Genomic DNA, 56,364 nt, shown 5'->3' with positions numbered 1-56,364 from the left:
TGGCGAGCAGCAGGGCCGCCACGCCCAGCTCGGAGCGCTCGCGCAGCCAGGAGGTCATCGTGCTCATGCCACCAGCCCCAGGTTGCGCAGCACGCCGGCCACGCGGTCGTTCTCGGCGCGCAGGAACGCCCCGAAGTCGTCGCCGGGCAGGTAGGCGTCCTGCCAGCCGTTGCGCTGCAGCGCCTCGCCCCACTCGGGGGACTCGCGCAGCTCCGTGAACGCGGCCACGAGGTCGGCCCGGCCCTCGTCGGAGAGCCCCGGCGGCGCGACGATGCCGCGCCAGTTGGTGAACTCGACGTCCACGCCCGCCTCGGTCAGCGTCGGCGCGTCCAGTCCGGGCACGCGCTGCGGTGCGGTCACGGCCAGCACCCGCAGCTCACCGGCCTCGATCTGGTCGGCGTACTCGGAGAGCCCGGAGACCCCGAACGCCACCTTCCCGCCGAGCACCGCGGCGAGCAGCTCGCCGCCGCCGTCGTAGGAGACGTAGTTGACGGTGCGCGGGTCGATGCCGATCCCCTCGGCCATCAGCATCGGGGCGAGGTGGTCGGGCCCGCCCGGGCTGGAGCCGCCGCCGACGGGCACGGCGCCCGGGTCGGCCGTCCACGTGACCCGCAGGTCGTCGAACGTGCGCAGCGGCGAGTCCTTGCCCACCACGACGATCTCGGTCTCCTGGGTGAGCCGCGCGATGGGGGTGGCGTCGGTCAGGGTGGCGGGCGAGTCGTTCGTGTAGACCGCGCCGACCACGCCGAGACCCATGGACATGACGAGCCGGTCGTTGCCGCTCTCGTTGACGGTGCGGCCGAGCCCGACCGTGCCGCCCGCACCGGGGAGGTTGAAGACCTCCACGGCGCCGGTGATGCCGGCGTCCTCCATCGCCTTGGCCGCCGTGCGCGCCGTGATGTCGTAGCCACCGCCGGGCGCGTTGGGCACCAGGAACCGCAGGCCACGCAGCTGCGTGCCGTCGCCACCACCGGTGAGCCCGCCGACCGCGGGCGGTACGAGCAGCACCGCGGCCAGCGCCACGAGCACGGCCACCACGCTTCGGGTCCGCATCTGCCTCCCTCTCCGTCGAGGTATGTGTGGCGCACATCCTGAGCTGCGGGGACACCGCTGTCTGCCTTGATCGCACATCGGTCGTTGTGGTCGTTGTGGTCGTGGGACGCTCCCCACATGGCTCGCACCCTGGCGCGGCAGTTCCTGGGCTGGCAGCTCGGGATCGTGGGACTGCTGCTCGCCGCGGTCACCGCGCTGGCGGTGGTGCAGTCGGACGCGGCGTTCCGGGAGACGCAGGGCAGGCGGATGCTGACGGTGGCCGAGGACGTCGCGGCCACCGCGGGCGTGCGGGAGAGCCTGGCCACCCGTGACTTCGGCCCGCTGCCCGCGCTGGGCACGAGCGCGCGCAACCTGTCCGGCGCCGACGAGATCGTGATCGTGGACGCGGGCATGGTGGTGCGCAGCGCCGCCGACCCGGCCGAGGTCGGGGAGCCGTTCCCGGCCGGGGAGAGCACGGCGCCCGCCGGGCGGGCGTGGGTGGGCAACCCGGACGGGCGCACGGTGGTGGCGCACGTGCCGGTGCTCGCCGACGACGGGCGCGTGGTCGGGCTGGTCGCCGCGCGCGTGGAGGCGCCGCCGCTGCTCACCGGGCTCCTCGCCGCCCCGGCGCCCGCGGCGTTGCTGGTGGGGGTGGCGGTCGTGCTCGGCGTCGCCGGGTCGCTGCTGCTGGCGCGGCGGGTACGCAGGCAGACCCTCGGCCTGGAGCCCACGGAGATCGTGGAGCTGGTGCAGCGGCGCGAGGCGATGTTACTCGGTGTGAAGGAGGGCGTGCTCGGCCTGGACCGCGCCGATCGCGTGACGCTGCAGAACGCCGCCGCCACCGAGCTGCTCGGCGTCGCCGCCGTCGGCGCCCGGGTGGACGATCTCGACCTCGACGACCGGCTGCGCGACGTGCTCACCGGGGCGGTCGAGGGCGCCGACCAGGTGGTGCTGCACGGCACCCGGGTGCTGGTGCTCAACCGGATGCCGGTGGAGGTGGACGGCACCACGGTCGGCGCCGTGGTCACGTTGCGCGACCGCACGGAGCTGGCCGCCCTGGAGAATCGGCTGGACGCGTCGCGCCACGTCACCGACACGCTGCGGGCGCAGACGCACGAGTTCACCAACCGGCTGCACACGATCGCCGGCCTGACGGAGCTGGGCGAGCACGAGGAGGTGCGGCGCTTCGTGGCGGGGATCGTGGCGGGGTCGGACCAGTGGCGGCGCGAGGTCACCGCGAGCGTGGGCGACGCGGCGGTGGCCGCGCTGCTCGTGGCCAAGGCGAGCCTCGCCACGGAACGCGGGGCCCAGCTGCGGCTGGCTCCGGGCAGCCGGCTCGACGCGGTGGACCCGGTGCGTGATCCGGAGCTCTCGGCCGACCTGGTGACGGTCCTGGGCAACCTCGTCGACAACGCCCTGGACGCGGCGGGGCCCGGGTGGGTGGAGGTCGGCGTCGCGACGGAGGATGACGCGGTGCGGGTGACGGTGCGCGACTCCGGGCCGGGCGTGGCGTCCGAGCTCGTCGAGGAGGTGTTCCGGCACGGGTTCAGCACGAAGGCCGCCGAGCGCGACAGCGGCGGGCGCGGCCTCGGGCTCGCGCTGGCCCGGCAGGTCTGCCTGCGCCGCGGCGGCACGATCAGCCTGCGCAACGACGGCGGCGCGGTGTTCACGGCGTCGCTCCCGGTGGCGTCGTGACCATGCGGGTGCTGGTCGTCGACGACGACTTCATGGTGGCCCGCGTGCACAGCGGGTACGTCGCGCGGATCCCGGGGTGTGAGGTGGTCGGCGTGGCCCACACCGGCGCCGACGCGGCGCGGCTGGCGCGGGAGCTGCGGCCCGACCTCGTGCTGCTGGACGTCTACCTGCCCGACCGGTCCGGGCTGGAGGTGCTGCGCGACCTGCGCACCGGCTCCCCCGACGACCCGTTCGTGCTCGTGATCACCGCGGCGGACGACCCGGGCACGGTGACCGCGGCGCTGCACGGCGGCGCCACGCACTACCTCGTGAAGCCGTTCGACGCGGCCGTGCTGCGCGAGCACGTGGAGCGGGTGGCGCGGGTGCGCGGGCGCCTCGCCGGGCTCGAACGCGCCGCGCAGGACGACATCGACAGCGTGTTCGGTGCCCGCCACGGCGGCAGCACACGACTGCCGAAGGGGCTCACCGCGCCCACGGCGCAGCTGGTGGAGCGGGTGCTGCGCGCGCACGACGGGGACCTGTCGGCCGCCGAGTGCGCCGAGCTCACGGAGCTGTCGCGGGTGAGCGCGCGCCGGTACCTGGAGCACTTCGTCGCCACCGGCGCGGCCACCGTCCGGCTGCGCTACGGGGGCACCGGTCGTCCCGAGCGCCGGTATCGCTGGAGCGGCTGATCCACTGGTGACGTAGGGTCCCCCGGAGCCAGACATCAGACAAGACGCGGCGGGGGGCGGCGTGATTCGACGGCGGGATTTCCTGCGCGCTGCGGGTGCCGGGGCCATCGCCGGGCTGGCGGCCTGCGGGCGCTCCGGCGACGGGCCGGACGGCGACCTGCGGCTCGTGCTGGCCAACCACGTGTGGGGCGACGCGATCCGCAGGCGCATCGGCGAGTTCGAGGACCTCGCGCACCGGCGCGTGGCCATCTCGACGATGACGGCCGACCAGGTGTCGTCCACCTACAACGTCAAGCTCAACGCGAGCGCGCCGGACATCGACGTGATGATGTACCGGCCGCTGCAGGAGCAGTTGCTGTTCGCGCGCAACGGCTGGCTGGCCGACCTCACCGACCTGGTCACCCGCGACGCGCAGTACGACTGGGGCGACGTGCTGGAGGGCGCGCGCGAGCGGGTGACCAACCAGGGCCGGGTGTTCGGGGTGCCGATCGTCACCGAGCGGTCGGCGCTGTACTACCGGCGCGACCTCGTGCCCGACGGCCCGCCCGCCACGCTCGACGAGCTGTTCGCCACGGCGGCGCGGCTGCACGACCCGGCGAACGACATGATCGGGTTCGCGGGGCGCGGCCAGCGCAACTTCGCGGTGAGCCAGTTCTCCAGCTACCTGTACTCGTTCGGCGGCGACTTCATCGTCGACGGCCGGTCGGGCATCGCCTCGCCGGAGGCGCTCGCGGCCTACGAGTACTACGGGCGGCTGCTGCGCGAGGCCGGTCCGCTCGGCGCCACCAACATGAGCCTCGAGCAGATCACGCCGATCTTCGCCCAGGGCAAGGTCGCGTTCGTGATCGACGCCGACTCGGTCTACACCAACTTCATCAACCCGAAGACCTCGCTCGTGGGCGACCGCACCGGGTTCGCGCCGTTCCCCGCCGGGCCCGCGGGCTCCCGGCCGTACAACATCGCGTCCTGGGGGCTCGCGGTCAACGCGTTCTCCCCGCGCCGCGACGCCGCGTGGGAGTTCCTGCGCTGGGCGTCGGGCCCGGAGACCGTGCGCGCCATGCAGCGCGACGGGATCCCCGGCGCGCGGACGTCCGCGTGGCAGGACCCCGAGGCCGGGGCGGGCTTCCCGGCGGACCTCGCCGCGTCGATGGAGGCCGGCACCGCCACCGGGGTGCCGCGCGACCGGCCGGACGTGGTGCAGGTCGGGCGCGCCCGCGACATCGTCGGCCGCCCGATGGTGGCCTCGATCCTCGGAGAGGACTTCGTGGCGGAGGCGCGCGACACGTCCGACGAATTCGACGACTTCCTGACCCGCGACGCACGCCAGCGCAGGATCTGAGGCGGAGAATCTGATGGCCCGCACCCTTGAGCAGGAGTACCGGCGACTCAAGTGGACGATGATCGCCCCCGCTGTGGTGTTCATCGGCCTGATGGTCGTGTTCCCGCTGGCCTACACGCTGTGGCTCAGCCTCACCGACGCGTTCGGGGCGGTGAACGCCGACACGAGGTTCCTCGGCCTGACGAACTACACCGACGCGCTGAGCGACACCCGCCGGTTCTGGCCTGCCGTCGGGCGGACGTTCCTGTTCACGGTGGCCGCGGTGGTGCTCGAGCTCGCGCTCGGGCTGGCGCTCGCGATGCTCCTGCGCCGCCCGTTCCGCGGGATGCGCTGGATGCGCACGATCCTGATGGTGCCGCTGCTCGCCACCCCGGTGGCCGTCGGCGTGGTGTGGATGCTCATCCTCGACCCGACCGTCGGCATCGCCAACGCACTGCTCGGCCTCGTCGGCATCCCGCCCCAGCCGTTCCTCGGCTCGGTGGCGCAGTCGCTGCCCACGCTGATCCTGATCGACGTGTGGCAGTGGACGCCGATGATGACGCTGCTGCTGCTCGCCGGGCTCACCACGCTGCCCGAGGAGCCCGAGGAAGCGGCGCTCGTGGACGGGGCCGGGCCGTGGCAGCGGTTCCGGCTGGTGACGCTGCCGATGCTGGGCACCACGATCGTCACGGCCCTGGTGCTGCGCAGCGTGGACGCGCTGAAGACCTTCGACCTCATCTACGCGACGAAGGGCGCGGGCGGCGGCTCCAGCTACGAGGCCGAGACGCTGAACGTCTACGCCTACGGGATCACGTTCGACTACTCGGAGTACGGGCTCGCCGCGGCGGTGCTCGTGCTGTTCACCGTGCTGATCATCGGGATCGTCGTCGTCCTCAGGCTCCGATCGGAGAAGGCCGGATCATGACCGCCACCCTCTCGCGACCCACGCCGCCAGCGGCTCCCCCGCGCAGCCCCGACCCGCGCAAGCGCCGCCTCGAACGGCTGCGGCTCGCCGCGATCGTGCTGGTGAGCCTCGTGTTCGCGCTGCCGCTGGTCTGGATGGTGCTCGCGGCGTTCAAGAACAACGTGCAGATCAGCAACACCGCGGACGCGGTGGTCTTCACCCCCACGCTCGACAACTTCCGCACCGTGTTCGACCAGGGCGTGTTCCTGCCCGCCATGGTCAACTCGGCGATCGTGGCAGTGGTCTCCACGGTGCTGTCCGCGCTGATCGCGGTGCCCGCGGCGTGGGCGATCGGGCGCTTCGGGATGCACCGGGCGAGTGGCTGGGTGCTGATCGCCCGCATCATCCCGGCGATCTCGCTGCTGGTGCCCTGGTACTACGTGTTCGCCCGCCTGGAGCTGGTGGGCGGCTACTCGGTGCTGGTGCTGTCGCACATGTTCGTCTCGGTGCCGCTGATCACCTGGATCATGATCGGCTTCTTCGAGGGCCTGCCGGTGGAGCTGGAGGAGGCGGGCCGCGTGGACGGGCTCTCGGCGTTCGGGGCCTTCCTGCGGATCTCGCTGCCGCTCGCCACCGCGGGCACCGCCACCGCGTGCGTGCTCGCCACCGTCTTCAGCTGGAACAACTTCGTGTTCGCGCTGATCCTCTCCGACGAGAACACGAAGACGCTGCCGGTGGCGCTGTTCAACTTCATCTCCTACGCGAGCATCGACTGGGGCGGCCTCATGGCCGCGTCCACGCTCATGAGCGTGCCCGTCGTGCTCGCCGCCGTGTTCGGGCAGCGCTACCTCATCGCCGGGCTCACCGCCGGCGCCACCAAGGGATAAGGAAGGACCCCCAATGCGGATCGCCGGCGCGGACGTCATCGTCACCTGCCCGGGACGCAACTTCGTCACCCTCGAGATCACCACCGACGACGGCCTCGTCGGCTACGGCGACGCCACGCTGAACGGCCGCGAGCTGTCGGTGGCCAGCTACCTGCGCGACCACGTCGTCCCGCTGCTGATCGGCCGCGACGCGCACAAGATCGAGGACACCTGGCAGTACCTCTACCGCGGTGCCTACTGGCGGCGGGGGCCGGTGACGATGGCCGCGATCGCCGCCGTGGACGTGGCGCTGTGGGACATCAAGGCCAAGGCCGCGGGCATGCCGCTCTACCAGCTCTTGGGCGGGGCGAGCCGCACCGGGATCATGGCCTACGGGCACGCCAGCGGCCGCGACCTGCCGGAGGTGCTGGACTCGATCCGGGCGCGCCGCGAGGAGGGCTTCCGCTCGATCCGCGTGCAGGCGGGCGTGCCGGGCCTGGACACGATCTACGGCATCGGCAACCCCCTCGAACGCACCGGCCTGCCCAACGAGGAGGTCTGGGACACCCGCGCCTACCTGCGCCACGTGCCCACGGTGTTCGAGGCCGTCCGGAACGAGTTCGGCCCCGAGCTGCCGCTGCTGCACGACGTGCACCACCGCCTCACCCCGATCCAGGCGGCGAAGCTCGGCAAGGCGCTCGAGCCCTACGACCTGTTCTGGATGGAGGACTGCACGCCCGCCGAGAACCAGGAGGGCCTGCGCCTGGTGCGCGAGCACACCACCACCCCGCTCGCGATCGGCGAGGTGTTCAACACCGCCTTCGACTACCAGACCCTCATCTGCGAGCAGCTCATCGACTACGTCCGCTCCGCCGTGACCCACACCGGAGGGGTCACCGCCATGCGCAAGCTCTTCGACTTCGCCGCGCTCTACCAGGTGAAGTCAGGCATCCACGGCCCCACCGACATCTCCCCGGTCGGCATGGCCGCGGGCCTGCACCTCGACCTCGCGATCCACAACTTCGGCATCCAGGAGTTCGCGCCCCACACCGCCGAGACCTACGAGGTGTTCCGGCGCTCGTACACGTTCGACGACGGCTACCTGCACCCCGGCGAGACCCCGGGCATCGGCGTCACCGTCGACAAGGAGGCCGCGGCGAAGTTCGAGTACACCCCCGCCTACCTGCCGGTGAACCGCCTGCGCGACGGCACGGTGCACGACTGGTAGGCGGCCGTCATTTGAGCCCGGTGCTCGCGATCCCCTGCACGAAGGTCCGCTGGAAGACGAGGAACACGACCAGCAGCGGCAGCAGCGACAGGAACGCGATGGCCATGATCGGCCCCCACGGGTTGTCGAAGATCCCGCTGCTCTGCATGCTCGACAGGGCCACCGGGAGCGTGAGGTTCTCGGTGCCTTGCAGGGTGACCAGTGGCCACAGGAAGTCGTTCCACTTCCCCATGAACGCCAGGATCACCAGCACGCCGACCAGCGGCCCGCTCATCGGCAGCACGATCCGGCGGAAGATCGTCAGCTCGCCCGCGCCGTCGATCCGGGCCGCCTCGAGCAGCGCGTCCGGGATCTTCAGCATGAACTGGCGGGCGATGAACACCGCGATCGCGTCGCCGGCGCGGGGCAGGATCACGGCCCAGATCGTGTCGACGAGCCGCAGGTCCACCACCACGAGGAACGACGGCACGAGCGTCACCTGCGCCGGCACCACGATCGTCACGAGGAACGCGCCGAACAGGACGCCGCGGCCGCGGAAGGAGAACTTCGCGAACGCGTAGCCCGCCATCAGCGCGACGATCACGGTGATCGCGGTGCCGATCCCGGCGATCACCACCGAGTTGAGGATCCAGCGGCCGACCGGCTGGGACTCGAACGCCTCCGCGAAGTTGGCGAGAGTGGGCTCGCTCGGCCACAGGTAGAACTCGCCGCTCTGCGACTGCCCTCCCGGCGTGACGGCCGTGACGAGGATCCAGTAGACGGGGAAGGCCATCACCAGGGCGCCGCACACGAGCAGCGCCCACACCACCCACCGCCCCGGCGTCATCCGGTTCCGCCGGGCCGCGGGCACCGCGGCGGGCGTCTCGAGCGCCGGCCGCGTGTCCTGCGCGATGCTCGTCATGCCACCTCCTCCGCCCGCCGGTTCGCCCGCCACTGCAGGGCGGTGAAGCCGAGCAGGATCAGCGCGAACACGACGCCGATCGCGCTCGCGTAGCCCATCTCCCCGTTCGTGAAGGCGGTCCGGAAGATGTACTGGATCAGCACCGTCGTGGCGAAGCCGGGACCGCCGCCGGTGAGCACGTAGACGATGTCGAAGACCTGCAGCGAGAACACCACGTTCACCACGAGCAGCAGAAACGTCGTGGGGCGCAGCAGCGGCCAGATGAGCCGCCGGAACCGGGTCCACCGGCCGGCGCCGTCCACCGTCATGGCCTCCACGAGCTCGGGCGGCACGGCCTGCAGCGCCCCCAGGTAGATCACCATGCAGAACCCGATCCGCGTCCACACCACGGCGAGCACGAACGTCAGCATCGCGACGTCCGGCGAGGTCAGCCACGGCACGCGGGGCAGCCCGAGCGCGGCGAGGAGGTTGTCCACCACCCCGTAGTCGCCGTTGAAGATCCACGCCATGATCACGGCGACCACCACGCCCGCGGCCACCATCGGCAGGAAGAACAGCGCCCGGATCAGCGCCCGGCCCGGCATCGCGCGGTTGAGCAGCACGGCGAGCAGCAGGCCGATCGCCATGCTCGTCGGCACCGTGCCCACCGTGAACACGGCGGTGTTGCCGATGCTCGTCCAGAACAGCGGGTCGCCCACCATCTGCGCGTAGTTGCCGCCACCGACCCAGGTGCCCTGGCCGAACACGGCGACCTGCTGGAACGACAGCACGACGGCCGCCACGATCGGGACGAGCGAGAACACGATCAGCAGCAGCAGGCCGGGCGAGACGAAGAGCCAGGGCGCAACCCGTGATCTAGTGGCGGACATTCCGGATCCCCTCCGCGATGGAGGCGGCCGCCTCCCGTGGCGTGATCGAGCCGATCAGGCACAGGTCGAGGTAGTCCCCGAGCACCTGGTTGACCACGTTGAACGTCGGCGAGGTCTCGACGGCGATCATGTCGGCGGGCACGGTCTCCTGCTGCACGAGGAACCGCGCCACGGTGTCGGGCCGGTAGGAGTAGCCCACCTCGTCGACGTCGATCGACTCGCGCACGGGCACCCAGCCCCCGCCCCGGCAGAACGCGACGGTGTTCTCCGGGTCGTTCAGGAAGGCCAGGAAGTCGGCGGCGACCTCGGGGTGGCGGCAGCTGCGCGTGACGGCGAGGACGTTGCCGCCGCAGTCGGACGCCCGCCCGACGTCCTGGATCATGTACCGGGTGTCCCACGCCTCCTCGGGGAGGCTCTCCTGCAGCGTCGGCAGGGCGGTGGGGTTGTTGAGCATGAGCCCGGCCTGGTCGGTGGCGAACAGCGTGGTGGCGGTGTCGCCCTGGCTGCCCTTCACGGTGTTGGAGAGCGAGACGAGCCCCTCGGCGTACCAGCGGCGCGTCCACTCGAGCGCCTCCACGCCCGCGTCGTCCTCGATCGCGGGCGTGACGAGGTCGTCCTCCACCAGCCGGCCGCCGTGCATGTACAGGAACGGCAGCCAGCGATAGGCGTTGTTCACGCCACCGAACCCGACGGAGAAGCCGTACGCGCCGGTGGCGCGCTTGACCTCACGCGCGACGTCGAGGAACTCCGGCCAGGTCCACGCCCGGTCCACCGCGTCCGGTGGCGGGCTGACGCCGATCCGGTCCAGGATGTCGCGCCGGTAGAAGGTGATGAAGTTGTCGGTGTGCTGCGGCAGGCCGTAGACCCCACCGTCCTTGGCGACGATCGACCAGAAGTTCTCCCGGTAGTCGTCGCCGTACCCGAGCGGCAGCCACTGGGCGATGTCGACCATCCCGCCGGTGTCGACGTAGCGGCCGAACTGCTGCGGGATGATCCGGATGAGGTCCGGCGCCCGGTCGGCCGCCAGGCGAGTGGTCAGCCACTGGTTGAAGTCGCCGCCCGGCGTCACCTCCACGGCGATCTCGACGTCCGGGTGCAGCTGCTGGTACCGGTCGGCGATCGCCCGGTAGCTGACCAGGTCGGGCGCGATGTTCCAGGTCGACAGGCGCAGCCGGATCTTGCCCGGAGCCGGATCGGCGCTGCAGCCGGCCAGCGCCGTGGCAGCCGCCGCCCCAAGGAACGCACGCCGCGAGAGCGCACGGGTCATGCGGTACCTCCCCGATGAGGTCGTGCCCGATGAGGTGGGGCTGGATCAGTCCTGCAGCTCCGGCGGCAGGTACGCCTTGTGCGCGAGGAACAGCTCGTCGACCATCGCCGTGATCTGGTCGAGGGTGAGCAGCGCGCTGGTGAGCGGGTCGGCCATCACGGCGTGGTAGACGTGCTCGCGCCGGCCGGTGAGCGCCGCGGTGACCGCCAGCTCCTGCACGTTGATCCCGGTGCGGTTGACCGCGGCGCACTGCGGGGGCAGCGCACCGAAGACGGTGGGCTGCACGCCGCCCGAGTCCACCAGGCAGGCCACCTCGACGCAGCAGCCCTCCGGCAGGTTGGTGACGAGGCCCGTGTTGGGCACGTTCCCGTAGATCACGCTCTGCTGCCCGGTCTCGATGCTGTGCACGATCGCGGCGCCGTACTCCACCGACGGCGCCAGCTCGCCCTTGAGGTTCTCCAGGAGCTTGGCGGTCTGGCCGTCCTCGTCGTGGTCCTGGCAGATCTCGTAGTAGTCCCAGCGCTCCGGGATGAACTCCCGCACCATCTCCGGCGACTTGCGGAAGTAGGGCAGGTACTCCGACGCGTGGTGGCTCGACTCTGTGTGGAAGTAGCCGAACGCGTCCATGATCGCCGTGCGGACCCGCTCGTTGCCGCCCTCGTAGACCGACTCCCCGCGGTCGGCGCCGCTGTGGTCGCCGTGGTCGGCCGCGAGCCCGCTCCCGGCCCGCCCGCGCAGGTGGCGCTGCGCCATCACCTTGCGCATCCGCGGGTAGAGGTCCTCACTCCCCCGGCGGAACTCGGTGAACCACGACTGGTGGTTGATCCCGCCCGCCCGGAACCGCACCTCCTCGTACGGGACGTCCAGCGCGCGGGCCAGCATCCGGGAGGTGCCCTGCACGCTGTGGCAGAGCCCGACGGTGCGGGCGCCGAGCGCGTTCAGGTACCAGGTGGCCATCGCCATCGGGTTGGCGTAGTTGATCACCTGCGCGTGCGGGGCGAGCTCGGCGAGGTCGGCGGCGATCTCGCGGTAGGCCACCACGGAGCGCAGGAACCGGAACACCCCGCCGGGGCCGAGCGTGTCGCCGACCGTCTGGTCCACGCCGTAGCGGCGGGGGATCTCCACGTCGTCGCGGAAGGCCTCGACGCCGCCCACCTGGAACGTGATGATCACGTGGTCGGCGCCCGCGAGGGCGGCCCGCCGGTCGGTGGTGCTCTCCACCGTGGTCGGGAACCCGTGGTGCGCCACGAGCGCGCGCGTGGCGGCGGCCGTGCGCTCCAGCCGGCCGGCGTCGATGTCCATCAGGGTGAGCGTGCTGTCGCGCAACGCCGGGTAGCTGAGCAGGTCACCGATCAGCCGGAACGGGAAGACGTACCCACCGGCGCCGATGATGGTGATCTTGGCCATGGGCTCCACGCTAGGAGCTGAGACACCTAGGATCGGTCCGCGAACGTCGGGCGGAGTTCCAGGATCCTCAGATGTCGGTCACGCACGAAACCTCCGGGCTGTGGTGCCGGCAGGGTCGCGGCTACGCGATGGCCAGCGCCCACCGCCACGACGACCTCGAGGTCAACATCGTCGACGACGAGCCGCTCACCTACCTCTTCGGCGGCACGCTGGTGACGATCCAGCCCGGGCACGCCGCGCTGTTCTGGGCGTCCGTGCCACACCGGCTGATCGACACCCCGACGAACTGGAACGCCCGCGTGCGCTGGCTGCACGTCCCGCTCGCCCAGGTGCTGGGGTGGGAGCTGCCCGGACCGGTCATGGCCGAGCTGCTGCGCGGCACCCCGCTCGTCACCCGCCAGACCGAGCACCCGGATCCCGCCGCCTTCACGCGGTGGGTGGCCGACCTCGCAGGCACCTCGTCCGACCTGCACGCGATCGCCCTGCTGGAGGTGCAGGCCGGGGTGCGCAGGCTGCTGCGCACCGCGCTGCCCGCCGACCACGACACCGGCACGCTCCCGGACGCCGTCCGGCACGTCGTCGCGATGGCGCGCTACATCACCGAGAACTTCCGGGAGCCGATCCGCACCACCGACGTCGCCGCGGCCGTGCACCTCAACCCGAACTACGCGATGACGCTGTTCCGCCAGGTGCTCGGCACCACCGTGCACACCTACCTCACCGACCGGCGCATCGCCGAGGCCCAGCGCCAGCTGCTCACGAGCGCCGCGACCGCCCGCCGCATCGCGGAGGACGCGGGCTTCGGCTCGCACAGCGGCTTCCACGCCGCGTTCGCGCAGGCCTGCGGGATGCCGCCGGGCCGATACCGGCGGCTGCACCGCGGCCGCTGACGCTCAGCGGGTGGCCGCCAGTGCGTCGGCGTCCTCCCGCACCGGGCGCACGCGGCCGGCGCCGGGGCGGGCGTGGGTGGCGTAGAGCGTGAGCCCGACGAAGGTCAGGCCGCCGACGAGGTTGCCGACCACGGTGGGGAACTCGTTCCACACGAAGTAGTCGACGATCGAGAACTCGCCGCCCATCATCAGCCCGGACGGGAACAGGAACATGTTCACGATCGAGTGCTCGAAGCCCATGTAGAAGAACACCAGGATGGGCATCCACATCCCGATCACCTTGCCGGACACCGACGTCGAGATCATCGCCGCCACGACACCGGTGGAGACCATCCAGTTGCACAGCACCCCGCGCAGGAACAGGGTCAGCATCCCCGCCGCGCCGTGGTCGGCGTAACCGACCGTCCGCGCCGCACCGATCTCGCCGAGCCGCTGGCCGACCTCGTTCGGGTCCACGGTGAAGGCGAAGGTGAGGATCACGGCCATCATGAGCGCCACGGTGAGCGCGCCCGCGAAGTTGCCGACGAAGACGAGGGCCCAGTTGCGCAGGACGCCCTTGATCGTGACGCCGGGCCGCCGGTCGATCCAGGCCAGCGGGGCCAGCGTGAAGACGCCGGTCAGCAGGTCGAACCCGAGCAGGTAGAGCAGGCAGAACCCCACCGGGAACAGCAGCGCGCCCACCAGCGGCGACCCTGTCTGCACGGTGACGGTGACGGCGAACGCGGCGGCGAGCGCGAGGATGGCCCCGGCCATGTAGGCGCGAATCACGGTGTCGCGCGTGGACATGAAGACCTTCGCCTCGCCGGCGTCGATCATTTTCCCGACGAACTCCGACGGGTTCAGGTAGGACATGCGGTGGCTCCTCAACGGTCTGCGGGCAGGCCGCGTCGAGTCTCGAAACCGGGTGTTGCCGCCGGGTTACGCCGCCGATGTGATCGGGTCACGCCCCGCTCACACCTGCCGCTCCCCTCGCGACAGGCGCGCGTTTCCCCACCGTAACGCGGCCGCAACAGGTGCCCGCGAGCCTGGGGCGACCCACCACCCCGGAAGGAGCCGACGATCAACCCCATCATGGACAAGGCCGAGGCCGCCCGGCTCGTCGTCGCCGCCCGCACCCGGCGCGGCCTCACGTGGGCCGGCATCGCCGAAGCCCTCGGCACCCCGCTCGTGTGGACCACCGCGGCCCTGCTCGGCCAGCACCCGATGTCCAGCGAGCAGGCCGGGGCCGCGTGCGCGCTGCTCGGGCTCGACGAGACCGTGGCCGAGAGCCTCCAGCAGCAGCCATCCCGCGGCACCGATCCGGCGCTGATGGCCGACCCCACGATCTACCGCTTCACCGAGGCGCTGTCGGTCTACGGACCGGCGATCAAGGAGCTCATCCACGAGGAGTTCGGCGACGGGATCATGAGCGCCATCAACTTCCGCGTGGACGTCGAGCGCAGGCCCGACCCCGACGGCGACCGCGTCGTCGTCACGTTCGACGGGAAGTTCCTCGACTACCGCTGGTAGGCGCACCCGGCTCAGCCCGTGAGGTCCCCCTCCCGGGCGTTGACCGCGGCGTAGTGGGCGACCTTGTCCTCGTCCACGACCACGCCGAGGCCGGGACCGGTCGGCACCTGCAGCTTCCCGGCGTCCAGGACGAGCGGTTCGATCACGTCGTCGGCGTGCAGGTAGTACATGCTGTCGATCGCGCGCGAGAGCACGGGCGTGCTGGCCACCACCGCCAGGTGGGCGGCCGTGGCGATGCCCAGCTCCCCGCCGGAGTGCAGGTTCATGCCGAGCCCGAACGTCTCGCAGTGGGCGGCGAGGGCCTTGGTGGCGGCGATCCCGCCCCACTTGTAGACGTCGCCGTGCACGACGTCGACGGCGCCGAGGCGCATCGCCGGGGCGAAGTCCTCGAAGCGCACAAGGCACATGTTCGTGCACAGCGGGATGCGGACCTTCGCGCGCACCTGGCTCATGCCCTCGATGCCGACGCACGGGTCCTCGAGGTACTCCAGGTCCAGCTCCTCGAGCTGGATGCCCGCGCGCACCGAGTCCGGCACCGACCACGCGGCGTTCGGATCCACGCGCAGCTTGACGTCGGGCAGCGCCGCGCGCAGTGCGCGCAGGACGCGCACGTCGCCCTCGACGTCCACGGTGCCTTTGAGCTTCACGGCCGTGAAGCCGCCCTCGGCGACCACGCGAGCGGCGTGCTCGGCCAGTCGCGCCGGCAGGTCGGCCGCGGACGCGCCGGACGCGTCCGCGCGCGTGATCAGGGCGGTGATCGGGACCTCGGTGCGGACGGGCCCGCCGAGCAGGTCGGTGAGCGGCTGGCCGGTCGCCTTGCCGATGACGTCCCAGCAGGCCACGTCCAGCGCGGCGATCGCGGCGTAGCCCAGGTAGCCGTGGAAGAAAGGCACCATGTGCTGGCGGCGGTGGAACGCCTCGAGCGCGAACGGGCTGGTGCCGACGAGATCGGCGGCGAGCCGGCGCACGAGCTCGGCCACCGGGCGGCCCCACATCGTCTCGCCCCAGCCGGTGACGCCCTCGTCGGTGCGGACCCGCACGATCGTGCGCGTCTCCCCGGTCTTGGTCTCGAACGAGCTGGTGAACGGGTTGGTCAGCGGCAGGTTCACGACCTGCACGTCGACATCAGTGATCTTCACGGGTTCCCCCTCCGTGGCTGCGGTCGGTGGCGGCGGCGAAGGCGCGGATCGCGCCGGCGAGCGCCTCCACCCGGGCGTCGAACAGCTCGCGGCCCGTCTCCGCATCGGCGGCGCGTGCGTCGTCGGTGGTGCCGCCCACCCGCTCCCACTCGCCGTGCCGCTCCACCAGCAGGCCGGGTGCGGGCGGGCGGTGGAACAGCGGCGGTTCGGCGGGCGCCCGCCACGGCGGGACCGGTGCCACCAGGTCGGGGTGGGCGGCGAGCATCAGCGACGTCTCGAACCGGCCGGCGTGGCCGGGCGAGCCGCCATCGCCCAGCGCCCAGTAGGAGCAGGCGCCCAACGCGACGTCGCGCTCCAGCGCGCACCGCTTCACCGCGAGCCGCACGATCTCGTCGTTGCCGCCGTGCCCGTTCACGAGCAGCACGCGCCGGAACCCGCTGCGCACGAGCGAGTCGAGGACGTCGGCGAGCACGGCCTGCAACGTGGCGGCCGACAGCGACACGGCCGCGGCGAACAGGTGGTGCGGGCTGTGCCCGAACGGCAGCGCCGGCAGCCGCACGAGCTCCGGGTCGCCGCCCGCGGGCGCGAGGCGGGCGAGCGCGGCGTCCACGACGGCCTCCGCGAGCAGGGTGTCCGTGCCCATCGGCAGGTGCGCGGCGTGCTGCTCCTGGGAACCGACGGGCAGCAGTGCGATCGCCCCGCGCTCACCCGCGGCGCGCACCTCCCGCCACGGCTGCCGGTCGAGTCGTAACACGGCTGTTCCCACCTTCCTGTGTTCGAGGTGCATAAGGTCTGCGGCATGAGCAGCCCCCACCGCGCCGCGCTGCGCCTGGTGCCCGATCCGGCCCCCGGCGCCACTCCGCGCACGCTGGGGGCGGTCGAGGTGCTGCCCGGTCTCGTGCGGGCCGCGCTGATGGACATGTCGGGTGCTGTGCTGCGGCGCGGGGAGGCCGAGTTCGCTCCCGGCGACGCAGCCGGCGACTCGGCCGCTGTCGACGCCGCGCTGCGGGCGGCGGCCGCGCCCTGCTTCGTCGACGGCGCGCCTCTCGGCATCGGTGTGGCGGCAGCCGGCCTCGTCGACGCGGACGCCGGCCTCATCATCGAGGTCAACGACGCACCCGCGCTGCGCGGCTACCCCGTGCGGGAGCGGCTCGCGCGCTTCGGGGCGCCCGTGCACGTGGAGCACCGCGCCCGGCTGCAGGTGCTGGGTGACCGGTGGTTCGGGCCCGGGCGCGGGCGCAGCGACTTCGCGTCGGTGTCCACCGGCGAGGTCCTCGGCGTCGGGATCCTGCTGGGCGGCGAGGTGCTCGCTCCTCCCGGCGGGCGCAGCGGCGCGCACATGACCGTTGCCGGGCCCGACCGCGTCTGCACGTGCGGCGCGCGCGGCTGCTGGAAGACGGTGGCCACCACCCGGTGGTTGCGCGAGCGCGTGGCGGGCACCGGGCTCCCGGCCACGCTCGCCGGGCTCGCCGCGAGCACCGATCCGGACGCCGCCGCCGTGGTCGACGAGTACGCCGGGAATCTGGCGCTGGGGCTGCTGAACATCCAGCAGCTGTTCGCGCCGGGCCTGTTCGTGCTGCACGGCGAGGCGCGCGACGGCGGCGAGGGTTTCCGGGAGCGGGTGGTGCAGCGCCTGCGCGCCGCCTCGTCGTGGTCGCCCGCCGCCGAGCCGCCCGCGGTCGTGGTGAGCTCCACCGTGGTGGATGACATCGCGCTGCTCGGCGGCGCGGGGCTGGTGCTGTCCGCGCGCTAGCACCCCGGGGGCGCTCAGGCCACCCTCCGGCGCCGGGACCGGTGCGGGTCGGGGTCGGGCACGGCGGCCAGCAGGGCCTGCGTGTAGGCCTCCCGCGGGCTGCGCAGCACCTCGTCGGTGCCGCCCTCCTCCACCACCGCCCGCGGTGCAGCACGGCGACGCGGTCGGCGACCTGCTGCACCACCGCGAGGTTGTGCGACACGAGCACGTAGGTCAGCCCCAGGCGGCGCTGCAGGTCGGCGAGCAGGTCCAGGATCTGCGCCTGCACCGAGACGTCGAGGGCGCTCGTGGGCTCGTCGAGCACCACGAGGCTCGGGCGCAGCGCCAGCGCGCGGGCGATCGAGATGCGCTGGCGCTGCCCGCCGGAGAACTCGTGCGGGTAGCGGTCCTGCACGTCGCCGGGCAGGCCCACGGAACCGAGCAGCTCCGCCACGCGCTCGCGCAGCGCAGGCCGCGCCCGCCGGGCGCCGCTGCCCGGCTCGTGGGTCACGATCGGCTCCGCGACGATGTCGGTGACCCGCATGCGGGGGTTCATGCTCGAGTACGGGTCCTGCAGCACCACCTGCATCTCGCGGCGCACCGCGCGCAACCCGGCCCCCGACAGGTTGGCGAGGTCCTCGCCCCGGAAGCGCACCGTGCCCGCGGTGGGCGGCTCCAGCTTCAGCAGCAGCCGCACGAGGGTGGACTTGCCCGACCCGGACTCCCCCACGACCGCCGTCGTCTCCCCGGCCCGCACGGTCAGGCTCACCTCGTCGACCGCGACCACCGGCGGCGCGCCGCGGCGGCCCCGGTACTCCTTGCGGACGCCGTCGAGCTCCACGAGGGCGGTCATCGCGTCTCCAATCGGGGCGTGGCGCGCAGCAGTTCGCGCGTGTACTCCTGCGCCGGCGCGTCGAACACGTCCAGCACACCGCCGGACTCGACCACCCGGCCCTCGCGCATGACGACCACGCGGTCGGCCACCTCTGCGACCACGCCGAGGTCGTGGGTGATCAGGACGACCGCGGTGCCGTGGCGTTCGGACAGCTCCACGAGCAGGTCCAGGATCTGCGCCTGCACGGTGACGTCGAGCGCGGTCGTCGGCTCGTCCGCGATGAGCAGCCGCGGTCGTCCGACCAGCGCCATCGCGATCATCGCGCGCTGCCGCAGGCCGCCGGACAGCTCGTGCGGGTACTGGTCGGCGCGCCGCTCCGGGTCCGGGATGCCGGCCTCGCGCAGCGCAGGCACGACCGCCGCCCGGGCCTCGGCACGCGAGGCGCCGCGGTGGTGGCGCAGCACCTCCGCCACCTGGTTGCCGATGCGCTGCAGCGGGTCGAGGCTCGTCATCGGGTCCTGGAAGACCATCGCGACGTCGGCGCCGCGGATCGTGCGCAGCGCCCGCTCGTCCATCGTGAGCACGTCGCGGCCGTCGAGCAGCACCGACCCGGACGGGTAGGCGCACGGCGGCTCGGGGTTGAGCCGCAGCACCGACAGCGCCGTGGCGCTCTTGCCGCTGCCGGACTCCCCGACGACGGCGAGGATCTCGCCGGCGTCGACGTGCAGGTCGACGCCGCGCACGGCGTGCACGGTCCCGGTGCCGAGGCGGAACTCGACCGACAGGTCCTGGATCTGCAGCAGGCTCATGACCGGTACGCCTTCGGGTCCGAGACGTCGCGCAGGACGTCCCCCGCGAGGTTCACGGCCAGCGCCGTGAGCATGAGGGCGAGCCCGGGGAAGACGGCGATCCACCAGGACGTGCCCAGGTAGAGCTGGCCGTCGCTGAGCATGCCGCCCCAGGTCACCACCGACTTCGGGACGCCGAGCCCGAGATAGCTCAACGACGCCTCGGCCACGATGGCGGCCGCCACGTGCAGGGTGCCGATGGTCGCCAGCGGCGCGAGCACGTTGGGCAACAGGTGCCTGCGCATGATCACCAGGTCCGGCACGCCGATCGCCCGGGCCTCGGTGACGAAGTCGCGCGAGCGCAGCGACAGCACCTCGGACCGCACGACCCGTGCGTAGGACACCCAGCCCGTGAAGCCGAGCACGATGATCACGTACCAGAGCCCGGAACCGAGGAAACCGACCACGGCGAGCGCCAGCAGGATCGACGGGAACGCGAGCTGCAGATCGGCCAGCCGCATGAGCAGCCGGTCGGCCCAGCCCCCGAAGTAGCCGGTGACCAGGCCGACGGCGGCCCCGATCACCCCGGCGAGCAGGGCGGCGGCCACGCCGACGACCAGCGACACCCGCGCGCCGTGGATCAGCCTGCTCAGCACGTCGCGGCCGAGCTGGTCGGTGCCGAAGAGGTGCGCGACGTCGCCCCCGGCGAGCCAGGCGGGCGGCTGCAGCCGCACCAGCAGGTCCTGCGCCGCCGGGTCGTAGGGGGCGAGTACCGGCGCGAACACCGCGGCCAGGACGACCGCGGCCAGGAGGGTGATCGCCACGACGGCGAGCTTGTTGCGCAGCACCGCGCGCACCCGCTGGGTCGCGGCCGGTGCGGCGATCGTGGCAGCGGTCATGGGTGGGCCACCCGCACTCTCGGGTCGAGGATCGCGTACGAGGCGTCGACGACGAGGTTGACCACCACGAACGTCGCCGCGAAGAACAGCACCGCCGCCTGCACCAGCGGGAAGTCGCGGTTGGCTATCGCCTCGACGGTGAGCCGGCCGATGCCGGGCCAGGCGAACACCTGCTCGGTGAGGATCGCCCCGCCGAGCAGGCTGCCGACCTCCAGCCCGACCACCGTGACCACCGGCAGGGAGGCGTGCCGCAGTGCGTGCCCCGCCACGATCGCCCGGGTGCCCAGGCCCTTCGCCCTCGCCGTGCGGATGTGGTCGGAGGCGAGCACCTCGATCAGCGACGACCGCAGCAGCCGCGCGATCACCGCCACCGAGTAGACGGCCAGCGTGACGGCCGGCAGCACGAGGTGTTCCAACGAGCCGTACCCGGACGCCGGCAGCAGCTGCCACTGCACGGCGAACAGCAGGACCAGCAGGATCCCCGTCCAGAAGGCCGGGGTCGACTGCCCGACGAGCACCGCCGCCATCACGCCGGTGTCGCCGGGACGGCCGCGGCGCAGCGCGGCGTAGATCCCGGCCGGCACCGCGACGACGAGCGCGACGACCGTGGCCGCGCCCGCGAGCTGCAGGGTCGCGGGGATGCGCTCGAACAGCACCTCGGCGACGGGGCGGTCGTAGAACAGCGAGGTGCCGAAATCCAGCCGTGGCAGTCCCCACAGGTAGTCCAGGTACTGCACCAGGAGCGGCCGGTCGAGGCCGAGGCTCGCGCGCAACGTCGCCTCCTGCTCGGCCGTGGCGTCCGGCGGCAGGAGCAGCCGCACCGGGTCGCCGGACAACCGCACCAGCAGGAACGCCACGGTCGCGGCGGCCACGAGCACGCCGACCGCACCGAGCACCCGCACGAGCAACGTGCCGGCTACACCGCGCCCCGGCGCCGGCGGGCGCGCCGCCTCCACGACGGGCCCGCTCACTCCGTCACCTCCGCGGTAGCCATCGCCAGCGAGCCGTGCACCGGCGGCCGCCACGTCGGGCGGTCGTTGCGGGCGGCGAGGATGTCGACCTGGTAGAGGAACACGAACGGCGCCTCCTGCTTCAGCAGTCGCTGCAGCTGTCCGAACGCGCGCAGCCGCTCCTGGGGATCGACCGAGAGTTCCTCGCGGTCGATGAGCCGGTCCGCCTCGTCGGAGGTCCAGCGGCTCTGCCGGCGGTCCCGGCGCACGTTGGACTGGACGTTGCTCTGCCCGTCGAGCGTCCAGCCGGTGCTCGCGGCCAGGTACATCGGCCCGAGGCCACGCCGGTTGTCCGAGGTGAGACGGCTGGAGTAGGTGCCGGCGTCGATCGCGTCGACGCGGGCGCGGACCCCGACCCGGGCCAGCAGCCCCGAGATCGCCTCGGCGACGTTGGCGTCGGCGCTCGACGCGGTGAGCACGGTGTCGAACCCGTCGGGGTAGCCGGCCTCGGCGAGCAGCGCGCGAGCCCGTGCGGGGTCGCGGGTGTAGGGCTGCACCGACGGGTCGAAGCCGAACGACTCGCGCGGGAACATCGTCGGTACCTCGCGCGCCTGGCCGTCCAGCACCGCGTCGATCAGCAGCGGCACGTCGACCGCGTGGTTGAGCGCCTGACGCACCCTGCGGTCGCGCAGCGGGCCGTCCTCGGTGTCCAGCGACAGGTACGAGGTCCGGATGCCGGGGAACCGGTCGATCGTGATGCCGGGGTAGCCGCGCAGCTGCAGGGCGGCGTCCGGGGTGAGGCCGGTGACGAGGTCGACCTCGTCGCTCTGCAGCGCCGCGAGTGCCGACGCCGGGTTGGCCATCGGGCGGAACACGAGCTCGTCGACCGCCGGGCGCCCGTTCCAGTGGGCCGGGTTCGCCCGCATGCGCAGCTCGTGATCGCGGCGCCAGTCGACGAACGTGAACGGCCCCGTGCCGACCGGTGCCTGCGCGAACCCGGCGTCACCGACCTCGGCGAGGTAGCGCGGCGGTAGCACCACGCCGCCGAACAGCGAGAGCTTCGCCGGCAGGATCGGGTCGGGCTGGTCGGTCTGCAGCTCCACGGTCAGCGGGTCGACCGCGGTCGCGCCGGTGACGTAGCGCAGCTCCACGATCGGCGACTTCGTGGCCGGGTCGAGCAGCCGCTCGATGCTGAACGCGACCGCCGCCGCGTCACAGTGCTCGCCGTTGTGGAAGGTGACACCGGGGCGCAGCTGGAAGCGCCAGGTCAGCGGCGTCGGGTTGGACCAGGACAGCGCGAGCCGGGGAGCGAGCCCGTTGTCCGGGCCGCGGGTCGTGAGCGTGTCGAAGAGGTTGATCAGGACGTTCATCGACGTCATGTCGCCCTGCTTCTGCGGGTCCAGCGTCTTGGTGTCGCTGGGCTGGGTCAGCCGCAGGGCCCGCCCGATCGGGACGTCGTTCGTGCCGCACGCGGTGAGCGCGGCGACCGCGGGGACGGCGAGACCCGCGAGGCGCAGGGCGGAGCGCCGGGACAGCCGTGCGGTCACGGACACCAACTCATTCCACTTTTCCTTCCCGGCATTCCGTCTCACGGAACGCTGGGCGGTAAGGTAAGCGCCATGGCAAGGGCTGTCAACGAACCAGGCGCGGAACCCGGCGACCGGCCGGTCGAGGCGCGCGGGGCGCTCGACAAGGCGCTCGCGCTGCTCACCGCGCTCGCCCGGCCCGACGGGCCGCACCGGCTCGCCGAGCTGGCCGCCGCGGCGCAGGTACCCAAACCCAGCGCCCACCGGATGCTGCGCACGCTCGTCGACAACGGCTTCGCCAGCACCGTCGGCACCGGCTCGTACCAGGTGGGCCCGCACCTGCTCGGGATGGCCGCGGCAGCGCTCGCGAGCAGCCGGGAAGGCCGGTTCGTCCGCCCGGTGCTCACCGACCTGCAGCGCCGCACCGGCCACACCGTCCACTACGCCCTGCGCTCGCGGGACGTGGCCGTGCAGCTCGACGTCGTCGAACCGGCGTCGGGGTACCGGCTGGCCGTGCGGGCTGGCGACGAGGTGCCGCTGCACTGCTCCGCCGTCGGGCGCGCGATCCTCGCCGGTCTCCCCGACCGCGAGGCTGCCGACCTCCTCGGCCCCGGCCCGCTGCCCGCCCGCACGCCGCACACGCTCACCGACCCCGCCGCGGTGCGCGCCGCCGTGGCCCAGGTCGACGCGCACGGCTACGTGGTGGAGGACGAGGAGCACGAACCCGACGTGCGCAGCATCGCCGCCCCCGTCGTCGACGGTACGGGCGCGGTGGTGGGCGCGGTCGCCGTCAGCGGGCTGACGTTCGTGCTCAGCCGCGACAGCGCCGACGTGCTCGGACCGCTCGTGCGCGACGCCGCTGCCCGGCTGTCGGCCGCGCTGGGCAGCGGCCGGCTGCGGCTGGTGGGCGAGGATGGATGAGGCGATCGCGGCCGTCGTCGAGCGCGGCGTGGCCGAACGGGTCCACTCAGGCGCCGCCTGGTCGGTCGGCGACGCCGACGGGCCGATCACCCGCGGGTTCACCGGCAGCACGCGGTGGGGTGGGCCGCCGGTGGGCGAGGACTCGCTGTGGGACCTCGCCTCGGTCACCAAGCCTATCGTCGGGCTCGCGGTGATGGCGCTGGTCGAGCGGGGCGCGCTGGGGCTGTCCGACACCCTCGGGGCGCTGTTGCCCGGCTACGCGGCGAGCGCCGACAAGGCCGGCCTCACCGTGGCCCAGCTGCTCACCCACACCTCCGGGCTGCCCGGCGCCACCCCGCTGTGGCGCACCCACCGCACGCGCGACGACCTGCTCGCCGCGATCCGCGACACCCCGCTGCCCGCGCCGCCCGGCACGCGGGTGGAGTACTCGTCGCAGGGGTTCATCCTGCTCGGCCTGGTGGCCGAGGCCGTCACCGGCACGCCGCTCGACGCCCTCGTCCGCGAGCTGGTCACCGGCCCCGTGGGGATGCGCGACACGACCTTCTCCCCCGACACCGCCCGCTGCGTCTCCACCGAGGAGTGCGCGTGGCGCGGCCGGCTCGTCACCGGCCAGGTGCACGACGAGAACGCGGTGGTGCTCGGGGCGCCCGCCGGCCACGCGGGCCTGTTCGCCCCGCTCGCCGACCTCGAACGGCTCGCGCGCACCCTCCTCACGGGTGGCCCGCTGCAGCCGCGGACGCACGCCCTGATGACCGCCGCCCACACCGACGGGCTGAACCTGCGCCGCGGGCTGGGCTGGCAGGGCCACGACGGGGCGGACTCCCCGGTCGGCACCGGCCCCGGGCCCCGCTCCTACGGCCACACCGGCTTCACCGGCACGAGCCTGTGGGTCGACCCGGACGCGGGCCGCACGATGGTGCTGCTGACCAACCGCGTGCACCCCACCCGCACCCGCCCCGGGATCGAGCGGGTGCGCCGGGAGTTCCACGACCTGGCGGTGCGACCGGTCTGACCGATCTCCGTCCGAGATCGAGGTGAGCGCCCTGTCTACGAGGTGCGCTGCTACTGAGCCCGGACGCGAGTCTCCCGTTCGGGAGGGCGAGTCCCGCGACTCGGCGCGCAACTCGCGCCCCACAGCGCGTGATTCGAGCGCCCGGATGCGGCACTCACGCCGCACCACGCGAGACTCGCGCGGCCGTCGCCTCCCCGGACCTCCCACCACGGTCGCCGACCCGCTCGGAGCACCGGCTCACAGCAGGTCACGCGGGATGCTGCGGGCCCAGTCGCGGGAGAACGTGCGGTGCTCCCCCTCGTAGGCGTCGAGGTGGCCGTGCACCTCGAACGACGTGGGCGTGCAGGTCAGCACCGTGCGGGTGACGGTGCGGGCGCACCAGCCGTCGCGGGCGAAGGTCACCGACCACTCGACGTCACCGCGGGGCGAGCCGAAGTCGTCGGCCACGCTGCTGTACCGCTCGACGACCCGGCGCCCGACGGTGGTGCCGGTGTCGTCGTAACGCACCACGCCGCCGTCCTTGACGATCTCCAGCTCGGAGCGGTAGTCGACGAGGTCGCGCGAGACCCGCCAGCGGTTCTCCCCCGGCTCCAGCTGGGTGGTGGGTGCGGGTGGTGCGCCTTCGGGCTCGCCGAAGGGACGCACCGGCACCTCGTCCTCCGCCGACGTCGGGCGGACGGGCAGCACGAGCCTGCTCGTGCCCGTGCGGACGGTCAGGGCGGCCGGTCCCGGTGGCGGCCAGGCGAGCGGCCAGTAGGAGCTCGACAGCGACAGCCGGATCCGGTGGCCGGGCGGGAACGCCTGCGCGACGCCGTTGAGCTGCACGCGCACCCGCTGGAACGCGCCGGGTTCCACGGGTTCCGGGGCGTCGTCGCGATCCCGGTGGGTGAGGTTGAGCAGGCCGTAGGTCACGCGGGTGGCGCGCCCGTCGGGCGAGACGTCCGACAGCCGCGCCGCCACCATCGCGACCGGCCGGTCCGCGGCGACGTCCAGTTCGACGGCGGGCGCGCCGAGGATCTCGCAGCGCTCCGCGAGCGGCTCGGTCTCGAACACCAGGGAGCCGCCGTCCTCCTCGCGCTGGTCGTAGGGCAGGTCCGGCGGCGCGTTGTAGGAGGCCCACTTGCCGGCGAACTGACCGACCGACAGCGGCGACTGCACGCCCACCTCACCCCGCTCGACCTCCTCGCCGGGGCGGGCGAGCGTGTGCGGCGCGAGCGCGCGGGCCACCGGCTCGACGTGCGGCGACAGCCAGCCCGGCTCGCCGACCCAGCGGCCGGGCCGCTCCTCGTACGCGGTGGAGGGCGGGACGCTCTCCTGCATCCAGGTGGTGAGGACCGGCCCGTCCTCCGCGCCGTTGCGCTCGTCCTTCAGCCACCGGTCGAACCAGCGCACGACCTCCTGCAGGTAGCCGATCGCGGGGCCCGGCACCCCGAGGTGCGGGTACTTGTGCGACCACGGCCCGATCAGGCCCTTTCGCGGCACGTCCAGGTGCTCCAGCACGCGGAACACGGAGTTGGAGTAGCCGTCGGCCCAGCCGCTGGAGGCGAACACGGGCACCTGCACGGCCGCGTAGTCCTCGCACACCGACGCCCGCCGCCAGTAGTCGTCGCGGCGCTGGTGGGCGAGCCACTTCAGGATCCACGGCTCCGCCCCATCGAGGCGCTCGTGCCACATCTCGCGCCAGCGCTCCCCCACCGCGGCCGGGTCGGGCGGCAGGGTGGAGTAGGCGAACATCGTGCCCGCCTCGGCGAGGTTGTCCGAGAGCAGGCAGCCGCCCATGTAGTGCATGTCGTCGGCGTAGCGGTCGTCGGTGAACGACGCGATCACGACGGCGCCGAGGCTCGGCGGGCGCCGCGCGGCCACCTGCAGCCCGGCGAATCCGCCCCACGAGATGCCCATGAGCCCGGTGCGCCCGGTGCACCACGGCCGGTCGGCGAGCCACTCCAGCGCGGCCTCGATGTCGCGGTGCTCCTGCTCGGTGTACTCGTCGTCCAGGACGCCGTCGGAGTCACCGCTGCCGCGCAGGTCGAGCCGCAGGCAGGCGTAGCCGTGGCCGGCGAGGTAGGGGTGGTGGATCGAGTCCCGCACCGAGGTGAGGTCGCGTTGCCGGTACGGGATCGCCTCGCAGATCGCGGGCACCGGTTCCCGCTCGGCCGCGCACGGCAGCCACAGGCGCGCCGCGAGCTCACCTCCGTCCGGCATCGGGATGCGGACGGCCTCGGCGCGGCGGACCTCGTACGGGAGAGAGCCGACCTCCCGCATCAGTCGTCGAACTCGTAGGTCAGGGCACCGACGGCGCGCTCGTACTTGTCCACCAGCTCCCGCTCGTCGCGGGCCCCGACGATCACGTCGGTGAGCTCGTAGCTGTAGCTGTCCTGGGCGGGCAGCTCCGACAGCCGCTGCCCCACCTCCGGCACCGGGGACAGGCGCACGCCGGGGATGTCGCGCTCGATGCGGGCGATCTCCTCGGGGCTCGGCGCGCGGCGCAGCACGCCGTCGTCGAAGCGGCGGTGGTACCACTTCGCCGCGATCCCGTACGGCCCCTTCCCGCGGCGCAACTCGGGGTCGCGGCCCAGGGCGAGCTGGACCATCGCGTGGTGGTTGGCGATCCCGTCGACGTGGGCGAACAGCTCGGCGTGCGACTGCGAGTGCCGCGGGTTGATCTCCAGCAGGGACACGTCGCCCGAGGTGGGGTCGAGGAAGAACTCGACGCTGAAGGTCGTCCAGTTCAGGCCGATCCGGTCGATCACACGCTCGGAGACCTGCACCAGGCGCTTCTGCACCCGGTCGGGCAGCTGCGACGGGTACTGGTGGCGCAGGAAGCTCGACCGCTGCGGGTAGGTGATCGAGTCGAGCACACCGTAGACGACGACCTCGCCGTCGCGGACGTACCCCTCGGTGGCCGCGCGCGCCCCGCTCAGCGCCTCCTCCGCCAGGCAGGCCTGCCCGCCGACCTCGGCGATCTCGGGCGGGAGGTCGACCTGGTCGAGGATCCACTCGAACGGGCGGCCGAGCCGCCCGATGCCCTCCCGGATCTCCGCGACGGCGGCGGCGAGCTGCTCGTCGTCGCGTACGTGGAAGGCCAGCTCGGAGGAGTAGGACTTCACCGGCTTGAGCCACCCGGGGTAGCGGACGCCGTCGGGCAGCCGGGGCTCGTCGAGGTCGACGAGCCCGAACCGCGGGTACTCGTCGATCACCTGCTGCTGCTCGAGCCGGCTCCAGTACTTGTGCTCGCACTTCACCACGGCCTCGAGCGGAGCGGCGTGCAGGCCGTACCGGCGCGCGAGGAGCGGCACGAGCGTGCTGATCGGGAAGTCCCAGAACCCGACGATCGCGTCGACCGGCGCCGTGCGGGCGTCCAGCTCCCCCACGGCGCGGTCGACGAGGTCCGGGATCGACACCTCTCCCTGCTGCATCTCCGCGGGCGTGAGCACCGGCACGAACGTCTGCCGCTCGTGCCCGGGCATGCCGCGCAGCAGCTCCAGGTTGCCCTCGTCGGCCCCGAGGACCGCGATCGTCACATCGTCAGGTCGCTGATCGTCCACAGGGGATCGGTTACCGCCCCGGCGGGGGTGGAAACGCGACGGGCCACCACCGTGTGGCCCGCGACCGGCGTCAGGCCGCTGCCCGCCACGGCGCCACCCGGTGCTCGTCGAGCAGGTCGGGGCGCTGCAGGGAGCCGAGCATGGCGTGCACCGCGCCCTCGGTGTCCCGGGTCCAGTCGTGGCACTGCTGTGCCGAACCGCACAGTTGCGGCGCCCGGCGGCGCGCCGCGTCCACGATCGCGCCGGCCTCGCCGGCGACCTGCCGGTTCGCGGTCTCCGGGTCGCGCAGCTGCGCCCCCGCCGTCGCGACGATGCCCGCGACGTCCTGCAGGCGCGCGTCCAGCCAGGCCCAGGGGTCGGCCTTGACCGCTTCCTCCCAGTGCCGGTCGCTGGGCTCGACCCCGTCGAAGAACGGGTGGTAGTGCGCCGCCTCGAAGGCCCCGGGCGTGCCGTCGAGCCGGTCGAACAGGTCGGCCCGCCACACCGGCCGGTCGATCACCACCAGCTGGGCCGCCGACTCCGACCCGCGGCGCTCCTGCGGGGTCAGCAGGCGGATCTCCACCCGCGCCCCGTGCTCGAGGTGGCTGTCGGCGAGGTCGATCTCGAACCAGTGCCGCACGAGGACGGCGAGCTCGGGGAAGACGAAGGCCTGCTGCACGCGCTGCTCCTGTCGGTGTCACCTGCGGGTCCGCTACCGGCCTACCAGTTCACGGGGCGACCCGCAGCACCGCCGCGACGACGTCGGGCCCGCTGCCGAGCTCCGGGTCGTTGTGGCCCGCCCCCGCCACCTCCGTGTAGTCCGCGCCCACAGCAGCGGCGACGGCGCGGCTCTGCTCGACGGGCACGATCTCGTCGGCCCCGCCCGCCACCACGGCGACGGGCGCTCGCACCGACCGCACGTGCTCGAACAGCGGGAACCGGTCGCGCAGCAGCGCGCGCACCGGCAGGAACGGGTAGGCCCGCGCCCCCACGTCGGCCAGCGAGGTGAACGGGCTGCGCAGCACGAGCGCCCCCGCCCGGCGCTCGGTGGCCAGCCGGGTGAGCGGCGCACCGCCGAGGCTCTCGCCGAACAGCACCAGGCGTTCCGCCGCCACGCCGCGCTCCTGCACCAGGTACCCGTAGGCGGCATCGACGTCCGCGGCGAGGCCCTCCTCCGTGGGCGAGCCCGGGTTGCCCCCGTAGCCGCGGTACTCCACCAGCAGCACGTCGAAGCCGGCCTCGGCCAGCGCCCGGGCGAGCGGCACCCGCAGCGCCCGCGACCCGCCGTTGCCCGGCGCCACCAGCACCGTGCTGTCCCGGGACGGCCCGGTGGCCGGTGCCCACCACGCGGTGAGGTCGAGCCCGTCGGCGGTGTGCAGCACGACGTCGCGGCCGCCGTGGAGGTGGGCCGCGGCCGGCCCGCCGGGCGCCCCGAACGGCAGGTAGACCAGCCGCCGCTGGAACGCCCACAGCAGTGCGCCGACTACGGCCACCACCACGACGACGGCGACGCCCACCCGCAGCGCGGTACCCATGTTCCGCCCGAGATCCGGAGGTTTCGGGCGCTCATGGTAGTCGCGAGCGCCATCGGCAACCGATACTCGCGATCATGACCGGGAATTCGCACCTCGAGCGGGTGCTGGGGATGCCCTCGATCGTGCTCTTCGGTCTCGCCTACCTGGTGCCGCTCACCGTGTTCACGACCTACGGGGTGGTCACCGAGCAGACGGCGGGGCACCTGCCGGCGGCGTACGTCGTGACGCTCACGGCGATGCTCTTCACCGCCTACAGCTACGGGCTGATGGTGCGGGCCCACCCGTTCGCGGGCTCGGCCTACACCTACACGCAGCGGGCGTTCGGGCCGCACCTGGGCTTCATGACGGGCTGGGCGCTGCTGCTCGACTACCTGTTCCTACCGATGATCAACTACTTGGTGATGGGCATCTACCTGGGGGCCGCCTTTCCCGCGGTGCCGGCCGCGGTCTGGATCGTCGCCGCGATCCTGCTGGTCACCGGCCTGAACGTGCTGGGCATCCGGCTCGTGGCCCGCACGAACTTCATGCTCGTGGCGGTGCAGGTCGTGTTCATCGTGGTCTTCGTGGTGGCCGCGGCGCGCACGATCGCGGGCGCCGGCCTGCCCTCGCTCACCGCGCCGTTCCTGCCCAGCGGCGGGGAGGCGTCCGCGGTGTTCGGCGGGGCGGCGATCCTGTGCCTGTCGTTCCTCGGTTTCGACGCCGTCTCGACGCTCGCCGAGGAGACCCGCGAGCCGCGCAGGCGCATCCCCCGGGCGATCATGCTCGTCACGGTGATCGGCGGAGCGCTGTTCATCCTGGTCTCGTACGTGGGCCACCTCGTCTTCCCGCGGTACGCGGAGTTCACCGACGTCGACTCGGCCGCACTGGACGTCGTGGGCGCGGCCGGCGGCGCCGCACTCACCGCGTTCTTCACCGCCGCCTACATCGCGGGCTGCTTCGGCTCGGCGATGGCCGCGCAGGCGAGCGTCTCCCGGATCCTCTACGCGATGGGCCGCGACGGCGCGCTGCCCTCACGGGTGTTCGGGCGGCTGCACGCCCGGTTCCGCACGCCCGCGCTCGCCACGGCGGTGGTCGGCGTGCTGTCGCTGATCGCGCTGGTGATCAGCCTGGAACTGGCGTCGTCCATGATCAGCTTCGGCGCACTGGTGGCGTTCTCGCTGGTCAACCTGTCGGTGATCAAGCACTACGTGGTCGACGAGGCCCGGCGGGCCCCCGCGCAGATCGTGGCCTACGCCGTGGTGCCCGGCATCGGCGTGCTGCTCACGCTGTGGCTGTGGACCAGCCTGTCGGGCACCACGTTCGCGGTGGGGCTCGCCTGGATCGCCGCCGGCTTCGCCTACCTGGTGGGGCTCACCCGGGTGTTCACGAGGCGGCCGCCGCAACTGCAGCTCACCCCGTGACTCCCGGGATCAGGCCACCGGCACCGCGAGGCCGCTCGCGCCCAGCTCCGACGTGACGAGGTCGGGCGCGGCCCGGCGCAGGAACCCGAGGCCGATCTCGGCGCGGCGCACCCGCTCGCGCGACAGCTGGACGTTCAGCGCCTCGTGCTGTCCACCGCTCGGGTAGACGTCCGGGTGGTTGCGCAGCCCGAACTTGACGTAGATCGGCGCCAGCACCCGCACGAGCTCCGCGATCTCGTGGTGGCGCACGAACCCACCGAGGGTGTCGGGCGACTCGACGTACATGTCGATCGGGATCTGCGTGGCGGCCCGGATCGAGGCCAGCCGCGGCAGCGGCAGCCCGGGCGGCACGTTGTAGGTGTCGGCGCCGAGGTCCTGCATCAGCCGCACGCTCACCGGGTTGGACGCCATCATCTGCACCGACACCTTCACAACGAAGTCGGGGGCGATCAGCCCGGCCTCCTTCATGTGCCTGGTCATCAGCAGCAGGCCCTCGTCGGCGACGAGCGCACCCCGCACGCCGAGCTCGTTGGCGCGGACCAGGTCGTCCATCGCGTAGGCGAGCTGGTCGGCGCCCTCGTGGCGGCAGCCGACGAGGCCCGCGGTGGGGGTGCGGGCCTGGGCACCGATGTCCCACGGCGCCCGCGGGCCGACGAAGAGGCTGAGCTCCACGCGCCGGGCCGCGCAGGCCCGCACCATGTCGGTGATCTCGGCGTCGGTGGCCAGCATGATCCCGCTGCCGGACGAGACGCGGTGCACGCGCACGCCGCGGGCGTCGGCCTCGTCGAACACGGCCTGCAGCGCCGCGGGGCCCTCGACGCTGGGGATCTCGGTGCGGTACTGCGCCCCGTCCGGGAAGCGCAGCGACGAGTCGGGCAGGTCGTTCGCCTCACGGGCCGGGTAGCCCAGGCGCGTGAGCAGGTCGGCGACGGCGGATCGGGTGTCGGTCATCGCGGCAGATCCTCCCGGTTGTTCCGATGGACGCAATTCATCTCGCAATACGCACGCATGTGACGTGATTCACCGATGGTTCGAATCCGGGACATGAAATGGCGGTATCCCGTTCCGAAATCGGCACCTACGCTGAAAATGATCATCGCGGTCGTTCCGGCAGGCCGCATGACCGATGCGGAGGTGAGCGGCCATCACTGCGTGCGATGCGGTTTCTGGCACGGTGCGAACGCCCCGGCGCTGGGAGATCTCCTTCCCTCGCGACCTGGTCCTCGACCAGGACGAGGAGTGGTGCGAGGTCAGGATCGGCGGGAGGAACATCCGCGTCCGATTCCACGACTACCACGTCATCTACGAGTGCCCCGGCCTGTACGAACAGCTTTTCGACGATGTGCTCGAATGCGTCTCCCCGCGCGTGGTCCGAGGCCTGCTCGCCCGCGCGGTGGCGGATCGGGGCATCGCCCCGGCCGACCTCCGGGTGCTCGACGTGGGGGCGGGCAACGGGATGGTCGGTGCGGAGATCCGCGCACTCGGGGCGGGCACGGTCGTCGGCGTCGACATCATCGAGGAGGCGGCGCGGGCGGCCGCCCGGGACCGACCCGGCGTCTACGACGACTACCTGGTCGCCGACCTCACGGCGCTCACCCCCGAGCAGCGGGAGGAGCTCACCGCCCGTCGGTTCAACGCCATGACCACGGTGGCGGCGCTGGGGTTCGGCGACATCCCGCCCGCGGCGTTCACCACCGCGTTCAGCCTCGTCGAGCCCTCCGGGCTGATCGCGTTCACGATCAAGGAGGACTTCGTCACCGACCACGACGTCACCGGCTTCAGCCGCCTGATCAAGCAGATGCTCGCCGAAGAGGTGATCACCGTCATCGCCGAGGAGCACTACCGGCACCGGCTCTCGGTCCGGGGGGACCCGCTGTACTACGTGGCGTACGTCGCGCGGAAGCTGCGGGACGTCCCCGCCGACCGGACGGGCTGACCCCCACGAACTCCGGGGACGGTGGGCTCACCACGGGGCCACCGCTCCGTCCGCGGTGTGCCACACCGGCAGCGTCCAGCCGCCGTCGAAGTCCTCCTCGGCGCGTTCCGGCTCGGGCAGCAGCTCGACGCCGAGGCCGGGACCGGTGGGCGCAGCCACGTGCCCGTCGACCACCTCGAAGGGTGTCGTCACCAGACCCGGTCCGAGGTGCAGCTGCTCCTGGGCGAGGAAGCCCGGCACGGTGAGGGCCAGGTGCACGCTCGCCGCCAGGTTCACCGGACCCAGCGGGTTGTGCGGCGCCAGCGCCGCGAAGTACGTCTCCCCCATCGCCGCGATCTTGCGCGCCTCGGAGATCCCACCGCAATGGGCGAGGTCGGGCTGGAGCACCGCGGCCGCGCGCGACTCGAGCAGCTCGCGGAACCCCCAGCGCGTGAACAGCCGCTCCCCCGTGGCGATCGGCACGGTGGTGGAGCGGGCGATCTCGGCCATCGCCGGCACGTTCTCCGGCAGGCACGGCTCCTCGACGAACAGCGGCGACAGCGGGGCCAGCTCGGCGATCAGCACCTTCGCGACGGCGGGCGAGACTCGGCCGTGGAAATCGATCGCGATGTCGACGTCGTCGCCGACGGCATCGCGCAGCGCCGCGAACCGCTCCACCTGCAGCTTCACGAAGCCGCGCGACTCCACCGGGCGCGCGGGCCCTGGCAGCGCGGTCTTGATCATCGTGAAGCCGGCGGCGACGGCAGCGCGCGCCTTGGCCGTGAGCTCCTCGATGTGCGCGTCGGCGCTCGACCGGTCGAACGCCTCCCAGTCGCCTGCGTTGACGTGCTGGTACACCCGGACGCGGTCGCGCACGGCACCGCCGAGCAGCACGTGCACCGGCACCCCGAGGTGCTTGCCGAGGATGTCCCACAGCGCCTGGTCGATCGCGGAGATCGCGCTGCAGAGGATCGAGCCGCTCGGGTAGAACGTCGAGCGGTACATGAGGTGCCACAGGTGCTCGATGCGCCGCGGGTCCTGGCCCACGAGCAGCTCCTCGAACTCGCCCAGCGCCGCCTGCACCACCCGCGCCTTTCCCTCCAGGCAGGCCTCGCCGATGCCGACGATCCCGTCGTCGGTGTGCAGCCGGAGGAACGAGTAGCGCGGCCGTACGTGGACGACCTCGAACTTGACGATCTTCATGCGACTCCCGCTAGTTCACAGATATGAACTAAGTTCGCGATACAGTCTCCGGAACGGCGATGAACGGTGTCAAGGGCGGCCGGGAGGCGGTGACAGGATGTGGCGGTGACGGCAGGGGGCACGACGCCGGCGGGTGGTGGCGCCGTCAAGTCCGCCGACCGCGCGCTGACCATCCTCGACGCGGTCGCCGACCGCGGATCGCTGCGCTTCAACGAGCTCGTCGCGCAGCTGGGCCTGCCCCGCTCGAGCGCCCACGCGCTCCTGCAGACGCTGGTCGACCGCGGCTGGCTCGACCTCGACCCGGACACGCGCCGGTACACGATCGGCCTGAAGGCCTGGCACGTCGGCCAGGCCTACACCGGCCACGGCGACCTCGTCGCGATCGCGAAACCCGCGATGGACGCGCTCGCCCGCGACGTCGGCGAGACGGTGCAGCTCGCCCGCCTCGACGGGCTGGAGAACGTCTACATCGCGATCAGCGAGTCGGCCCAGCCGATGCGGCTGGCCTCGACGGTCGGCGCGCGGCTGCTCGCGCACGCCACCGGGATCGGGAAGGCGCTGCTCGCCCAGCTGCCCCCCGACGAGTGCGGGCGGCGGCTGCGGTCGCAGCCGTTGCCGTCGTTCACCCCCCACACCGTCACCGACCCCGACGAGCTCGAGGCCATCGTCGCCGAGGCCCGCGTCCGCGGCTGGGCCCGCGACGACGAGGAGGTGCTCGTCGGCTGCCGGTGCGTGGCCGTCCCGCTCACCGACGACGGCCACGGGCTGATCACCGCCCTGTCCGTCACGGCGCCCAGCGCCCGGTGCGGGCCCGACTGGCCCGAGGCCGTGCTGGGCGAACTGCAGAACGCCGCAGGCGTCATCCGCGCCCGCACCCCCACCGCGCTGAACAAGGTCCGGAGGTCCCCGTGAGCATCCCGCCCCCGCCGCCCTCGGAGTTCGCAGGCCGCACCGCCGTGGTCACCGGGGCCGCGAAGGGCATCGGCGCCGCGGTGGCCACCCGCCTGGCCGCCGCGGGCGCCGCCGTGGTCGCGTGCGACGTGGACGGCGACGCGCTGCACGAGCACGCCGAGGGGCTGCGCGCGGGCGGGGCCCGGGTGGCAGAAGTGGTCGGGGACGTCAGCAGCGCGGCCACCGCCGCCGAGGCCGCCCGGCGCGCCGAGGCCGACTTCGGCGGCGCCCACGTCCTGGTCAACGCGGCGGGCATCCAGCGCTACGGCACGGTGGAGACCACCGACGAGTCCACCTGGGACGAGGTGCTCGCGGTCAACGTCACGAGCATCTTCCTGTTCGCCAAGCACCTCGTGCCGCTGATGCGCGCCGCGGGTGGCGGGGCGATCGTGAACGTCTCGTCGGTGCAGGCGTTCGTCACCCAGACCGAAGTGGTGGCCTACGCCGCGAGCAAGGGCGCCATCAACGCGCTCACCCGCGCCATCGCCGTCGACCACGCCCACGAGGGCATCCGCTGCAACGTCGTGTGCCCGGGGTCCGTGGACACCCCCATGCTGCGCGCCACCGCGGCGCGGTTCGCCGGGGACCGTGACCCGGGCGAGCTGGTGGCCGACTGGGGCCGCGCCCACCCCCTCGGCCGCACCGCGCGGCCCGAGGAGGTGGCGGAGGTGTGCGCGTTCCTCGCCGGACCGCGCTCGTCGTTCGTCACGGGCAGCGAGATGCGCGTGGACGGCGGGCTCACCGCCGCGGCCGGGGTGGTGCTCCCCGCCGATCCGGACGCGACACTCGCGCCGTGAGACGGGAGACTCGCCCCAATCTTGGGCGAGTCCCCCGTTCTGCGGCCCGAACACCGCGTTCCGCGGGGCGGGCGTCAATGGTTACGGGCGCGCTCCACCGTCACCTGCAGGGCCGCGAGCAGCTCGCGGGCGGAGTCGAGGGACAGCTCCACCGCCACGCGGGCGCCCGGGCCCTGCTCCGGGTTGAGGAAGTCGATGTTCACCGTGTGCTCGTCCGGGGCGTGCACGGGGTGGTCGTAGTAGACGGTGGCCGTCCGCAGCGGGAACCAGCCCTGCGGCCCCTTGCCGCTGCTCGCGGTGACGTCGAACTTCTCGGTGCTGTAGGTGCACACGGCGATCAGTCCTCCCCGCCCAGGTGCCGGGCGTAGAACGCCTGGACGCGCTGCCACCCGTCGAGGGCGGCGGCCACCCGGTAGGAGGGCCGGTCGACGGCGAAGAACGCGTGCCCGGCGTCGTCGTAGCGGTGGAACTCGTACTCCTTGCCGTGGGTCTGCAGCAGCTTCTCCAGCTCGTCGACCTGGTCGGGCGAGGGGTAGGAGTCCTCGTTGCCGAACAGGCCCAGCAGCGGGGCGCGCAGCTCGGCGGTGCGGTCGGCGAGGGGCTGGACCTGCAGCGGGAAGCCCTCCGGCGGGGTGCCGACGACGAAGGCGCCGTAGCAGTCCACCGCGGCCTGGATGTCGAGCTCCAGCGCCGACAGGAACGCCTGCCGCCCACCGGAGCAGAAGCCGATCGTGCCGACCTTGCCGTTGGAGGTGGGCAGCGAGCGCAGCCAGCGGGCCGCGCCCGCGGCGTCGCCGACGAACCGGGCGTCCGGCACCCCGCCCTGTGCCCGGGCGGTGGCGGCGGCGTCGTCCGGGTCGGCGCCGGGCGCCTCCCGGCTGTAGAGGTTCGTGCAGATCGCGTTGTAGCCCCACACGGCGAACCGCCGCACGATCTCCTTGGTGCTCCAGTCGTACCCGGGCATGTGGTGGATCACCACGACGCCGCCGCGGGTGCCACCGTCCAGCGGCCGTGCGGTGTAGGCCTCGATCTCGTCGTCATCGGCTCCTCGGATGCCGATGGTCTCGGCGAGCACGGTGTCGTGGCGCACGACGGTTCCCTCCTCCGGTCGATCGTTTCGTCGGTCCCAGTCTTCTCCACACTTCCCCTGGGGTTGACACGCGCTCGCGGTGATCCCTACCGTCCCCTCGCTCGAAACGACTTCGACAATGTCGAAAGGGTGGCGGTTGGACGAGAAGACACACCTGCCGAGGACGTCCGTGCAGGCGCTCGACCGGAGCGTCGCCCTGCTCGACGCGGTCGCGGACGCGGGCGGGCACGGCACCGGGCTCGTGGAGCTCGCCGAACGGGTGGGCCTGCCGGCGTCCACGGCGCGCACCCTGCTGGCCTCGCTGGTGGCCCACGGCCTGGTCGCGCAGGCCGAGCCGCACCGGCGCTACACGCTCGGCGCGCGGTTCTTCGAGCTCAACCGGCGTTTCGTCGCGCAGTCGGACCTCTCCGCCGTGGCCGCGCCGGTGCTGCGGTCGCTCTGGGAGCGCACCGCGGAGACCGTGCACCTCGCGATCCTGCACGGATCCCGCCGGGTGGACATCTCCGTGCTGGTCAGCCCCCAGCTGCTGCGGATCGACCCGACGACGAGCCGGGTCACCGACCCCACCGTGCACCCGCTCCACCGCACGGCAGCAGGCAAGGTCCTCTTCGCCGGGCTGCCCCGCGCCGACCGGCTGACGATGCTGCGCTCCGCGCCGTGGCAGGACGCGGACCCGCTCGACGAGGCCGAGCTCATGGACCGCATGGACGAGGTGGTCCGGGCCGGGTACGCGACGAACCTCGAGGAGGAGGCGGCCGGCGTCTGCGGGGTGGCGGCACCGGTGGTGGACGTCAGCGGCCGCACGGTGGCCGCCCTGTGCGTCGGCTACCCGTCCGTGCGGCACTCCCCGGACCACGCAGCCCGGCTGCGCGACGACGTCGTCGAGGCGGCGCGGCAGCTCTCCCGGCTGCTCGGCGGCCCGGGCGCCACGGCGGACAGCGCATGAGGTCGCGCTACGACGTGGTCGTGTTCGGGGGCGGCACGGCCGGGACGCCCGCGGCGATCCAGGCGGCCCGGCTGGGCGCGAGCACGCTGCTGGTCGAGAAGAACGGCGCGCTCGGCGGGACGACCACCGTGGCGGGCGTCGCCCTCCCCGGCCTGTTCCACGCGTGGGGGCAGCAGATCATCGCCGGCATCGGCTGGGACGTGGTGCTGCGCTCGGTGCGGGAGGCGGGCCTGGAGCTGCCCGACTTCACCCGCTGGGACCTCCCGCACTGGCTGCTGCAGGTCCGCGTCGTCCCCGCCGTGCTGGCCGCTCTGCTCGACGACGCGGTGCTCGCGTCGGGCGCCGACCTGCTGCTGCACGCCATGGCGGCGAACGCGCGGTGGGACGGCCGGTCGTGGCGGCTCGGGATCGCCACCAAGGAGGGCGTGCGCGAGGTGGAGGCCGGGTGCGTGGTCGACTGCACCGGGGACGCCGACGTCGTCGGCCTCGCCGGGCTCCCGCGGCGCACCAACGCCCGCCGCCAGCCGGGCACGATCATGGTCCGCTTCGGCGGGTACGACCTGGCCGGCCTCGACGTCGACGCGATCCAGCGCGCCCACGACGCCGCCGTCGCCCGGGGCGAGCTGCACGCGGCCGACCTCGCCCACAACCCGGTGGGGAAGTTCCTGCGCAACCGCGGCGAGAACGCGATCCACGTGACCGGCATCCAGGGCGGCACCAGCGAGGACCGCACCGCCGCCGAGGTGGCCGGGCGGCGCACGCTGCTGCGGATCCTGCGGTTCCTGCGCCGCCAGCCCGGCCTGGAACGGGTGACCGTGGACGCATGGGCCACCGAGACCGGCATCCGCGAGGCGTGCACGATCGACGGGCACGCCACCGTCACCGCGCGGGACTACACGAGCGGCCGGCAGTGGCCCGACGCGGTGTCCTACAGCTTCTACCCGATCGACGTGCACCGGCCCGACGGCGACGGCATCGACATCCGCCCGCTGCCCTACGGCACGCTGCCGACCATCCCCCGGGGCGCGCTGGTGCCCCGCGGTTCGCACCGCATGGTCGTCGCGGGCCGCGCGATCAGCGGCGACCAGGAGGCGGCGTCGGCCTACCGGGTGCAGGCGTCGTCGATGGCCATGGGCCAGGCGGCGGGCGCCCTCGCGGCCCGGTGTGCCGCCACCGGCACCGACGTCGTCGACCTGCCGCTCGACGACGTCCGCCGCGACCTGCGCGCGCACGGCGCGATCCTGCCCGGCGACGTCGTCGTGCCGCCCCCGTCCACCACCCACCGTCCCGTGCCCGAGGAGATCCCGTGAGTCGCAGCAGCGTCGCTCGCCCACTCACCCCCCGCCCACTCGCCTCCCGCGTCACCGCCGCCCTGGTCGCGGCGGTGGCGCTCACGTCGTGCGGGTTCGTCAACACCGACGACGAGCGGTCCGCCGGAGCGGTCACCGCGTACGTCAACACCGAGCAGAACACCGGGCTGGCCCCGCTGGTCGAGGCCTACCGGCAGGCCACCGGCGCGGGCGTGGACGTCTCCTCGGCGAACACCGACGAGCTGAACCAGCAGATCCGCGTGCAGCTGACGTCGGGCACGGCCGCGGACGTCATCCGGGTCTCCCCCGGCTACTCGAGCCCGGTCGCCGCCGGGGTGCTGGGGGCCGAGGGCCAGATCGCGGATCTGTCGGACGCGGAGTGGGCGGGGCAGCTCTCGCCGGACACGCGGGCGCTCGCCGGCGTCGGCGGCCGGGTGATGGCGCTGCCGGTGGCCCGCAACGCGATCGTGATGGCCTACAACCGCGACGTCTTCGCGAACGCCGGGCTGACGCCGCCGACCACCTGGTCGCAGCTGCTCACCGCCTGCCGCACGCTGCGGGACGCGGGCGTGACGCCGATCGCGGCACCCTTCCAGGGCGGCATCTACCTGCAGTACTGGGTGTACGCGCTGGCGGCCACCCTCGTGTACGCGCCGCAGCCGGACATCGACGCGCAGATGGCGGCGGGCGCCACGTCGTTCAGCACCGATGCGCGGTGGAACGAGGTCTTCGCCCGGTTCGCCGAGCTGAACGAGAGCGGCTGCTTCAGCGACGGCATGCTCGGGCTGCCGCCGGACCAGGGCCAGCAGTCGGTGGCGACCGGCGGCTCGGCGATGCTCCTCACGGTGTCCGGCGGGCTGCCCGCGCTGCACGGCTACCACGAGGCGGGAGCGCAGGCCTTCGACGTGTTCGCGCTCCCCGCCACCGACGACACCACGCAGACGCACGTGCCCGTGGCGCCCGACTTCCTGGCGGTCAACGCCGCCGCAAAGGACCCGGCGGCCGCGCGGGCGTTCCTCGACTTCCTCGCCCGGCCGGAGAACGTGGCCGCGTACGCGAACGCCATGGGCGTGCTGCCGGGGCTCGCGGTGGACGTCGAGATCGACAGCACCGTGCTCACCCCGGTCCTCCCGTACGTCGAGGAGGGGCGCACCACGGCGTACGCGAACTACCTGTGGCCCAACGGCGACGTCCAGCAGACGCTGCTGCAGTCGGGCCAGGAGTGGCTCCACGGCGCGATCGACACCGCCACGCTGCTCGGCCGGATGGACGCCGACTACGCGAAGGGCACGCCGTGACGGCGACCCTGCAGCGGCCGCGGCCGGGCGGGCGCCTCGCGGTACCGAGCGGCCGGCGTGCCGGCCGCGGCCGGGCCGTGCCGCTCGGCCTGATCGCGCCGGCGCTGCTGTTCTACGCGGTCGTCGTGCTCTACCCGACCGTCGCGGGCGGTCTCTACGCGTTCACCGACTGGACGGGGCGGGCAGGCGCGCCCGACGTGGTCGGGCTCGGCAACTTCGCCGAGCTGCTGTCCTCGCCGCCCGCCCGGGCGGCGCTGGCCAACACTCTGGTCATCGCGGTCTGCACCACGGTGGTGCAGACGGTCGTCGGGCTGGCGCTCGCGCTGGCCCTGCACTCGCGGCTCGCGAGCCGCCACGTGCTGCGGACGCTGTTCTTCGCCCCGGCGCTGCTGCCCCCGGTGATCATCGGCTTCCTCTGGCAGTACGTGCTCACGCCGGAGGGCCCGCTCAACGGGGCGCTCGCCGCCGCCGGGCTCGACGGGCTGGCCGGCAACTGGCTCGGTGACTCGGCGCTCGCGCTCTGGGCCGTGATCGCGGTGATCATCTGGCAGAACGCCGGGCTCACGATGGTGATCTACCTCGCCGGACTGCAGGGCGTGCCGGCCGAACTGCTGGAGGCGGCCGAGATCGACGGGGCGAGCCGGTGGCAGCGCCTGCGCCACGTCACGCTCCCGATGCTGCTGCCGGCCACCACCATCGCCACCTCGCTCACCCTGATCGGCAGCCTCAAGCTGTTCGACCAGGTCTACGTCATGACCGGGGGCGGCCCGGGCTACGCCACCGAGACGCTGTCGGTGGTGATGTACGAGGAGGCCTTCGTGTCGGGCCGCTACGGCTACTCCGCCGCGATCGCGCTGGTCCTCACCATGATCGTGTTCGCACTCGCGCTCGTGCAGATGTGGGGCCTGCGCCGCTACGAGGTGCAGCCGTGAGCGGGCGGCGTGGGAACCGGGTCCGGCGGGCCGGTGCCGAGCTCGGCATGCTCGCCGTGGCGGCAGCCTTCCTGTTCCCCGGCTACGTGTTCCTCACCGTCGCGCTGAAGTCGCCCGCGGAGCTCGCGCGCAACCCCCTCGCCCCGCCCGTGGCGCCGGAGTGGTCGAACTTCGGGCGGGCCTGGACCGAGGGCGGCCTGGGCACGGCGATGGGCAACTCCGTGGTCGTGGCGGCGCTCTCCGTGGCGCTGCTGGTGCTGACCGGCTCGCTCGCGGCCTACGCGCTCGCGCGCCGGGCCGGGCGGCTCGGCTACGGCCTCTACCTGCTGTTCCTGCTCGGCCTCATGATCCCGCTGCAGCTGGGGATGGTGCCGCTGTACCAGCTGATGCGCGACCTCGACCTGCTCCGCACCTACACGTCGCTGATCATCTTCGAGGTCGGGCACCAGCTCCCGCTCGTCGTGTTCCTCTACACCGGGTTCCTGCGCGCGCTGCCCGCCGACTACGAGGAGGCGGCCCGTATCGACGGCGCCGGCACCCTGGCGACGTTCCGGAACGTCGTGTTCCCGCTGCTGCGGCCGGTCACCGGCACCGTCGTCATCCTCACTGCGATCAACGTCTGGAACGACTTCCTCACGCCCCTGCTGTACGTCGGCGGCAGCGCCCAGCAGACCCTGCCCGTGGCCGTGTTCGCGTTCCGCGGCGAGTTCGCGAGCCAGTGGCCGCTGATCTTCGCGGGGATGGCCATCGCGATCACCCCGATCCTCGTCGTGTTCTTCCTGCTGCAGAAACACGTGGTCAAGGGCTTCGCCAGCGGCATCAAGGGCTGACGCCGGCCCGCAGTCCCAGCGCCCGGGACGCCTCCGCCGCCGCCGTGCGCAGCAGCCCGATCTGGTGCTCCTGCTCGGAGTCGGGCAGGTGGGCGGTCAGCCCGCTCACGCTCAGGGCCGCGACGGTGGCGCCGGTGTGGTCGCGGACCGGGACGCTCAGCGCCTTCACCCCCAGCTCGACGTCGTCGCGGCTCACGGCGAACCCCTCCGCGCGGATCCGCCGGACGTCCTCGCGCAGCTGGTCGGCGGTGGCCTGGGTGGGCGAGGTGCGGCGCTGCAGCGGTCCCGCCAGGTAGCCCTCCACCTGCTCGTCGGGCAGGGTCGAGAGCAGCAGCCGGGGGCCTGCGCCCACGTGCAGCGGCAGCGAGCCTCCGACGCCCAGGGTGTGGGTGGAGGCGTAGCGGCCGTCGAGGCGCTCGACGCACACCGCCTCGTCGCCGCGCAGCACGAGCAGGAACACCGTCTCCCCCGTGCGGCGGTAGAGCTCCTGCATGGCGGGCAGCGCCCGCTCGCGCACGCTCAGCCGCCGGGCCATGGCGCTGCCCACGCGGAACGCGCCGATGCCGAGCCGGTAGGTGCCCGGCGAGGGGCGTTCGACGAAGTCCCCGGACGCGAGCGTGGTGAGGATCCGGTGGCAGGTGCTCTTGTTCAGCTCGAGCCGGGCGGCGATGTCACCGAGGGAGAGCTCGTCGGGGGCCTCGGCCAGCAGCTCCAGCACCGCCATCGCCTTCACGAGCACCCGGACGGGTTCAGCGGCACCGGCGGCCTTCTCGGCCATCAGGGGATCCTCCGATCATCCACTCGATCACGCTACGGCGCCGAACGCGAGCGTCGACGGGAGGTCGACGATCCCAGCGTCGGAGCCCAGTCCCTGCGCCACGAGCGCGGCCGCGGCCGTGCCGAGGCGCGCCGCGTCGGGCAGCGCGCGACCCGAGCCCAGGCCCACCAGGAACCCGGCGCTGAAGGCGTCCCCGCAGCCGGTGGTGTCCACGACCGGCACGTCGAGGGCGGGGATCCGCTCGACCCCGCCCTCGGTCACGACCAGGCAGCCCTCCGCGCCGGTCGTGACGATCACGGTGCCGACGCCCGAGGCCCGGGCCACCTGCGCCGCCTCGACGAGGTCGGCGCGGCCGGTGACGGCCCGGATCTGGTCGTCGTTGGGGAGCAGGTAGCGCGTGTGCTCCCAGGCGGGGCGCAGCACGTCCAGCAGCTCGGGCCGGCCGACGCTGAGCAGGTCCATGCTCACGACCGTGCCGTGCGCCGCGGCGAAGCGCAGCAGGTCCGGCAGGGCATCGCGCGTGAAGTCCCCCAGTACGTCCGGGCCGCCGACGTGCAGCACGTCGGCCTCGGCCACCAGGTCCAGCGGCACGTCCGCTGCGGTGAGGTTGGCCATCGCACCGGGGGCGTGCAGCGCGGGCCGCTCGCCGTTGGGGCGGATCGGGAGCATCGTCGCGGGGGTGGCCAGGCCCGGCCGGCGGGCCATGTGCCGGACGTCGACGCCGTGGCCGGCGAGCAGGTCGAGCAGCAGCCGGCCGGTGACGTCGTCCCCGACCGGGCCGATTCCGACCACCTCGGCGCCGAGCTTGGCGAGGTCGACGGCGGTGCCGCCCGCCGTGCCCGCTGCCGTGATCCGGATCTCGTCGAGCACCCGGCGGCCCTGGCCGGGCGGGATGTCGGGCACCGGGCGGCCGAGGATGTCGAGGATGTGCGCGCCGAGGCAGATCACCTTCACGCCGGCACCTCCGTGCGCCGGCGGGCCACCGCGGCCAGCTCCTCGCCGGTGAGCGCCCGGGGCGTGCCCAGCCCCGTGGCCGTGACGTGCAGCGTGCACAGCCACTCCAGCAGTCGCGCCCGGTCGTAGGCCTGGTCGAGCGTGTCGCCGTACGCGACGGCGCCGTGGTTCTGCATGAGCGCCGCGGTGCGGCCCTCGAGCGCCGCGTGCACCGAGCGGGCGAGCTCGGGGGTGCCGTAGGTGGCGTAGGCCGCCACGCGGACCGGGCCGCCGAGCTGCAGCACGTAGTAGTGCAGGGCCGGGAGCTCGTCGAGCACGGTGGACACCGCGGCGCTGTGCAGCCCGTGGTGGTGCACCACGGCGGTGGCCCCGGTGGTGGTGTAGACGCCGAGGTGCATCGGCGTCTCGGAGGACGGGGCGTGCGGGCCGTCCACCCGGTGGCCGTCGAGGTCGACCACCGCGACGTCGGCGGGCGTGATCGCGTCGTACGCCACGCTCGACGGCGAGACCGCCACCAGGTCACCGACCCGGACGCTGACGTTGCCGGCGGTGCCCAGCACCAGCCCGTCGGCGAGCATCCGCCGCCCGCATTCCGCGACGTCGCGGCGGGCCGCGGCCAGCGCGTCGCCCCCGGCGCTCACCGCGCGCCCGCCGCGACGGCCGTGGCCGGGTCGTCGTCCGGCACGAGCACGCCGGCGTCGACGTCCCAGGAGACCTCGACGCGCTGGTCCACGGCGAGCGATCCGCCCGCGCCCGCGGTGTCGCGCACCTGGCCGGTGCCGCCGCCGTCGAAGCGGACCAGCACCCGCCGGAACGCGCCGTGGTAGACGACGTCGGTGACGGTGGCCGACAGCACGTTGTCCCCGGACGCGGGAGCGCCGTTCGCGGCGATCCGCAGCCGCTCCGGACGCACCACCAGCGCCACCGGGTCCTCCCCCGCCCGGCCGTCCGGCACCCGCAGGCTGCACCAGCCGGTGTCGAGCCCGCCGTCGCCGAGGCGGCCGGCGAACACGTTGGAGTCGCCGAGGAAGGTGGCCACGAACCGCGAGGCGGGCGCCTCGTACAGCTCGGTGGGCGTGCCGGCCTGCTCGATGCGGCCGTCGCGGAACACCGCGATGCGGTCGGACAGCGCCAGCGCCTCGTCCTGGTCGTGGGTGACGAAGACGAACGTGATGCCCAGCTCGCGGTGCAGGCGGGCGATCTCGAGCTGAAGCGACTCGCGCAGCTTCTTGTCCAGGGCGCCGAGGGGCTCGTCGAGCAGCAGGGCCCGCGGCTCGAACACCACGGCCCGGGCCAGCGCGACGCGCTGCTGCTGCCCGCCCGAGAGCTGGGAGGGCAGCCGCTCGCCGTGCCCGCCCAGGTGCACCAGCTCGAGCGCCTCGCCCACCCGCCGGGCGATCTCGCTCTTGGCGACCTTGCGCTGCTTGAGCGGGAACGCGATGTTCTCGGCCGCGGTCATGTGCGGGAACAGCGCGTAGTTCTGGAAGACCATGCCGAGGTTGCGCTTGTAGGCCGGGAGCTGCGCGATGTCGCCGCCGTCGAGGGTGATCCGGCCCGCGGTGATCGCCTCGAACCCGGCGATCATGTTCAGCGTCGTGGTCTTGCCCGATCCGCTGGGCCCGAGCAGGGTCATGAACTCCCCCGCCCGGATCTCCAGGTCGATGCCGTCGACGGCGGCCGCGGCCGCGCCGGGGAAGCGCTTGGTGAGGCCCTGGACCTCGATCCGGGCGCCGGAAGCGGGCACGGGATCAGGCACGGCGGGTCCTCCTCAGGGTGGCGGCCAGGGTCAGCAGGGCCGTGGTGAGCGTGACGACGACGGTGGCGGCCGCCGCGATCGTCGGGTCGACCTCGTTGGTGACGGAGGTGAACATCCGCACCGGCAGCGTCTGCAGCTGCGGGGACTGCACGAACAGCGACACCACCACCTCGTCGAAGGAGGTGACGAACGCGAACACCGCGCCCGAGAGCACCCCGGGCATGATCAGCGGGAGCGTGACGCTGCGGAACGTGGCGAACGACGAGGCGCCCAGGCTCGCCGCCGCCCGCTCCAGCGCGCGGTCGAACCCGCCCAGCGCCGACCCGACGTTCACGGTGACGAACGGGATCGCGAGCACGGTGTGCGCGGTGATGAAGCCGATCGGCGTGCCGATCAGACCCCACTGCAGGAACGCGGCGTAGACGGCGACCGCCACCACGATGCCGGGCACGATGAGCGGCGCGAGGAACAGGCCGTTCAACACCCCGCGGCCGCGGAACACCGTGCGGGACAGGGCGAACGCCGCGGCGGTGCCGAGCAGGGTGGCCACCACCGTGACGATCACGGCGAGCTGGATCGACACGAGCAGCGCGTTGAGCCAGCTCGGCTCGGTGAAGAAGGTCTCGTAGTGGCGCAGGCTCCACGAGCTGGGCGGGAACGCGAAGCTGTCCTCGCCGGAGAAGCTGATCGGGATGACGATCAGCGTGGGCACCAGCAGCCACGCACCGATCAGCGCGCCGAGCGCCACGAGCGTCCTGCGCAGGGCGACCGACCTCACGACCCGGCACCCCCCACCAGCGTCGTCGGCGCCCCGCCGGTGCGGGTGAGCCGCTGCACCCCGGCCACCAGCACGAGCGTGACCACCAGCAGCGTGACCGCGAGCGCCCCCGCGGCCCCGAAGTCCACCAGCTGGTTGACCTGCACCGAGATGAGCTGGGCCAGCATCGACTGCTGCGGCGAGCCGACGAGCGAGGGCGTCACGTAGAAGCCGAGCGACAGCACCATCACCAGCGTCGCGCCCGCCGCCACGCCGCGCAGCGACAGCGGCAGGTACACCCGCAGGAACGCGACCACCGGGGTGGCGCCCAGGCCCATCGCCGCGTCCACGAGCCTGCGGTCGATCCCGCGCATCGCCGAGTACACCGGCAGCACCATGAACGGCAGCATCACCTGCGCCATCGCCACGGTGACGCCCGCCGTCGTGCCCAGCAGCCGCATGGGCCCGAGCCCGACGGCGCCGAGCAGCGCGTTGACCACACCGGTGTCCTGGAGCAGCACCACCCACGCGAACGTGCGCGCCATCAGCGATGTCCAGAACGGCAGCAGCACCAGCGCGGTGAGCACGGCCCGCCACCGGGGCCCGACGATCGTCATCAGGTAGGCGTACGGGTAGGCGCAGAGCACGCACAGCACCGTGACCACGGCGGCCATGCCGAGGGTGCGCAGCACGACCGTGACGACCACGCCGTCCGTGGCCAGCCCGGTGTAGTTGCCGACGCCCAGCTCCGGGGTGCTCACCGAGAGCCAGGCGAGGCGCAGCGCGGGCACCACGAAGAACACCCCGAGCACGACCACGGCGGGCAACGCGAGCAGCAGCAGCGGGCGCCCGGCGCGCCGCAGGCGGGACGCCGCAGCAGGCGCGGGCACCGCGGCCGCTGTCCCCGTCGAGCCGACGGACACCACAGGCACACCTCCGCTTCGTCACGATGTGGCACGGGTTTCACGAACCGAAATGGGAGGGTCTCGGTCGCGGGAGGCGTTGTCAACCGTCGATCCGCCCGTTAACGGCAGCGAAACCGGACCGAACAGGCCGTTCACGGGCCGAGGCTTGACGACCCAGGACCCGGCCGCCATCCTCCTGATGCCACATCATGAATTGCGTTTTGGATAGTGAAACGTCGAACGCAACGGTGCGATGCACCCCGTCGATCGAAGGTGGTCCCGTGCGCAACCGCAGGCTCATCCCCGCGCTGGCCCTCGCCGCCGCCCTCAGCTTCAGCGCCACCGGGTGCTTCGCCACGGTCGGCGGCGACACCGCCGCCGGCGGCACGGTCGTGTTCGCCAACACCGGCGGGGCGCTGGCCTCGATCTTCGCCGAGACCGCCTACAAGCAGCTCTCCGAGCAGGGCATCCAGGTGGCGGAGGAGTCGCCCAACAACGAGGCCAAGCTCACCGCGATGGTCGAGTCCGGCTCCCCCACCTGGGACGTCTTCTACTCCTCGCCCTACCGCACGGTGGCCAAGTGCGACGTGCTGTTCGAGAAGCTGGACAAGTCGCGGATCAACACCGCGGGGCTCGACCAGGCGCAGGTCACCGACTGCGGCGTGCCGGTGCTGAAGTCGGCGTTCCTGCTGGTCTACAACGCCGACAAGTACGGCGACAACCCGCCGCAGAGCTGGGCCGACTTCTACGACACCACGCGGTTCCCGGGCACCCGGGGGATCATGAACTACGCCAAGGACGCCGGCATGGAGACCGCGCTGCTCGCCGCGGGCGTGCCCGGCGACCAGCTCTACCCCCTCGACTACGAGCGCGCGTTCGCCACCCTCGACACGATCCGGCCGTCGCTGCGCTTCTACGAGACGGGGGCGCAGCAGACCCAGGCCCTCGAGTCCGGCGAGGTCGACATGATGCTGGCCTGGCCCGGGCGCGCCTACGAGGCCGCCAAGAACGGCGCCAACCTGAAGGTCGTCTGGAACCAGCCCCTCTACTACGAGGACTCGCTCGGGATCGTGAAGGGCGCCAAGAACCTGGACGCGGCGTACGCGCTGATCAACGCGCTGGTCGACGTCCCGGCCCAGGAACTGATCATGCAGCGGCAGCCCTATGGCTCTCCCAACTCCAACGCGAAGCCCTCGGACGACCCTGTGATCAACTCCTTCATCGCCACCAGCAACGTCACCGGCACCGAGGTGCAGCGCGACAACGAGTGGTGGGCCGCGAACCTCGACGAGGCCACCCGGCAGTGGACGGAGTGGGTGAACCGGTGAGGTTGCTCGGCTACGCCGACCGGCTCTCCGTGCCCGCGGGCGGGCGCATCGAGTTCAAGATCTCGAGCGAACTCCCGGAGTTCACCCCGGCCCTGGTGCGGCTGCGCCGCGGCGGTTCGCCGGTGCACGAGTGCGACCTGCTCGAGGACGAGATCGCGGCGGAGCTCCCGGCGGCGGTGCCCGGGCGCGTCCAGGTGGCCCGGGCCGGCTCGTACGTCGAGGCGGCCCTGCGTCCCGGCGCCGAGGTGGCGGGCGCCGGGCTCGCGGTCTGGATGTGCCCCACCCGCCTCGACCGGGACCGCGAGCAGACCGTGCTCGCGCTCACCACCACCGACGGGGCGGCCGGCTACCTGCTGTCCGTCTCCGCCCGGGGGTACACCCTCCGCGACGCGGGCGGCACCGAGCTGGCCCGCCTCGACGCGGCGCCGGTGCAACGGCAGTGGACGTTCGTGGCGGCGACGGTCTCCCCCGACGGCGCCGCGCGGTTGGCGGCATACGGCCCCACGACGGGCCCCACGGGCGCTCCGGGAGTTCAGGAAAGCCACATTCAGGGCCGGAGAGGCCTTGAATGTGGCTTTCCTGAACCTCGGGGCGGGAGCGCGTGGCGGCTCCTCGTCGGCGCCGGGCCGCGCGGGGCCTTCTTCAACGGGCGGCTGGCCCGGCCCGTCGCGTCCACCACCGGCTGGAGCGCCGACCGGACCTCGCGGCTCGCCGCAGGCGAGGACGCCGTCGCCGTCCTGGGCAGCGACGGGGTCAGCGCGCTCGCGCTCGGCCGCGACCCCGCGGCCGCCGCGGTGGCCGACGACGGGGCGCTCACCGCGGGCGGCACCGTCGTCAACCGGCCGGCGAGCGCCGTGCCCGGGCCGTTCTGGCGGAACCGGGAGACCGACTTCCGTCGCGTCCCCGACGAGTACGACGCCCTGCACCTGCACGAGGACGACCTCGACGACGCGGGGTGGGAGACCGACGTGGTCCTCACGGTGCCCGCGGACGCGGCGAGCGGCGCCTACGCCCTGAGGATCACCGCGGGCGAGCACGTCGACCGCATCCCGTTCGTCGTCACCCCACCCGCGGGCGCTCCCCCGGCTCCCGTGCTCGTGGTGCTGCCCACCTGGACCTACCTCGCCTACGCGAACTGGCGCACCTACGCCGAGTACGAGGAGGAGCGGCTCGCGCTCTACGGGGAGCGCCGCGGCGTCGACCCACGCGACCGCTGGCTCGCTCGCCACCCCGAGCTGGGCAGGTCGCTCTACGACGTGCACACCGATGGCAGCGGCGTCATGTACTCCTCGCGGGCGCGGCCGATCGTGAACATCCGCCCGGACTACTTCACGCCCACCACGCGGGGCCTGCGCCACTTCGCGCAGGACCTGTCGCTGCTGCACTGGCTGGACGAGCGCGGCGAGGACTACGCCGTGATCACCGACGACGAGCTGGAGGACGGCGGCGCGGACGCGCTGGCCGGGCACCGCGTGGTGATCACCGGCAGCCATCCCGAGTACTCCTCGGCCCGGATGCTCGACGCCTACCAGGCGCACGTAAACGCCGGCGGCCGGCTGATGTACCTCGGCGGCAACGGCTTCTACCACGTCACCGCGCGGCACAGCGGGCCGTCGGGCGCGATCGAGATCCGCCGCGCCCGGGGCAGCCAGACGGTCTGGACGAGCGGCGCAGGTGAGGAGCACCTGTCCGCCACCGGTGAGCACGGGGGGCTGTGGCGCTGGCGCGGGCGGGCGCCGCAGCGCCTGTTCGGCGTGGGCATGACGGCGCAGGGGTTCGACAAGGCGAGCGGCTACCGACGAACCCCCGAGAGCCGCGCGGCGGAGTGGGTCTTCGCCGGCGTGGACGTGGCCGTCGGGGAGGTGTTCGGCGACCAGGGCCCCGGCCTGGGTGGGGCGGCGGGCGACGAGATCGACCGCGCCGACGTCGCGCTCGGGACCCCGGCCGACGCCCTGGTCCTCGCGAGCTCGGTGGGCCACTCCGACAAGATCGCGCTGGTCCGCGACGACGAATGGCTCTCCTACGCCGCGCCGCCCCGGCCCGATCCGCGGGTCCGGTCCGACGTCGTGCTCTTCGGCAGGCCCGGCGGCGGCGCCGTCTTCGCGGTGGGCTCCATCGCCTGGTCCACGGCGATGACCCACAAGGGCGGCGAGAACGACGTCTCCCGCATCACCGCCAACGTCCTGGACCGCTTCCGCGACCACCCCGAACCGGTGGCGGGCGCATGAGGATCGTCGGTTACGCCGATCGCCTCTCCGTGCGCGCGGGGGACCCGATCACGTTCCACGTCAGCTGCACGCACGAGGGCTACCGCCCCGAGATCGTCCGGCTGCGCCGCGGCGGCTCCGAGCGCCACGGCGCCGCGCTCGTGGAGGAGCCGGGCGCGAGCGGGCTGCCGGACCGGCTGCCGGGCCGGGTGCAGACGACGACCTCCGGCTCGTTCGTGGAGGCCGGGGCGATCGGGCCGATGGACGCGGTCGGACTCGCGATCTGGTTCCGGCCCACCCTCCCCGGGGCCGGTGCGCGGCCGCTGCTGGCCGTCGGGGATCTGGTGCTCGAGGTCTCCGCCGCGGGGATCGCACTGCGCCGTGGCGGCACCGGGCTGGCCGCCGTCGAGGCACCCCCGACCGAGCGGCGCTGGACCTTCGCGGCCGCCACGGTCGACGCCACCGGCGAGGTGCGCCTCGCGCTGCACCGGCCCGGAATGGCGCCGGCGGTCGGGACCGCGCAGGCACCCCCTTCGGCGACGACCGGGCCGCTGCGGATCGGCTCGGACGGCGCGGTGACCGGCGGGCTGGGCGCCACGTTCAACGGGAAGGTGGCGCGCCCGGTCGTCGCGGCCACGGCCTGGCCCGAGTCGACGACCGCCGCCCTGGCGGCGGGGGCCGACCCGCTCACCCTGCTCGAGCCGGCCGGCACGAGCGCGCTGGACCTCGCCGCCGACCCCGGCGGCACCCGCGTGCCCGACCGCGGCGGGCTCACCGGCGGCGCGACGGTCCACCACCTGCCCACGCGCGGCGTGCCCGGGCCGTTCTGGTCGGGGGCGGAGACCGACTTCCGACGCGCGCCCGCCGAATTCGACGCGCTGCACCTGCACGACGACGACCTCGCCGACGCCGGCTGGGAACCCGACCTCACCTGGGACGTTCCCGCCGAACTGGCCAGCGGCGTCTACGCGCTGAAGACGACCGCAGCAGGGGACGTCGACCGGATCCCGTTCGTCGTCACGCCGGCCCGGCACGAGGCACCGGTGCTCGTCGTGCTGCCCACCTGGACCTACCTCGCCTACGCGAACTGGCGCACCTACGCCGAGTACGAGGCCGAGCGGCTGGTGATCTACGGGGAGGCGCGCGGGATCGACGAGCGCGACCGCTGGCTGGCCGCCCACCCCGAGCTCGGGCGCTCGCTCTACGACGTGCACACCGACGGCAGCGGCGTCTGCCACACCAGCAGACTGCGCCCGATCGTCAACCTGCGCCCGGACTACTTCACCCCCACCACCCGCGGGTTCCGCCACTACGCACAGGACCTGCTGCTGCTGGACTGGCTCGACCGGCGCGGGGAACGCTACGCGGTGGTCACCGACGACGAGGTCGAGCGCGAGGGCACCGACCTGCTCTCCCGCTACGACGTGGTGCTCACCGGCAGCCACCCCGAGTACTGCTCGGCGGGCATGCTCGACGCCTACCTCGCCTACACCCACGCCGGCGGGCGGCTGATGTACCTGGGCGGCAACGGCTTCTACCAGGTCACCGCCCGGCACCCGGGGCACCCGGACGCGCTGGAGATCCGCCGCGGGCACGCGGGGGTCGCCACCTGGGTGTCCGATCCGGGCGAGGAGCACCTGGCGTCCACCGGGGAGCGCGGCGGGCTGTGGCGGCTGCGGGGGCGCGCCCCCAACGTGCTCGCGGGCGTCGGGTTCACCGCGCAGGGCTTCGACTCCGGCTACGGGTACCGGCGCACCGCGGCGAGCGCGGACCCGGCGGCGGCGTGGGTCTTCGACGGCGTGCCCGCCGGGGTGGGCGACGTCTTCGGCACCGAGGGGCCGGGCCTCGGCGGCGCGGCGGGCGACGAGCTGGACCGCGCGGACGTCACGCTCGGCACTCCGCCCGACGCCGTCGTGCTGGCCTCCTCCGTCGGGCACACGGAGAAGATCGAGTTGGTGCCCGAGGAGGCCGACCACGGCTACGCCGCTCCCCCGCCCGGCGTCCACCCCAAGGTCCGCGCCGACGTCGTCCTGCTCGGGCGGCCCGGCGGCGGTGCCGTGTTCTCCGTCGGCTCGATCGCATGGTCCACCGCGATGACGCACAACGGCGGCGACAACGCCGTCTCCCGGATCACCGCCAACGTCCTCGACCGGTTCCGCGACGAACCCGGCCCCGTCCTCGGCCGGCAGTAAGGAGCAGCAGTGCCCGTCACCACGGACAAGGTGGCACACCTCGCCGACCGCGCGAGGTTCGTGCGCACCGAGACCGTCCGGCTCACCCGGATCGCCGGAGCAGGCCACTACAGCGCCGTCTTCTCCTGCGCGGAGCTGTTCTCGGTGCTCTACTACGCGCAGCTGCGGCTCGACCCGTCGCGCCCGGACTGGCCCGACCGCGACCGGTTCGTGCTCAGCAAGGGCCACGCGGCGATCGGCCTCTACCCGGTGCTCGCCGACCTCGGCTTCTTCGACCCGTCAGAGCTCGACACCTACACGCGGCTGGGCAGCCCGTTCGGCGACCACCCGGACATGCGCCGGATCCCCGGCGTCGACTTCTCCTCCGGCTCGCTGGGGCACGGGCTGTCGATCGCCGCGGGTATGGCGCTGGCCGGGCGGATGTCCGGGTCGCACCACCGCACCTACTGCCTGCTCGGCGACGGCGAGCTCGCGGAGGGCCAGATCTGGGAGGCGGCGATGTCGGCCGGGCACTTCCGGCTGGGCAACCTCGTCGCGATCGTCGACGCCAACCAGCTCGGCATCGACGGGTTCGTCCGCGACGTGATGGCGTCCGAGCCGATCGACGGGCGGTTCGCCGCGTTCGGCTGGCAGACCCACCGCGTCGACGGGCACGACATCCCCGCGCTGCTGGAGCTCTTCGCCGGGCTGCCCGCGGCCGCGGACGGCCCGCCGCAGCTCGTGGTCGCGGACACCGTGAAGGGCAAGGGCGTGGCGCGCATGGAGCTGTCGCCCGACTGGCACGTCGGCAACCTCGTCGGCGCCGACTACGACGACGTGCTGGCCGAGCTGGAGGAGCGCGCATGAGCACCCAGGACCAGTCCGAGCTGTTCAACGGCACCGCCAACGTCGGGCTGAAGGACAGCCGTTCGGTCGACGGCACCGACACCCGCGCGATCCCGGCGTTCGTGTTCGGCGAGGAGCTCGCCCACCTGGCCGACCACGACCCGCGCATCGTCGTGCTCACCGCCGACCTGGCCCGCTCCAACCGGGCCACCGACTTCGCCGCCCGGCACCCGGAACGGTTCGTCAACGTCGGCATCGCCGAGAAGAACATGATCACGATGGCGGCCGGCATGGCCGCGTCCGGCTACATCCCGTTCGCGGCCACCTTCGGCGCCTTCGCCGCGCTGCTGGGCGCCGAGCAGATCCGCACCGACTGCGCCTACCCCGGGATGCCGGTGCGCGTGGTCGGCCACCACTCCGGCATGTCCATGGGCTTCTACGGCACCAGCCACCACAGCCTCGAGGACCTCGCGATGATGCGCTGCATCGCCGACCTCACGGTCGTGTGCGCCACCGACGCGAACCACCTGCGGGCACTGCTGCGCCTGTCGCTCGACCACCCCGGCGCGATGTACATCCGGCTCGGCCGCGGGCGCGACCCGCAGGTCTACCCCGAGGTGCCGGACCTCGCGATCGGCCGCGCCGAGACCGTCCGCGACGGCTCCGACCTGACGATCATCACGACCGGTTCCGAGGTGCACCCCGCGCTCCAGGCCGCCGACGAGCTGGCCGCGGCGGGGATCTCCACCCGGGTCGTCGACATGTTCACGATCTCCCCGCTGGACCGCGACGCCGTGCTCGACGCCGCCCGCTCCACCGGCGCCGTGCTCACGGTCGAGGAGGCCAACCTCACCGGCGGGCTGGGCAGCGCGGTGGCCGAGTGCCTGTTCGAAGCGGGCGCCCGCGTGCCGTTCCGCCGCCACGGCGTGCCCGACGAGCACGTGCCGGTCGGACCGCCCGCCGCCCTCTACGCCCACTACCGCCTCGACGGTCCCGGCATCGCCGCCGTCGCCCGCGAGCTGCTCGACTCCAGCAAGGGAACCCCGGCATGACCACCGCACCGACCGTCCTCGGCGAGCACGAGCTCGCGCTGCGCGAGCGGGCCCGCCAGGTGATCCCCGGCGGGATGTACGGCCACATGTCCGTGCAGGCGTTCAGCTCCGCGCACCCCCAGTTCATGGCCTCCGGGGAGGGCTGCCGGGTCACCGACACCGACGGGCGCACCTACCTCGACCTCATGTGCGGCTGGGGACCCGTCGTGCTCGGCCACCGCCACCCGGCCGTCACGGCCGCGATGCTCGACCAGCTCGACCGCGGCGACTGCCTCGACGGCACCAGCCCCGTCGCCGTCGAGTTCGCCGAGCTGCTGGTGGACACGATCCCGTCGGCGGACTGGGCGATGTTCTGCAAGAACGGCTCGGACGCCACCACCACCTGCGTCACGATCGCGCGCGCCGCCACCGGGAAGCGCAAGCTGCTCGTGGCCCACGGCGCCTACCACGGCGCGGTGCCGTGGTGCTCGCTGCGCGGTTCCGGGGTGACCGCCGAGGACCAGGCGCACCTCGTGCACTACGAGTACAACGACCTCGCCTCCGCCGAGGCCGCCGCGGCCGAGGCGGGAGACGACCTCGCCGCGATCGTGGTCTGCCCCATGCGCCACGACATCAAGCGCGACCAGGAGCTCGTCGACCCCGCGTTCGCGCGCGGGCTGCGCGCGCTCGCCGACCGCACCGGGGCCGTCCTCGTGCTCGACGACGTCCGCTGCGGGTTCCGGCTCGACCTCGGCGGCAGCTGGGAGCCGCTCGGGGTCCGGCCGGACCTGTCGGCCTGGTCGAAGGCGATCGCCAACGGGCAGGCGCTCGGCGCCGTCACCGGCATCGACGCGCTGCGCGACGCCGTCGGGTCGATCTACGTCACCGGCTCGTTCTGGACGGCCGCGGTGCCGCTCGCCGCGGGCCTCGCCACCCTGACCGAGCTGCGCAAGGGCGTCGCGCTGCCGGAGATGGCCCGCACCGGCACCCGGCTGCGGGACGGCCTCGCCGCGCAGGCCGCCGCGCACGGGTACGAGATCCGCCAGACCGGGCCGGTGCAGATGCCGATGCTGTCGTTCGCGGGCGACGAGGGCTTCCGCCTGGTGACAGCGTTCGCCGAGGCGGCGGTCCAGCGGGGCGTCTACCTGCACCCCTGGCACAACTGGTTCCTCTCCGCCGCGCACACCGACGCCGACATCGACGCGATCCTCGAGCGCACGGACGACGCGTTCGCCGCCCTGCCCCGCTAGCCCGGCTGCGGTGCTGCAAGCCGGGGAGCTCCGGTGGCGCCGCGCATCGTGCGGGGCAATCGCGGGCAGGCCGGGGGCCTGCCCGGGTGGGCGCGCGGCGCCACCTCCGGCCGGTCCCGCGGCCATGATCACGGGTTTGGTGCATTCCCGGGCGAAATCGACACTGTCATGTCTGACCACATCGGTGACGGTGGTGTCTTGGGACATCGGTGACATGGGTGGGCAGGACGCCCCGCAGTGTGTGGGGCCGCTTCTCACAGTTCAAGGGCGCCCTGTCGGGCGTCGCCTGCG

General features: G+C 73.2%; 54 protein-coding genes and 1 pseudogene (1 of these 55 only partly in view). 26 read left to right on the top strand and 29 right to left on the bottom strand.

Features of this window, described 5'->3' with window-relative positions; all coding sequences use genetic code 11:
* Positions 1-58 carry the 5' portion of a tripartite tricarboxylate transporter TctB family protein gene (locus ACFPL3_RS34330; protein WP_379590259.1) on the bottom strand. 437 nt of this gene lie to the left of the window's left edge, so 58 of the gene's 495 nt are visible here — the first part of the coding sequence; the start codon lies at positions 56-58; the stop codon falls past the left edge of the window.
* A 5-nt stretch (positions 59-63) separates the two neighbouring features.
* Positions 64-1,053, bottom strand: a complete 990-nt coding sequence (locus tag ACFPL3_RS34325) for a Bug family tripartite tricarboxylate transporter substrate binding protein (RefSeq protein ID WP_343941036.1) — start codon at positions 1,051-1,053, stop codon at positions 64-66.
* A gap of 117 nt (positions 1,054-1,170) precedes the next feature.
* Between ACFPL3_RS34325 and ACFPL3_RS34320 the strand changes: the two genes are divergently transcribed.
* The 6 genes from ACFPL3_RS34320 to manD all read left to right on the top strand — a co-directional run bounded on the left by ACFPL3_RS34320 (position 1,171) and on the right by manD (position 7,714).
* Positions 1,171-2,727 carry a sensor histidine kinase gene (locus ACFPL3_RS34320; protein ID WP_343941037.1) on the top strand — a complete coding sequence of 519 codons (1,557 nt, stop codon included), beginning with the start codon at positions 1,171-1,173 and terminating at the stop codon, positions 2,725-2,727.
* Positions 2,728-2,729: 2 nt separating this feature from the next.
* On the top strand, positions 2,730-3,398 hold the full coding sequence (locus ACFPL3_RS34315) for a response regulator (protein ID WP_343941091.1): 669 nt from the start codon (positions 2,730-2,732) through the stop codon (positions 3,396-3,398).
* A 61-nt stretch (positions 3,399-3,459) separates the two neighbouring features.
* On the top strand, positions 3,460-4,737 hold the full coding sequence (locus ACFPL3_RS34310; protein ID WP_343941038.1) for an ABC transporter substrate-binding protein: 1,278 nt from the start codon (positions 3,460-3,462) through the stop codon (positions 4,735-4,737).
* Positions 4,738-4,750: 13 nt separating this feature from the next.
* A complete protein-coding gene (locus ACFPL3_RS34305; protein ID WP_343941039.1) occupies positions 4,751-5,641 on the top strand; it encodes a carbohydrate ABC transporter permease in 891 nt (296 codons plus the stop codon).
* Positions 5,638-6,507 (top strand): carbohydrate ABC transporter permease, encoded by an 870-nt coding sequence (locus tag ACFPL3_RS34300; RefSeq protein WP_343941040.1) that lies wholly within the window; start codon positions 5,638-5,640, stop codon positions 6,505-6,507. The genes ACFPL3_RS34305 and ACFPL3_RS34300 overlap by 4 nt, the downstream gene beginning before the upstream one ends.
* 13 nt (positions 6,508-6,520) lie before the next feature.
* A complete protein-coding gene (manD, locus tag ACFPL3_RS34295; protein WP_343941041.1) occupies positions 6,521-7,714 on the top strand; it encodes a D-mannonate dehydratase ManD in 1,194 nt (397 codons plus the stop codon).
* Between the two features lie 7 nt (positions 7,715-7,721).
* Here the strand turns inward: manD and ACFPL3_RS34290 are convergent, their stop codons facing one another.
* From ACFPL3_RS34290 to melA, 4 genes are read right to left on the bottom strand one after another with little or no spacing between them, the layout of a single operon-like run.
* Positions 7,722-8,615, bottom strand: coding sequence for a carbohydrate ABC transporter permease (locus tag ACFPL3_RS34290; protein WP_343941042.1), 894 nt, complete (start codon positions 8,613-8,615; stop codon positions 7,722-7,724).
* A complete protein-coding gene (locus ACFPL3_RS34285; protein ID WP_343941043.1) occupies positions 8,612-9,484 on the bottom strand; it encodes a carbohydrate ABC transporter permease in 873 nt (290 codons plus the stop codon). The genes ACFPL3_RS34290 and ACFPL3_RS34285 overlap by 4 nt, the downstream gene beginning before the upstream one ends.
* Positions 9,471-10,751 (bottom strand): ABC transporter substrate-binding protein, encoded by a 1,281-nt coding sequence (locus tag ACFPL3_RS34280; protein WP_343941044.1) that lies wholly within the window; start codon positions 10,749-10,751, stop codon positions 9,471-9,473. The genes ACFPL3_RS34285 and ACFPL3_RS34280 overlap by 14 nt, the downstream gene beginning before the upstream one ends.
* Before the next feature lie 45 nt (positions 10,752-10,796).
* Positions 10,797-12,158: an alpha-glucosidase/alpha-galactosidase gene (gene melA / locus ACFPL3_RS34275; RefSeq protein WP_343941045.1), complete on the bottom strand. Its 1,362-nt coding sequence runs from the start codon at positions 12,156-12,158 to the stop codon at positions 10,797-10,799.
* Positions 12,159-12,229: 71 nt separating this feature from the next.
* Here melA and ACFPL3_RS34270 point away from each other — a divergent pair, with 71 nt between their 5' ends.
* The gene (locus tag ACFPL3_RS34270) at positions 12,230-13,048 is read left to right on the top strand and encodes a helix-turn-helix domain-containing protein (RefSeq protein WP_343941046.1); all 819 of its coding nucleotides are present in this window, start codon (positions 12,230-12,232) and stop codon (positions 13,046-13,048) included.
* A gap of 3 nt (positions 13,049-13,051) precedes the next feature.
* Here ACFPL3_RS34270 and ACFPL3_RS34265 read toward each other — a convergent pair whose 3' ends face one another.
* Positions 13,052-13,900, bottom strand: coding sequence for a formate/nitrite transporter family protein (locus tag ACFPL3_RS34265; protein WP_343941047.1), 849 nt, complete (start codon positions 13,898-13,900; stop codon positions 13,052-13,054).
* Positions 13,901-14,107: 207 nt separating this feature from the next.
* On the opposite strand from ACFPL3_RS34265, the gene cynS reads away from it, so the two are divergent.
* Positions 14,108-14,557, top strand: coding sequence for a cyanase (cynS, locus tag ACFPL3_RS34260; RefSeq protein ID WP_465269445.1), 450 nt, complete (start codon positions 14,108-14,110; stop codon positions 14,555-14,557).
* 11 nt (positions 14,558-14,568) lie between these two features.
* On the opposite strand, the gene ACFPL3_RS34255 is transcribed toward cynS, so the two are convergent.
* Both ACFPL3_RS34255 and ACFPL3_RS34250 read right to left on the bottom strand, forming a co-directional pair.
* Positions 14,569-15,696, bottom strand: coding sequence for a mandelate racemase/muconate lactonizing enzyme family protein (locus tag ACFPL3_RS34255; protein WP_343941049.1), 1,128 nt, complete (start codon positions 15,694-15,696; stop codon positions 14,569-14,571).
* The gene (locus tag ACFPL3_RS34250; RefSeq protein ID WP_343941050.1) at positions 15,683-16,450 is read right to left on the bottom strand and encodes a creatininase family protein; all 768 of its coding nucleotides are present in this window, start codon (positions 16,448-16,450) and stop codon (positions 15,683-15,685) included. The genes ACFPL3_RS34255 and ACFPL3_RS34250 overlap by 14 nt, the downstream gene beginning before the upstream one ends.
* Positions 16,451-16,495: 45 nt before the next feature.
* On the opposite strand from ACFPL3_RS34250, the gene ACFPL3_RS34245 reads away from it, so the two are divergent.
* Positions 16,496-17,449: an ROK family protein gene (locus tag ACFPL3_RS34245; protein WP_343941051.1), complete on the top strand. Its 954-nt coding sequence runs from the start codon at positions 16,496-16,498 to the stop codon at positions 17,447-17,449.
* 14 nt (positions 17,450-17,463) lie between these two features.
* Here ACFPL3_RS34245 and ACFPL3_RS34240 read toward each other — a convergent pair whose 3' ends face one another.
* The 6 genes and pseudogenes from ACFPL3_RS34240 to ACFPL3_RS34215 form a co-directional block, all read right to left on the bottom strand.
* Positions 17,464-17,586, bottom strand: a complete 123-nt coding sequence (locus tag ACFPL3_RS34240) for an ABC transporter ATP-binding protein (RefSeq protein ID WP_343941052.1) — start codon at positions 17,584-17,586, stop codon at positions 17,464-17,466.
* Positions 17,587-17,687: 101 nt separating this feature from the next.
* A pseudogene (locus ACFPL3_RS34235) lies at positions 17,688-18,281 on the bottom strand (ATP-binding cassette domain-containing protein); the annotation flags it as partial.
* The gene (locus ACFPL3_RS34230) at positions 18,278-19,072 is read right to left on the bottom strand and encodes an ABC transporter ATP-binding protein (RefSeq protein WP_343941053.1); all 795 of its coding nucleotides are present in this window, start codon (positions 19,070-19,072) and stop codon (positions 18,278-18,280) included. The pseudogene ACFPL3_RS34235 and the gene ACFPL3_RS34230, both read right to left, overlap by 4 nt.
* Positions 19,069-19,950 (bottom strand): ABC transporter permease, encoded by an 882-nt coding sequence (locus ACFPL3_RS34225; protein ID WP_343941054.1) that lies wholly within the window; start codon positions 19,948-19,950, stop codon positions 19,069-19,071. The genes ACFPL3_RS34230 and ACFPL3_RS34225 overlap by 4 nt, the downstream gene beginning before the upstream one ends.
* Positions 19,947-20,921 (bottom strand): ABC transporter permease, encoded by a 975-nt coding sequence (locus tag ACFPL3_RS34220; RefSeq protein ID WP_343941055.1) that lies wholly within the window; start codon positions 20,919-20,921, stop codon positions 19,947-19,949. The genes ACFPL3_RS34225 and ACFPL3_RS34220 overlap by 4 nt, the downstream gene beginning before the upstream one ends.
* Entirely contained in the window at positions 20,918-22,447 is a 1,530-nt protein-coding gene (locus ACFPL3_RS34215) for an ABC transporter substrate-binding protein (protein ID WP_343941056.1), read from the bottom strand. The genes ACFPL3_RS34220 and ACFPL3_RS34215 overlap by 4 nt, the downstream gene beginning before the upstream one ends.
* A gap of 72 nt (positions 22,448-22,519) precedes the next feature.
* Between ACFPL3_RS34215 and ACFPL3_RS34210 the strand changes: the two genes are divergently transcribed.
* Together ACFPL3_RS34210 and ACFPL3_RS34205 are read left to right on the top strand one after the other, a co-directional pair.
* Positions 22,520-23,347, top strand: coding sequence for an IclR family transcriptional regulator (locus ACFPL3_RS34210; protein WP_343941057.1), 828 nt, complete (start codon positions 22,520-22,522; stop codon positions 23,345-23,347).
* A complete protein-coding gene (locus ACFPL3_RS34205; protein WP_343941058.1) occupies positions 23,340-24,359 on the top strand; it encodes a serine hydrolase domain-containing protein in 1,020 nt (339 codons plus the stop codon). The genes ACFPL3_RS34210 and ACFPL3_RS34205 overlap by 8 nt, the downstream gene beginning before the upstream one ends.
* Positions 24,360-24,596: 237 nt before the next feature.
* On the opposite strand, the gene ACFPL3_RS34200 is transcribed toward ACFPL3_RS34205, so the two are convergent.
* From ACFPL3_RS34200 to ACFPL3_RS34185, 4 genes are all read right to left on the bottom strand, one after another.
* A complete protein-coding gene (locus tag ACFPL3_RS34200) occupies positions 24,597-26,621 on the bottom strand; it encodes a CocE/NonD family hydrolase (protein WP_343941059.1) in 2,025 nt (674 codons plus the stop codon).
* A complete protein-coding gene (locus tag ACFPL3_RS34195) occupies positions 26,621-27,826 on the bottom strand; it encodes an ATP-grasp domain-containing protein (RefSeq protein WP_343941092.1) in 1,206 nt (401 codons plus the stop codon). Before ACFPL3_RS34195 ends, ACFPL3_RS34200 begins: the two co-directional genes overlap by 1 nt.
* Positions 27,827-27,974: 148 nt before the next feature.
* Positions 27,975-28,562, bottom strand: coding sequence for a hypothetical protein (locus ACFPL3_RS34190; protein ID WP_343941060.1), 588 nt, complete (start codon positions 28,560-28,562; stop codon positions 27,975-27,977).
* Between the two features lie 49 nt (positions 28,563-28,611).
* Positions 28,612-29,418 (bottom strand): alpha/beta hydrolase, encoded by an 807-nt coding sequence (locus tag ACFPL3_RS34185; RefSeq protein ID WP_343941061.1) that lies wholly within the window; start codon positions 29,416-29,418, stop codon positions 28,612-28,614.
* A 74-nt stretch (positions 29,419-29,492) separates the two neighbouring features.
* On the opposite strand from ACFPL3_RS34185, the gene ACFPL3_RS34180 reads away from it, so the two are divergent.
* The gene (locus ACFPL3_RS34180; RefSeq protein ID WP_343941062.1) at positions 29,493-30,818 is read left to right on the top strand and encodes an APC family permease; all 1,326 of its coding nucleotides are present in this window, start codon (positions 29,493-29,495) and stop codon (positions 30,816-30,818) included.
* Between the two features lie 9 nt (positions 30,819-30,827).
* Here the strand turns inward: ACFPL3_RS34180 and ACFPL3_RS34175 are convergent, their stop codons facing one another.
* The gene (locus ACFPL3_RS34175) at positions 30,828-31,769 is read right to left on the bottom strand and encodes a U32 family peptidase (RefSeq protein WP_343941063.1); all 942 of its coding nucleotides are present in this window, start codon (positions 31,767-31,769) and stop codon (positions 30,828-30,830) included.
* Between the two features lie 223 nt (positions 31,770-31,992).
* Between ACFPL3_RS34175 and ACFPL3_RS34170 the strand changes: the two genes are divergently transcribed.
* Complete coding sequence (locus ACFPL3_RS34170; RefSeq protein WP_343941064.1) at positions 31,993-32,754, top strand: methyltransferase domain-containing protein; 762 nt, start codon at positions 31,993-31,995, stop codon at positions 32,752-32,754.
* Between the two features lie 27 nt (positions 32,755-32,781).
* On the opposite strand, the gene dgoD is transcribed toward ACFPL3_RS34170, so the two are convergent.
* Entirely contained in the window at positions 32,782-33,936 is a 1,155-nt protein-coding gene (dgoD, locus tag ACFPL3_RS34165) for a galactonate dehydratase (protein WP_343941065.1), read from the bottom strand.
* 105 nt (positions 33,937-34,041) lie between these two features.
* On the opposite strand from dgoD, the gene ACFPL3_RS34160 reads away from it, so the two are divergent.
* Together ACFPL3_RS34160 and ACFPL3_RS34155 are read left to right on the top strand one after the other, a co-directional pair.
* Complete coding sequence (locus tag ACFPL3_RS34160; protein WP_343941066.1) at positions 34,042-34,848, top strand: IclR family transcriptional regulator; 807 nt, start codon at positions 34,042-34,044, stop codon at positions 34,846-34,848.
* A complete protein-coding gene (locus ACFPL3_RS34155; RefSeq protein ID WP_343941067.1) occupies positions 34,845-35,684 on the top strand; it encodes an SDR family NAD(P)-dependent oxidoreductase in 840 nt (279 codons plus the stop codon). The genes ACFPL3_RS34160 and ACFPL3_RS34155 overlap by 4 nt, the downstream gene beginning before the upstream one ends.
* A 74-nt stretch (positions 35,685-35,758) precedes the next feature.
* Here ACFPL3_RS34155 and ACFPL3_RS34150 read toward each other — a convergent pair whose 3' ends face one another.
* Positions 35,759-36,016, bottom strand: coding sequence for a DUF6295 family protein (locus tag ACFPL3_RS34150; protein ID WP_343941068.1), 258 nt, complete (start codon positions 36,014-36,016; stop codon positions 35,759-35,761).
* A 5-nt stretch (positions 36,017-36,021) separates the two neighbouring features.
* A complete protein-coding gene (locus ACFPL3_RS34145) occupies positions 36,022-36,774 on the bottom strand; it encodes a dienelactone hydrolase family protein (protein ID WP_343941069.1) in 753 nt (250 codons plus the stop codon).
* Between the two features lie 136 nt (positions 36,775-36,910).
* Here ACFPL3_RS34145 and ACFPL3_RS34140 point away from each other — a divergent pair, with 136 nt between their 5' ends.
* The 5 genes from ACFPL3_RS34140 to ACFPL3_RS34120 are packed head-to-tail and all read left to right on the top strand — an operon-like array spanning position 36,911 to position 42,090.
* The gene (locus ACFPL3_RS34140) at positions 36,911-37,720 is read left to right on the top strand and encodes an IclR family transcriptional regulator (protein ID WP_343941070.1); all 810 of its coding nucleotides are present in this window, start codon (positions 36,911-36,913) and stop codon (positions 37,718-37,720) included.
* On the top strand, positions 37,717-39,030 hold the full coding sequence (locus tag ACFPL3_RS34135) for an FAD-dependent oxidoreductase (RefSeq protein ID WP_343941071.1): 1,314 nt from the start codon (positions 37,717-37,719) through the stop codon (positions 39,028-39,030). The genes ACFPL3_RS34140 and ACFPL3_RS34135 overlap by 4 nt, the downstream gene beginning before the upstream one ends.
* Positions 39,027-40,328 (top strand): ABC transporter substrate-binding protein, encoded by a 1,302-nt coding sequence (locus ACFPL3_RS34130; protein WP_343941072.1) that lies wholly within the window; start codon positions 39,027-39,029, stop codon positions 40,326-40,328. The genes ACFPL3_RS34135 and ACFPL3_RS34130 overlap by 4 nt, the downstream gene beginning before the upstream one ends.
* On the top strand, positions 40,325-41,260 hold the full coding sequence (locus tag ACFPL3_RS34125; protein ID WP_343941073.1) for a carbohydrate ABC transporter permease: 936 nt from the start codon (positions 40,325-40,327) through the stop codon (positions 41,258-41,260). Before ACFPL3_RS34130 ends, ACFPL3_RS34125 begins: the two co-directional genes overlap by 4 nt.
* A complete protein-coding gene (locus ACFPL3_RS34120) occupies positions 41,257-42,090 on the top strand; it encodes a carbohydrate ABC transporter permease (protein WP_343941074.1) in 834 nt (277 codons plus the stop codon). Before ACFPL3_RS34125 ends, ACFPL3_RS34120 begins: the two co-directional genes overlap by 4 nt.
* On the opposite strand, the gene ACFPL3_RS34115 is transcribed toward ACFPL3_RS34120, so the two are convergent.
* The 6 genes from ACFPL3_RS34115 to ACFPL3_RS34090 are packed head-to-tail and all read right to left on the bottom strand — an operon-like array spanning position 42,080 to position 47,258.
* Positions 42,080-42,868, bottom strand: a complete 789-nt coding sequence (locus ACFPL3_RS34115; RefSeq protein WP_343941075.1) for an IclR family transcriptional regulator — start codon at positions 42,866-42,868, stop codon at positions 42,080-42,082. The genes ACFPL3_RS34120 and ACFPL3_RS34115 overlap by 11 nt on opposite strands.
* A gap of 27 nt (positions 42,869-42,895) precedes the next feature.
* A complete protein-coding gene (locus ACFPL3_RS34110) occupies positions 42,896-43,822 on the bottom strand; it encodes a carbohydrate kinase family protein (protein ID WP_343941076.1) in 927 nt (308 codons plus the stop codon).
* Positions 43,819-44,463 carry a class II aldolase/adducin family protein gene (locus ACFPL3_RS34105; RefSeq protein WP_379590206.1) on the bottom strand — a complete coding sequence of 215 codons (645 nt, stop codon included), beginning with the start codon at positions 44,461-44,463 and terminating at the stop codon, positions 43,819-43,821. Before ACFPL3_RS34105 ends, ACFPL3_RS34110 begins: the two co-directional genes overlap by 4 nt.
* On the bottom strand, positions 44,460-45,578 hold the full coding sequence (locus tag ACFPL3_RS34100) for an ABC transporter ATP-binding protein (RefSeq protein WP_379590204.1): 1,119 nt from the start codon (positions 45,576-45,578) through the stop codon (positions 44,460-44,462). Before ACFPL3_RS34100 ends, ACFPL3_RS34105 begins: the two co-directional genes overlap by 4 nt.
* A complete protein-coding gene (locus ACFPL3_RS34095; protein ID WP_343941079.1) occupies positions 45,571-46,356 on the bottom strand; it encodes an ABC transporter permease in 786 nt (261 codons plus the stop codon). The genes ACFPL3_RS34100 and ACFPL3_RS34095 overlap by 8 nt, the downstream gene beginning before the upstream one ends.
* Positions 46,353-47,258 (bottom strand): ABC transporter permease, encoded by a 906-nt coding sequence (locus ACFPL3_RS34090; RefSeq protein ID WP_343941080.1) that lies wholly within the window; start codon positions 47,256-47,258, stop codon positions 46,353-46,355. The genes ACFPL3_RS34095 and ACFPL3_RS34090 overlap by 4 nt, the downstream gene beginning before the upstream one ends.
* 263 nt (positions 47,259-47,521) lie before the next feature.
* Between ACFPL3_RS34090 and ACFPL3_RS34085 the strand changes: the two genes are divergently transcribed.
* From ACFPL3_RS34085 to ACFPL3_RS34060, 6 genes are read left to right on the top strand one after another with little or no spacing between them, the layout of a single operon-like run.
* A complete protein-coding gene (locus ACFPL3_RS34085) occupies positions 47,522-48,568 on the top strand; it encodes an extracellular solute-binding protein (RefSeq protein ID WP_343941081.1) in 1,047 nt (348 codons plus the stop codon).
* Positions 48,565-50,796, top strand: coding sequence for a N,N-dimethylformamidase beta subunit family domain-containing protein (locus ACFPL3_RS34080; protein ID WP_343941082.1), 2,232 nt, complete (start codon positions 48,565-48,567; stop codon positions 50,794-50,796). The genes ACFPL3_RS34085 and ACFPL3_RS34080 overlap by 4 nt, the downstream gene beginning before the upstream one ends.
* The gene (locus ACFPL3_RS34075) at positions 50,793-52,967 is read left to right on the top strand and encodes a N,N-dimethylformamidase beta subunit family domain-containing protein (RefSeq protein ID WP_379590200.1); all 2,175 of its coding nucleotides are present in this window, start codon (positions 50,793-50,795) and stop codon (positions 52,965-52,967) included. The genes ACFPL3_RS34080 and ACFPL3_RS34075 overlap by 4 nt, the downstream gene beginning before the upstream one ends.
* Before the next feature lie 9 nt (positions 52,968-52,976).
* Entirely contained in the window at positions 52,977-53,813 is an 837-nt protein-coding gene (locus tag ACFPL3_RS34070) for a transketolase (protein ID WP_343941085.1), read from the top strand.
* Positions 53,810-54,844 (top strand): transketolase family protein, encoded by a 1,035-nt coding sequence (locus ACFPL3_RS34065; RefSeq protein WP_343941086.1) that lies wholly within the window; start codon positions 53,810-53,812, stop codon positions 54,842-54,844. The genes ACFPL3_RS34070 and ACFPL3_RS34065 overlap by 4 nt, the downstream gene beginning before the upstream one ends.
* Positions 54,841-56,073 (top strand): aminotransferase class III-fold pyridoxal phosphate-dependent enzyme, encoded by a 1,233-nt coding sequence (locus ACFPL3_RS34060; protein WP_343941087.1) that lies wholly within the window; start codon positions 54,841-54,843, stop codon positions 56,071-56,073. Before ACFPL3_RS34065 ends, ACFPL3_RS34060 begins: the two co-directional genes overlap by 4 nt.
* The last annotated feature ends 291 nt before the right edge of the window (positions 56,074-56,364 follow it).

The organism is Pseudonocardia zijingensis, from assembly GCF_042657305.1.
GTDB lineage: Bacteria > Actinomycetota > Actinomycetes > Mycobacteriales > Pseudonocardiaceae > Pseudonocardia > Pseudonocardia zijingensis.
Note: the sequence above shows the minus strand (reverse complement) of the source record. Positions and strands in the feature narration are given on the sequence as shown.

Bases quoted from the DNA above. Each gene is read 5' to 3' on its own strand.
- ACFPL3_RS34325 (WP_343941036.1), bottom strand. From the start codon at position 1,053: ATGCGGACCCGAAGCGTGGTGGCCGTGCTCGTGGCGCTGGCCGCGGTG.
- ACFPL3_RS34320 (WP_343941037.1), top strand. From the start codon at position 1,171: ATGGCTCGCACCCTGGCGCGGCAGTTCCTGGGCTGGCAGCTCGGGATC.
- ACFPL3_RS34315 (WP_343941091.1), top strand. From the start codon at position 2,730: ATGCGGGTGCTGGTCGTCGACGACGACTTCATGGTGGCCCGCGTGCAC.
- ACFPL3_RS34305 (WP_343941039.1), top strand. From the start codon at position 4,751: ATGGCCCGCACCCTTGAGCAGGAGTACCGGCGACTCAAGTGGACGATG.
- ACFPL3_RS34300 (WP_343941040.1), top strand. From the start codon at position 5,638: ATGACCGCCACCCTCTCGCGACCCACGCCGCCAGCGGCTCCCCCGCGC.
- manD (WP_343941041.1), top strand. From the start codon at position 6,521: ATGCGGATCGCCGGCGCGGACGTCATCGTCACCTGCCCGGGACGCAAC.
- ACFPL3_RS34290 (WP_343941042.1), bottom strand. From the start codon at position 8,615: ATGACGAGCATCGCGCAGGACACGCGGCCGGCGCTCGAGACGCCCGCC.
- ACFPL3_RS34285 (WP_343941043.1), bottom strand. From the start codon at position 9,484: ATGTCCGCCACTAGATCACGGGTTGCGCCCTGGCTCTTCGTCTCGCCC.
- ACFPL3_RS34280 (WP_343941044.1), bottom strand. From the start codon at position 10,751: ATGACCCGTGCGCTCTCGCGGCGTGCGTTCCTTGGGGCGGCGGCTGCC.
- melA (WP_343941045.1), bottom strand. From the start codon at position 12,158: ATGGCCAAGATCACCATCATCGGCGCCGGTGGGTACGTCTTCCCGTTC.
- ACFPL3_RS34270 (WP_343941046.1), top strand. From the start codon at position 12,230: ATGTCGGTCACGCACGAAACCTCCGGGCTGTGGTGCCGGCAGGGTCGC.
- ACFPL3_RS34265 (WP_343941047.1), bottom strand. From the start codon at position 13,900: ATGTCCTACCTGAACCCGTCGGAGTTCGTCGGGAAAATGATCGACGCC.
- ACFPL3_RS34245 (WP_343941051.1), top strand. From the start codon at position 16,496: ATGAGCAGCCCCCACCGCGCCGCGCTGCGCCTGGTGCCCGATCCGGCC.
- ACFPL3_RS34230 (WP_343941053.1), bottom strand. From the start codon at position 19,072: ATGAGCCTGCTGCAGATCCAGGACCTGTCGGTCGAGTTCCGCCTCGGC.
- ACFPL3_RS34225 (WP_343941054.1), bottom strand. From the start codon at position 19,950: ATGACCGCTGCCACGATCGCCGCACCGGCCGCGACCCAGCGGGTGCGC.
- ACFPL3_RS34210 (WP_343941057.1), top strand. From the start codon at position 22,520: ATGGCAAGGGCTGTCAACGAACCAGGCGCGGAACCCGGCGACCGGCCG.
- ACFPL3_RS34205 (WP_343941058.1), top strand. From the start codon at position 23,340: ATGGATGAGGCGATCGCGGCCGTCGTCGAGCGCGGCGTGGCCGAACGG.
- ACFPL3_RS34200 (WP_343941059.1), bottom strand. From the start codon at position 26,621: ATGCGGGAGGTCGGCTCTCTCCCGTACGAGGTCCGCCGCGCCGAGGCC.
- ACFPL3_RS34195 (WP_343941092.1), bottom strand. From the start codon at position 27,826: ATGCCCGGGCACGAGCGGCAGACGTTCGTGCCGGTGCTCACGCCCGCG.
- ACFPL3_RS34185 (WP_343941061.1), bottom strand. From the start codon at position 29,418: ATGGGTACCGCGCTGCGGGTGGGCGTCGCCGTCGTCGTGGTGGTGGCC.
- ACFPL3_RS34180 (WP_343941062.1), top strand. From the start codon at position 29,493: ATGACCGGGAATTCGCACCTCGAGCGGGTGCTGGGGATGCCCTCGATC.
- ACFPL3_RS34175 (WP_343941063.1), bottom strand. From the start codon at position 31,769: ATGACCGACACCCGATCCGCCGTCGCCGACCTGCTCACGCGCCTGGGC.
- dgoD (WP_343941065.1), bottom strand. From the start codon at position 33,936: ATGAAGATCGTCAAGTTCGAGGTCGTCCACGTACGGCCGCGCTACTCG.
- ACFPL3_RS34135 (WP_343941071.1), top strand. From the start codon at position 37,717: ATGAGGTCGCGCTACGACGTGGTCGTGTTCGGGGGCGGCACGGCCGGG.
- ACFPL3_RS34115 (WP_343941075.1), bottom strand. From the start codon at position 42,868: ATGGCCGAGAAGGCCGCCGGTGCCGCTGAACCCGTCCGGGTGCTCGTG.
- ACFPL3_RS34075 (WP_379590200.1), top strand. From the start codon at position 50,793: ATGAGGATCGTCGGTTACGCCGATCGCCTCTCCGTGCGCGCGGGGGAC.
- ACFPL3_RS34065 (WP_343941086.1), top strand. From the start codon at position 53,810: ATGAGCACCCAGGACCAGTCCGAGCTGTTCAACGGCACCGCCAACGTC.
- ACFPL3_RS34060 (WP_343941087.1), top strand. From the start codon at position 54,841: ATGACCACCGCACCGACCGTCCTCGGCGAGCACGAGCTCGCGCTGCGC.